The 41,227-nt window shown below is 62.0% G+C and carries 53 protein-coding genes and 1 pseudogene; 18 read left to right on the top strand and 36 right to left on the bottom strand.

Features of this window, described 5'->3' with window-relative positions; genetic code table 11:
* Positions 1 to 183: 183 nt before the first annotated feature.
* From C2R25_RS09390 to C2R25_RS20940, 3 genes and pseudogenes are all read right to left on the bottom strand, one after another.
* On the bottom strand, positions 184 to 777 hold the full coding sequence (locus C2R25_RS09390) for a DUF4760 domain-containing protein (RefSeq protein ID WP_103728942.1): 594 nt from the start codon (positions 775 to 777) through the stop codon (positions 184 to 186).
* Between the two features lie 304 nt (positions 778 to 1,081).
* Complete coding sequence (locus tag C2R25_RS20945; protein WP_233203878.1) at positions 1,082 to 1,273, bottom strand: hypothetical protein; 192 nt, start codon at positions 1,271 to 1,273, stop codon at positions 1,082 to 1,084.
* Positions 1,274 to 1,367: 94 nt separating this feature from the next.
* A pseudogene (locus C2R25_RS20940) lies at positions 1,368 to 1,628 on the bottom strand (HIRAN domain-containing protein); the annotation flags it as partial.
* A gap of 75 nt (positions 1,629 to 1,703) precedes the next feature.
* On the opposite strand from C2R25_RS20940, the gene C2R25_RS09380 reads away from it, so the two are divergent.
* Positions 1,704 to 1,973 carry a hypothetical protein gene (locus C2R25_RS09380; RefSeq protein WP_103728940.1) on the top strand — a complete coding sequence of 90 codons (270 nt, stop codon included), beginning with the start codon at positions 1,704 to 1,706 and terminating at the stop codon, positions 1,971 to 1,973.
* 402 nt (positions 1,974 to 2,375) lie between these two features.
* On the opposite strand, the gene C2R25_RS09370 is transcribed toward C2R25_RS09380, so the two are convergent.
* From C2R25_RS09370 to C2R25_RS09330, 9 genes are all read right to left on the bottom strand, one after another.
* The gene (locus C2R25_RS09370; protein ID WP_103728938.1) at positions 2,376 to 3,182 is read right to left on the bottom strand and encodes a DNA adenine methylase; all 807 of its coding nucleotides are present in this window, start codon (positions 3,180 to 3,182) and stop codon (positions 2,376 to 2,378) included.
* 302 nt (positions 3,183 to 3,484) lie between these two features.
* Positions 3,485 to 3,853: a hypothetical protein gene (locus C2R25_RS09365; protein ID WP_103728937.1), complete on the bottom strand. Its 369-nt coding sequence runs from the start codon at positions 3,851 to 3,853 to the stop codon at positions 3,485 to 3,487.
* Positions 3,850 to 4,530: a hypothetical protein gene (locus C2R25_RS09360; protein ID WP_199183801.1), complete on the bottom strand. Its 681-nt coding sequence runs from the start codon at positions 4,528 to 4,530 to the stop codon at positions 3,850 to 3,852. The genes C2R25_RS09365 and C2R25_RS09360 overlap by 4 nt, the downstream gene beginning before the upstream one ends.
* A gap of 2 nt (positions 4,531 to 4,532) precedes the next feature.
* Positions 4,533 to 4,838 (bottom strand): hypothetical protein, encoded by a 306-nt coding sequence (locus C2R25_RS09355; protein ID WP_103728936.1) that lies wholly within the window; start codon positions 4,836 to 4,838, stop codon positions 4,533 to 4,535.
* A complete protein-coding gene (locus tag C2R25_RS09350; RefSeq protein ID WP_103728935.1) occupies positions 4,825 to 5,265 on the bottom strand; it encodes a hypothetical protein in 441 nt (146 codons plus the stop codon). Before C2R25_RS09350 ends, C2R25_RS09355 begins: the two co-directional genes overlap by 14 nt.
* A 1-nt stretch (position 5,266) precedes the next feature.
* Positions 5,267 to 5,569 carry a hypothetical protein gene (locus C2R25_RS09345; RefSeq protein WP_199183800.1) on the bottom strand — a complete coding sequence of 101 codons (303 nt, stop codon included), beginning with the start codon at positions 5,567 to 5,569 and terminating at the stop codon, positions 5,267 to 5,269.
* A gap of 2 nt (positions 5,570 to 5,571) precedes the next feature.
* Positions 5,572 to 6,033: a hypothetical protein gene (locus C2R25_RS09340; protein WP_103728934.1), complete on the bottom strand. Its 462-nt coding sequence runs from the start codon at positions 6,031 to 6,033 to the stop codon at positions 5,572 to 5,574.
* A 33-nt stretch (positions 6,034 to 6,066) separates the two neighbouring features.
* On the bottom strand, positions 6,067 to 12,084 hold the full coding sequence (locus tag C2R25_RS09335) for a hypothetical protein (protein ID WP_103728933.1): 6,018 nt from the start codon (positions 12,082 to 12,084) through the stop codon (positions 6,067 to 6,069).
* Positions 12,081 to 16,310, bottom strand: coding sequence for a hypothetical protein (locus C2R25_RS09330; RefSeq protein ID WP_103728932.1), 4,230 nt, complete (start codon positions 16,308 to 16,310; stop codon positions 12,081 to 12,083). The genes C2R25_RS09335 and C2R25_RS09330 overlap by 4 nt, the downstream gene beginning before the upstream one ends.
* Positions 16,311 to 16,381: 71 nt before the next feature.
* Between C2R25_RS09330 and C2R25_RS09325 the strand changes: the two genes are divergently transcribed.
* Positions 16,382 to 16,693 carry a hypothetical protein gene (locus tag C2R25_RS09325; protein ID WP_103728931.1) on the top strand — a complete coding sequence of 104 codons (312 nt, stop codon included), beginning with the start codon at positions 16,382 to 16,384 and terminating at the stop codon, positions 16,691 to 16,693.
* A 3-nt stretch (positions 16,694 to 16,696) separates the two neighbouring features.
* On the opposite strand, the gene C2R25_RS09320 is transcribed toward C2R25_RS09325, so the two are convergent.
* The 16 genes from C2R25_RS09320 to C2R25_RS09250 all read right to left on the bottom strand — a co-directional run bounded on the left by C2R25_RS09320 (position 16,697) and on the right by C2R25_RS09250 (position 26,934).
* Positions 16,697 to 17,023 (bottom strand): hypothetical protein, encoded by a 327-nt coding sequence (locus C2R25_RS09320; RefSeq protein WP_158250636.1) that lies wholly within the window; start codon positions 17,021 to 17,023, stop codon positions 16,697 to 16,699.
* Positions 17,024 to 17,091: 68 nt separating this feature from the next.
* A complete protein-coding gene (locus C2R25_RS09315) occupies positions 17,092 to 17,541 on the bottom strand; it encodes a hypothetical protein (RefSeq protein ID WP_103728929.1) in 450 nt (149 codons plus the stop codon).
* Between the two features lie 105 nt (positions 17,542 to 17,646).
* Positions 17,647 to 18,114: a hypothetical protein gene (locus tag C2R25_RS09310; protein WP_103728928.1), complete on the bottom strand. Its 468-nt coding sequence runs from the start codon at positions 18,112 to 18,114 to the stop codon at positions 17,647 to 17,649.
* Positions 18,115 to 18,177: 63 nt separating this feature from the next.
* Positions 18,178 to 18,351 (bottom strand): hypothetical protein, encoded by a 174-nt coding sequence (locus tag C2R25_RS20385; RefSeq protein WP_158250635.1) that lies wholly within the window; start codon positions 18,349 to 18,351, stop codon positions 18,178 to 18,180.
* A 1-nt stretch (position 18,352) separates the two neighbouring features.
* Positions 18,353 to 18,760, bottom strand: a complete 408-nt coding sequence (locus tag C2R25_RS09305; RefSeq protein WP_103728927.1) for a DUF3168 domain-containing protein — start codon at positions 18,758 to 18,760, stop codon at positions 18,353 to 18,355.
* On the bottom strand, positions 18,760 to 19,326 hold the full coding sequence (locus tag C2R25_RS09300; RefSeq protein WP_103728926.1) for a hypothetical protein: 567 nt from the start codon (positions 19,324 to 19,326) through the stop codon (positions 18,760 to 18,762). The genes C2R25_RS09305 and C2R25_RS09300 overlap by 1 nt, the downstream gene beginning before the upstream one ends.
* Positions 19,323 to 19,676, bottom strand: coding sequence for a head-tail adaptor protein (locus C2R25_RS09295; protein ID WP_103728925.1), 354 nt, complete (start codon positions 19,674 to 19,676; stop codon positions 19,323 to 19,325). Before C2R25_RS09295 ends, C2R25_RS09300 begins: the two co-directional genes overlap by 4 nt.
* Positions 19,673 to 20,245 (bottom strand): head-tail connector protein, encoded by a 573-nt coding sequence (locus C2R25_RS09290; RefSeq protein ID WP_103728924.1) that lies wholly within the window; start codon positions 20,243 to 20,245, stop codon positions 19,673 to 19,675. Before C2R25_RS09290 ends, C2R25_RS09295 begins: the two co-directional genes overlap by 4 nt.
* The gene (locus C2R25_RS09285; protein ID WP_103728923.1) at positions 20,245 to 20,523 is read right to left on the bottom strand and encodes a hypothetical protein; all 279 of its coding nucleotides are present in this window, start codon (positions 20,521 to 20,523) and stop codon (positions 20,245 to 20,247) included. Before C2R25_RS09285 ends, C2R25_RS09290 begins: the two co-directional genes overlap by 1 nt.
* 108 nt (positions 20,524 to 20,631) lie before the next feature.
* Positions 20,632 to 21,942, bottom strand: coding sequence for a phage major capsid protein (locus C2R25_RS09280; RefSeq protein WP_103728922.1), 1,311 nt, complete (start codon positions 21,940 to 21,942; stop codon positions 20,632 to 20,634).
* A 10-nt stretch (positions 21,943 to 21,952) separates the two neighbouring features.
* Complete coding sequence (locus C2R25_RS09275) at positions 21,953 to 22,651, bottom strand: HK97 family phage prohead protease (RefSeq protein ID WP_103728921.1); 699 nt, start codon at positions 22,649 to 22,651, stop codon at positions 21,953 to 21,955.
* A complete protein-coding gene (locus tag C2R25_RS09270) occupies positions 22,651 to 23,958 on the bottom strand; it encodes a phage portal protein (protein WP_103728920.1) in 1,308 nt (435 codons plus the stop codon). Before C2R25_RS09270 ends, C2R25_RS09275 begins: the two co-directional genes overlap by 1 nt.
* Positions 23,955 to 25,574 carry a terminase large subunit gene (locus C2R25_RS09265; protein WP_233203876.1) on the bottom strand — a complete coding sequence of 540 codons (1,620 nt, stop codon included), beginning with the start codon at positions 25,572 to 25,574 and terminating at the stop codon, positions 23,955 to 23,957. Before C2R25_RS09265 ends, C2R25_RS09270 begins: the two co-directional genes overlap by 4 nt.
* 105 nt (positions 25,575 to 25,679) lie before the next feature.
* Positions 25,680 to 26,240, bottom strand: coding sequence for a hypothetical protein (locus C2R25_RS20935; protein ID WP_233203875.1), 561 nt, complete (start codon positions 26,238 to 26,240; stop codon positions 25,680 to 25,682).
* A gap of 122 nt (positions 26,241 to 26,362) precedes the next feature.
* Positions 26,363 to 26,560 (bottom strand): hypothetical protein, encoded by a 198-nt coding sequence (locus tag C2R25_RS09255; protein ID WP_103728918.1) that lies wholly within the window; start codon positions 26,558 to 26,560, stop codon positions 26,363 to 26,365.
* 14 nt (positions 26,561 to 26,574) lie between these two features.
* Entirely contained in the window at positions 26,575 to 26,934 is a 360-nt protein-coding gene (locus C2R25_RS09250; protein ID WP_103728917.1) for an HNH endonuclease, read from the bottom strand.
* A gap of 476 nt (positions 26,935 to 27,410) precedes the next feature.
* On the opposite strand from C2R25_RS09250, the gene C2R25_RS09245 reads away from it, so the two are divergent.
* Together C2R25_RS09245 and C2R25_RS09240 are read left to right on the top strand one after the other, a co-directional pair.
* Positions 27,411 to 27,659 (top strand): type II toxin-antitoxin system RelE/ParE family toxin, encoded by a 249-nt coding sequence (locus C2R25_RS09245; RefSeq protein WP_103728916.1) that lies wholly within the window; start codon positions 27,411 to 27,413, stop codon positions 27,657 to 27,659.
* An 11-nt stretch (positions 27,660 to 27,670) separates the two neighbouring features.
* A complete protein-coding gene (locus C2R25_RS09240) occupies positions 27,671 to 28,012 on the top strand; it encodes a helix-turn-helix domain-containing protein (RefSeq protein WP_103728944.1) in 342 nt (113 codons plus the stop codon).
* Here the strand turns inward: C2R25_RS09240 and C2R25_RS09235 are convergent.
* The 7 genes from C2R25_RS09235 to C2R25_RS09210 form a co-directional block, all read right to left on the bottom strand.
* Entirely contained in the window at positions 28,005 to 28,679 is a 675-nt protein-coding gene (locus C2R25_RS09235) for a hypothetical protein (protein WP_103728915.1), read from the bottom strand. The genes C2R25_RS09240 and C2R25_RS09235 overlap by 8 nt on opposite strands.
* Positions 28,666 to 28,833 carry a hypothetical protein gene (locus C2R25_RS20380; protein ID WP_158250634.1) on the bottom strand — a complete coding sequence of 56 codons (168 nt, stop codon included), beginning with the start codon at positions 28,831 to 28,833 and terminating at the stop codon, positions 28,666 to 28,668. The genes C2R25_RS09235 and C2R25_RS20380 overlap by 14 nt, the downstream gene beginning before the upstream one ends.
* Complete coding sequence (locus tag C2R25_RS09230) at positions 28,830 to 29,195, bottom strand: hypothetical protein (protein ID WP_103728914.1); 366 nt, start codon at positions 29,193 to 29,195, stop codon at positions 28,830 to 28,832. Before C2R25_RS09230 ends, C2R25_RS20380 begins: the two co-directional genes overlap by 4 nt.
* Positions 29,192 to 29,578, bottom strand: a complete 387-nt coding sequence (locus C2R25_RS09225; protein WP_146049637.1) for a hypothetical protein — start codon at positions 29,576 to 29,578, stop codon at positions 29,192 to 29,194. The genes C2R25_RS09230 and C2R25_RS09225 overlap by 4 nt, the downstream gene beginning before the upstream one ends.
* A 115-nt stretch (positions 29,579 to 29,693) precedes the next feature.
* On the bottom strand, positions 29,694 to 30,605 hold the full coding sequence (locus C2R25_RS09220) for a hypothetical protein (RefSeq protein ID WP_103728912.1): 912 nt from the start codon (positions 30,603 to 30,605) through the stop codon (positions 29,694 to 29,696).
* Entirely contained in the window at positions 30,605 to 32,002 is a 1,398-nt protein-coding gene (locus tag C2R25_RS09215; RefSeq protein ID WP_103728911.1) for a DnaB-like helicase C-terminal domain-containing protein, read from the bottom strand. Before C2R25_RS09215 ends, C2R25_RS09220 begins: the two co-directional genes overlap by 1 nt.
* A 1-nt stretch (position 32,003) precedes the next feature.
* The gene (locus tag C2R25_RS09210; protein WP_103728910.1) at positions 32,004 to 32,204 is read right to left on the bottom strand and encodes a helix-turn-helix transcriptional regulator; all 201 of its coding nucleotides are present in this window, start codon (positions 32,202 to 32,204) and stop codon (positions 32,004 to 32,006) included.
* Positions 32,205 to 32,318: 114 nt separating this feature from the next.
* Here C2R25_RS09210 and C2R25_RS09205 point away from each other — a divergent pair, with 114 nt between their 5' ends.
* The 14 genes from C2R25_RS09205 to C2R25_RS09150 all read left to right on the top strand — a co-directional run bounded on the left by C2R25_RS09205 (position 32,319) and on the right by C2R25_RS09150 (position 39,611).
* Entirely contained in the window at positions 32,319 to 32,927 is a 609-nt protein-coding gene (locus C2R25_RS09205) for a LexA family transcriptional regulator (RefSeq protein WP_103728909.1), read from the top strand.
* Between the two features lie 186 nt (positions 32,928 to 33,113).
* Positions 33,114 to 33,803: a hypothetical protein gene (locus C2R25_RS09200; protein ID WP_103728908.1), complete on the top strand. Its 690-nt coding sequence runs from the start codon at positions 33,114 to 33,116 to the stop codon at positions 33,801 to 33,803.
* Between the two features lie 3 nt (positions 33,804 to 33,806).
* On the top strand, positions 33,807 to 34,547 hold the full coding sequence (locus C2R25_RS09195; protein WP_103728907.1) for a hypothetical protein: 741 nt from the start codon (positions 33,807 to 33,809) through the stop codon (positions 34,545 to 34,547).
* Positions 34,544 to 35,233 carry a hypothetical protein gene (locus tag C2R25_RS09190; RefSeq protein WP_103728906.1) on the top strand — a complete coding sequence of 230 codons (690 nt, stop codon included), beginning with the start codon at positions 34,544 to 34,546 and terminating at the stop codon, positions 35,231 to 35,233. The genes C2R25_RS09195 and C2R25_RS09190 overlap by 4 nt, the downstream gene beginning before the upstream one ends.
* Positions 35,230 to 35,562 (top strand): hypothetical protein, encoded by a 333-nt coding sequence (locus tag C2R25_RS09185; RefSeq protein WP_103728905.1) that lies wholly within the window; start codon positions 35,230 to 35,232, stop codon positions 35,560 to 35,562. Before C2R25_RS09190 ends, C2R25_RS09185 begins: the two co-directional genes overlap by 4 nt.
* A complete protein-coding gene (locus tag C2R25_RS09180) occupies positions 35,559 to 36,920 on the top strand; it encodes a DUF6551 family protein (RefSeq protein ID WP_233203873.1) in 1,362 nt (453 codons plus the stop codon). The genes C2R25_RS09185 and C2R25_RS09180 overlap by 4 nt, the downstream gene beginning before the upstream one ends.
* The gene (locus tag C2R25_RS20190; RefSeq protein ID WP_146049636.1) at positions 36,917 to 37,144 is read left to right on the top strand and encodes a hypothetical protein; all 228 of its coding nucleotides are present in this window, start codon (positions 36,917 to 36,919) and stop codon (positions 37,142 to 37,144) included. Before C2R25_RS09180 ends, C2R25_RS20190 begins: the two co-directional genes overlap by 4 nt.
* Positions 37,141 to 37,269: a hypothetical protein gene (locus tag C2R25_RS21155; protein ID WP_255400455.1), complete on the top strand. Its 129-nt coding sequence runs from the start codon at positions 37,141 to 37,143 to the stop codon at positions 37,267 to 37,269. The genes C2R25_RS20190 and C2R25_RS21155 overlap by 4 nt, the downstream gene beginning before the upstream one ends.
* Positions 37,266 to 37,733: a hypothetical protein gene (locus C2R25_RS09170; protein ID WP_103728903.1), complete on the top strand. Its 468-nt coding sequence runs from the start codon at positions 37,266 to 37,268 to the stop codon at positions 37,731 to 37,733. Before C2R25_RS21155 ends, C2R25_RS09170 begins: the two co-directional genes overlap by 4 nt.
* Before the next feature lie 20 nt (positions 37,734 to 37,753).
* The gene (locus C2R25_RS20185; RefSeq protein WP_146049635.1) at positions 37,754 to 38,077 is read left to right on the top strand and encodes a hypothetical protein; all 324 of its coding nucleotides are present in this window, start codon (positions 37,754 to 37,756) and stop codon (positions 38,075 to 38,077) included.
* 27 nt (positions 38,078 to 38,104) lie between these two features.
* Positions 38,105 to 38,305 (top strand): AlpA family transcriptional regulator, encoded by a 201-nt coding sequence (locus C2R25_RS09165; protein ID WP_103728902.1) that lies wholly within the window; start codon positions 38,105 to 38,107, stop codon positions 38,303 to 38,305.
* A complete protein-coding gene (locus tag C2R25_RS20180; RefSeq protein ID WP_146049634.1) occupies positions 38,302 to 38,763 on the top strand; it encodes a hypothetical protein in 462 nt (153 codons plus the stop codon). Before C2R25_RS09165 ends, C2R25_RS20180 begins: the two co-directional genes overlap by 4 nt.
* The gene (locus tag C2R25_RS09155; protein ID WP_103728900.1) at positions 38,760 to 39,077 is read left to right on the top strand and encodes a hypothetical protein; all 318 of its coding nucleotides are present in this window, start codon (positions 38,760 to 38,762) and stop codon (positions 39,075 to 39,077) included. The genes C2R25_RS20180 and C2R25_RS09155 overlap by 4 nt, the downstream gene beginning before the upstream one ends.
* Positions 39,078 to 39,311: 234 nt before the next feature.
* The gene (locus C2R25_RS09150; protein WP_103728899.1) at positions 39,312 to 39,611 is read left to right on the top strand and encodes a hypothetical protein; all 300 of its coding nucleotides are present in this window, start codon (positions 39,312 to 39,314) and stop codon (positions 39,609 to 39,611) included.
* On the opposite strand, the gene C2R25_RS09145 is transcribed toward C2R25_RS09150, so the two are convergent.
* Positions 39,608 to 41,098 carry an integrase arm-type DNA-binding domain-containing protein gene (locus C2R25_RS09145; protein ID WP_233203871.1) on the bottom strand — a complete coding sequence of 497 codons (1,491 nt, stop codon included), beginning with the start codon at positions 41,096 to 41,098 and terminating at the stop codon, positions 39,608 to 39,610. The two genes, C2R25_RS09150 and C2R25_RS09145, sit on opposite strands and share 4 nt — an antisense overlap.
* Between the last annotated feature and the right edge of the window lie 129 nt (positions 41,099 to 41,227).

Genomic DNA, 41,227 nt, shown 5'->3' with positions numbered 1-41,227 from the left:
CGGGTAAGTGGCGGAGAGGGTGGCAGCCACACTAAGCCTCCAACCGATTGCAGACAACCGATAATTTTCACGCGATCTACGACGATACCACGTTCAATACCATGTTTGGAAATTCTGCCCTTGTGGATGCCCATTCGGGATTCGAACTTGCGGGGTGAAGCAGGCTGCGTTCACGGATCAAGCTCAGCGCGCTTTTGTCCATTCGCGAGCTTGATCGACCTTGTCGAACTTTCCGGACAATGACCACAGGGCCATCTTGATCCTGCCCGGGCTGGACACCGGATGGCCGGACTTTTCCCAGCGGCTATAAAGTGCCGCGAACTCGCAATACACTGAACCTTTGCGCGCCTGCGCACCTTGAATGAAGTCTCTCGAGTTCTCAAAATCAGTCATGAACTGATTATGAAACCATCTTTTGTAGAATTCCTCGTCGAATAACTTACGTCGAATGCCGAGCGAGGTCATTTCGTAGATATTAAGCTGATGCAGTACCAACTCTCTATCTGTATGATTTTGATCCGTGGCATCCAGCAGACTTGCTAGCTTGAAAGGATTCTCAGGATCTTTGTCCTTTCGGATGATCTTTTTGAAGGATCCATAACGCTCTTGAGCGAAGCTATCCATCAGGGTCTTCATGACCATATCAAGCGTCGCGCGGCGGCGGTTTGCTATGCGGGTATGCCGAAAGACAAGCAAAGCAACGATAGCAGTGATAATCGCGGTCGCAGCGCCCACAGCTGGGGCAACATCTTTTAGGCTCTTAAGAAACTCCAACATTCCCACCCCAACACAGAAAACGCCCCGGCTTATTAGGCCGAGGCGTCCGCATCAAGATGCTTATTTACGGGCTAAGGCTTAGTCGCCACCCCAGCCCTCGAATTTGGACGTCATCTTCAGCATAGTCGGTCTCCTTCCAACGTTGTTCCCAACTTAGCTAACTGCGTTGAATAAGGCTTGAACGCCGTGTTCATCGCTGCTGTTGCTGCTTGCTAGCTATGTATGGTCCATGGTTCTGTCAAACGCATTCTTCGCATGTCCGTTCCGATGAACGTTTGGTAAAACGCTTCGGTCACGCTCCGACTCACGTCATGATTATGCCGATACCCGGTAATGAATGCGTGATCCAGCTACCCGTTCGGATGATGCGTTGAATGAGCGCCTGCACGCGTTCGCTGGCTGTCCTGCAGGTTCGCAAATGATGTCGCAGCGGCAGGGCGTTTGGAAGTTGCTTCCAGCCATCGCCGCAGCGAAAAAGCCCCAAGCTGACCAGCATGTGCCCCACATGGTAGCTCAGGCTCCTCCCCGTCCATGTTCACCCGCATGACCAGGCCAAGGGTGGCTCCCTCCATGTGGGAACCCTTCACCCGCTCCACGATGGCCCGCACATCATAGCCTCGATCAATCTTGCTGCCGATCCAGACGGCTCGATCTCGTTTGAGGTAGCCGACCCTCACGCCCCGGCAGCTGAACACTGCCACGGCTCTGGGATCATGAGGGTTCTCAGGCTCCCGGATCAACTCGACCTGCTCCCCTGGGCGACATAGCGCCAGCTCCGCTTGCCGGCTGGTGCCATCCTCGTTGTCGTGCCGCTCGCCAACCGCTGGCAAGCTGAAGTCGTTCCAGCCCATTTTGCCCCTTCACATGAGAACGTAAAGAGAACAGAATACAGGAACGTATCCTGATTCGCATAGAGGATTTTGACGATGGGTAGCCTTCAGCGGCATGATGCCTCCGACTTCCGCATCAACGTCAGCGACGCTCCGGATGAGCCGGTGCCGTTCGGCCGTTGGGTTCTTGAGCAGACACACCGAGGCGGCTTCCTTGGCCAGCTTGCCACCATCGCGAAGTCGGATCGCGGTTTCCCGCGGAACGGAGACCCAACGGCAGTCCGCAAGCGTCTGGGCGACACTGGCGCGGATCCGGAAATGTTCGAGGCCGTGGACGATGCTGAACTCGACTGGGCGAGCTACTGACGGTGAAGGTCCGCTACCGTATCGCCACGTTTCGGGAGCCCCGCAGCCCTTGGCGTTTAACAGCAGAGGAGGCCATGGAGGACGCGATCGATCTCGAACTCGCCTCCTGGGACGCGAGCCAGCGCGAGTGGTTTCTCGCAGTTCCGGTCGAAATGATCACAGAGGTCGTAGAGGCAAAGGCCGCGTGAGCTTCATGGGCTTAATTGTAAGCCCATGATAAGCGAGATGAATAAGGGCGATGCTCTCAACTTTCGATTTTGCGATTTTCTCTAGCGTTTGCAGTTGGTTGAGGTGCTGCTCAACTCTGCTTCGTCCGGAAAAGAGACGAAGCAGACACGAAAAAGGGCGCCGAGGCCGAAGCCTGGCGCCCCATAGGATCCAACGAAATTCGTCGGAACAGTTTCAGCAGTTCGTGACGATCAGCTCCCCTGCCCGCTTGCCAGCCCCGCTGGAGGCGGTGGCAATCGTGTACGTGGTCGTCACCTCATCGAACGAAAACCGGCCGAAGACCTCGCGCGCCAGCGGCGTGTCGTTGATCGACAGCACGAACCGCCCGGAAATTCCGGATAGTTGCTCAGCAAGCGCACGAAAATCGTTCGGCTGGAACCCATCGCCATAGTCTGTCTCGCAGCCGACATAGGGTGGATCGAGGTAGAACAGCACATCGGGGCCATCGTAGCGCCGGATGAGATCGCCATAGGGCAACTGCTCGATCACCACGCCCGCTAGGCGCTCATGGATCTCTGCAAGCACCGGCTCTAGCTTCGTCACGTCAAAGCGACCGGGTGAACGCCGGTCCACGCCGAAGCTGCGGCCGCTCACCTTTCCGCCGAACGCGAGGCGCTGGAGGTAGAGGAAGCGCGCGGCGCGCTCTAGGTCTGTCAAGGTATTCGCATCCATGGCCGACAGCCTGCAGAACTCCGCCCGGCTGGTGACCTGCCACCGAAGCACGTCCATGAACTGCGGGTAATGCCGCTGCAGGATGCGGAAGAGGTTCGCTACGTCGCCCGAGATGTCATTGATGACCTCGGCCTTCGGCTTGTGTTCGCGCCGCAGGAAAATTCCGCCCATACCGACGAACGGCTCAACATAAGTTTTGTGCGGGATTTTGGCGATCTGGGCTACCAGGCGGGCCGCCAGATTGCGCTTCCCGCCGATGTAAGGTGCAGCCGGCGAGACCGGCTGAACAGAAACAAGATTCGACTCCATAGAGATTTTCGCTCACGAGAGCCCCGCCCGTCGACGGGTGCGGGGCGTTTGCGGCTAGGCCAGCCGCGCGTGACGGGGTCCGGCAAGATGCCCGTCGGTTGCCGTGTTAGCGCACGGCACCCCCGCTCGGCCGGCGCCGCAAGGGGCGCAGGAGAGCGGACGTGTTCTTGAATGGTTGCGGGAGTGACGACGAATTTCGTCGTCACTGGCTTCTGCGGGAACGTTCGTCTCAATGAGGAACGAGCGACTTGCCCTGCAAATCGTGATGTGAGATTCTGCGGAGGCTGCGGCACGAAGAGTTCTCAACGCTGGTCCCGCTCCAATCGCACTGTGTCGCCTTCGCTCAGCGCTTCCGTACCGGCTCCAGCCTTGGCGGCAGCGGTCACAGCCCGGAACGCCTCACCCGTGTTGACGGCGGCCTGCTCCTCCTTGGCATCCGACCGGAACATGGCGCCGACGATCAGGCCGACCGCCGGTCCCAGGGTCAGCATGGCGTCGCGGATGAGATCCTTGTTTGCGCCGGGAACCGCGCTGCGGGCAAAGCTCCAGACCATCAGGTAGTATCCGGCCATGAAGGCGAAGCCGATCAGCTGGCGGATGTCGCGCGGCGGCCGGGGCGGTCGATTGGCGCGGCGCTCACCGATGCGGTCGAGGAATTCCAACAGGGTCATGCATAACCTCCCGACACAAGCGCGTCCTGGAACTGGACGGCATAACCCGCGATCAGCGCGGCGCGGTCTGTCCCGTTGATGGTGCGCCGCCCCCGGGTGAACTCCTCCACCGTGCCGCGTGGGCCGATGTCATCAGCGAGGCCCTTGCCGGTGAACGCACCCGTCTCCATGCCCTTCACGAGGATGAAGGCGGCGATGTCGGGCCGCATCACGAGCGAGAAGTCGGCGAGGATGGCGCCGCGCGGGAGCAAGCCCGCTTCGGCAACAGCCTCGTCGGCCCACTCGTAGTTTACGTCATGGGTGAGCTGGACCAGACCACGGCCGTACGGGGCCTGTCCATGCTTGCCGATGCGCCCGTACGGCTTGCCCTTGCCCTTGCCGATCTCTTCGATCGGCATCAGGCGCGCCTCGTGCCAGGCGGTGGCCAGTCCGTAGGCCATCCACCCGAGCGGCCAGTGCGCGGCCGAGGTCAGGAGGCCATTGATCGTCTCTACCTGCGTCGTGTTCAGCGGACCGGTGATCTTCCGGACCGACGCGAAGAACGCACCCGGATCCTTGAGGGTGTAAACGGCCTCGCTGATACCGAAGGCCTTGGCGATGGCCTTGATTGTCTGAGGGCCAAAGATCCCGTCAGCCGGAACGCCGACGTGCTTCTGGATCGCTTTTTTGAGATCCATGATCATTCCTTTCGTCTGTGAGCGAGGGCGTCCTGCACAGCCCGCTCGATCTCCCGATGACGGGCATCGTCCTCCATCAGCTCGTTCGTGGTTTCGAGCGTGCGCTGGACGCCGCGCAGAGCGGCCAGGAGGTCCATGATGAGTTGCCGATCAGAGAACAGCGACGCGGAGACAACCGCCACGTCCTTGCCGGTGTCGGCTTCCTTGGGTTTCTTGAAGTAGGCGATGACCGCAACCACGATCCCGCCGACAAAGGATCCGGCTAGCGGAGCCCATTCCGTGGCCGTAGCCGCCTCACCTGCCCCCACCGTATTCTACCTTTGCTTTTTCGTCGGAGAGGCGCGCGTCTGTCCAGGCAACCCAGACGTTGCGCGCGCTGAAGATGATCAGCCACGGGTACATGAGCCATGCAGACGTAGCGACCGGCGAGCCTGCGAACCCGATCAGGATCTGCACCCAGAACATCATGCCGAACAGCGAGCAGGCACCGCGCCAGTGCGGGCTCCGGCGCCAGGTGCCGTTGATGTAGAGCATGGTGAGGTGGACCACTCCCGCCACGAAGGCGACGATGCCCCACGACTCCTGGCTGCCGATGGCAGCAAGCCCGCGCATGGCGGGGTTGTCGAAGAAAGGGATCGGCGAGAGAAAGCCGATCCCCATCGTCGTCTTCATGCCCGCCAGCATCCACTCAGTCGCCCGGACCGGGAAGTGCGACGGGAAGCGCAGGAAGATCATCTCAGGCGCTCTGAGCCGCCACCAGCGCCTCGACACGCTCGACCTCGCGATCGAAGAACTGGGTTACCCCGCGTACGGTGGTAATGACGCAGTTTGCCTGATGATGGGGCGTTCCCATGGTGTTTTCCGGCGCCAGCTGGGGAAGCAGCGCTTCAAGGTCGGCAGCGAGCGTTGCGACCTTCCCGGCTTTTAGCGCGGCCTGCACCGCCTTGAGGCCGTTGAGGTTGGCGACGGCAATCTGCTTGTCGAGTTCGTTGCGCTGGGCCAGCAGCTGGGCAGCGGTGGGCGTAGTCTGTTCGGTCATCGTCACTTTCCTTCGGTTGCAGCAGTGGATGCGGGGGCAGGCACGATGCCATCGAGCTCGTCGAGCGTGTCGGCGACGTTGATCGCCATGGGGCGGCCGAGCAGCTGGACGGTCAGCCGCGCGCGGATGCCATTGGCATCGCCGAGGACCTCGCGCCGGCTCGTGATCTGAGAGCGGGCCAGGAACATGCGGCCCTCGGCCATGACTGGAGCGGCATCGCCGCCCTCGGCGGGCTGGACAGGCTCGACCAGGCGCAACTCAATCGGGTTTACGATCGCCGCACTGTCCGCCACGGCCTTCTTCACGAAGCCGTACTGGTCGGACAGCTGGTCGACCTGCGGCCCCATGCCGACGTCGGCGATGATCGCGCAGGGGTTCACCCCATCGCAGGGCTTCATCACGGCGATGATGCAGGCAGCAGGGATCTCCAACCGCTCGCCGGCGGCTGTCTTCAGGTGCAGCATGGTATTTCCTTTTTCAGAGAGGGATTGGAGGGCTCAGCCCTCGGTGCTCACGATTGTGGCCCGCTGGGTGAGCTGGATTTGCTGGGTGGAGGAGCCACCAAAGGTGGGCATGGCCCGCTGGTCGATGCGGGCCCTGTAGTAGACCGGCTGAGTGCCGCCCGCGCCCTGGTCCACGTACGTGAACGCGCCGCTTGCATCGACCGCGTAAGAGCCGGGTGTTCCCGGCTCCGCAGGCGTGATCTCGTATGTGCCGTTGAAGGTCTGCTGCTGGAGCTGCGTCCAGTTGACCCCGTCGCGGCTCCGGAACAGCGTGAGGCGGAAGGATGGCGTGGCCGCCCCGCCGTTGCGCGTGGGGCCGGAGCTGAAGCCGCCCTGCACCTGGCGGAAGAACCCGCTGACGTTGACCGTCTTGAAGTTGCCGTTGGTGCCGAAGGGGCCGAGGTCCGTATCAGCCGGATCGCTCGTGAGAGAGCCTGTGATCGAGTTGCGGAACTGGCCAGTCGAGAGCGCGCCACCGAAGTAGGCGTTACCGTCGAGGCGTTCGTAGGAGATCGCGTTACCTTCTGTGCACTCGGCCAAGGTGGCAACCGCAGGGCCAAACCATCGCACGAACTGGCTACTGGACCCGAAGCCCGCTCCCCAGGCGGACATGACCGATCCCGCATAGACCCGCCATACGCCGCCGGAGTATTCCGTGCGTGCTCCACCGCCCGGTCGGCTGATGCGTAAATAATCGGCATGAAGATCAATTCCGCCACCGGTCGGCGTCCCATAGACCTCCAAGCCGGTCCAGCGCCCACCAGCATCCACGCCCACGGCATATCGGCCGAACAATGTCGTAACATCGCCCTGAACAGCCGAGATGGCCTGCGAGTGCTGGCTGACGGTCACACCCTGAGCCGAGACGGTCTGCGAAAGGGTAGCAATGTCGCCCTGCGCGGTAGCCATCGCCTGCGACAGCTGGCTGACCGACACACCTTGGGTGCCGACAGTGCTTTCCAACGTCGCCACCCGGCCCGCCGCTGACGAGATTGCCGTGGCGTTCTGTGCGATTGATGCGTCATGCGCCGAGAGCGTCGTCGCCATGCTGGCGGACGTGGACTGCAGCGTGGACACGGCCGAGAACTGCTGATTGACGACCGCGCGCATGGACCCGGGCGAATACGGCAGCGGCGAAACCGCGTCTTGTGTTGTCTCGCGCAGTTGCGGGCGGATGAACCACGCATAGCTGTCGTCATAGCCGGGGAGCGTCCCGTATTTTTGCAGAATGAAGAGCGCACGGGTGGCGGCGAGTGGCGCCTGCCCCTTGCACACCGCGCGGTAGAATGCGCCAAGGGAGGTGCCGCCCCCTTGATGCATGAAAGCGCCGGTGTTGATCTCGCCGAGGTATTCGCCCGCCTCATTAGTCCATACGACGACAATAATGGTATTCGCGCGATGGGAGGCCATCCAGCACGACGCCTCATACCATTTGCCTCCTTCAACGGGCACCTTGTTATGCCCCCATCGGGCGTAGGAGAGCCCCTCGGAGCCGACACTACCGATCTGGCGGACGCCGAGCGCGTCGGCGCCGGGAACGGTATAAGGCGACCCCGCGGGGTTCAAACCAAACCAGAGATCGCTGGCGGGGATGTTGTGGTAATCGAGGTACCAAGGCGTGAAGTCGCCCGAGAACTCCGTGTTCTCCAGCAGGTTGCCGCCGCCTGCGGTCACTTGCGTCTTGAGGGTGCCGATGTCCGCCTGAGCCGTCGACATGGCGCTCGACAGCTGGCTCACCGATACGCCCTGTGTCGCGACGGTGCTTTCAAGCGTGCCGAGCTGGGCCTGCGCGGTCACCATCGCCTGCGACAGCTGGGACACAGACACGCCCTGCGCGCTGACGGTTTGCGAGAGACTGGCGAGGTCGGTGGTCGCCGTGGAAAGCGCCAGCGCCGTTTGCGTTATGCGCGCATCGTTCGCAACGAAATCGGAGGCGTCGACGAAGCGGATATAATCGAGATCGGCGTAGCCCGGCGTGGCGTTGTAGTTGCCGTAGAAGAGTGGCTGCACGAACCGACAACCCACCGGGAACTTCGTTCCAACTACGAAGATCGGCGCTGGGCCGTAATCCTGAACCCCGCTGAATACCTGTTCGCGCAGATGCCAGTCGTAAGTCTGCTGCTGCCCCGCGACGCCCGGCATGTAGACGTTGCCGATATGGGTTTTGTCAGCACCGAAGCACCGAAGCCCTGCGTAATGGATGAGGCCATACCCGCGCGAGGCGAACCGCAAAGACAGCTTGTAACTGCGCGTCTCGGGGTAGACCGGAAGGTAGGAACTGTAAGTGACTTCGCCGCGCAGATTATCTGGGGCATGCGCCAAGCCGCCAATGCCATAGTCCCCTGGCACCCAACTGATATTGAAAATATCCCAGCCGGTGAGGTCGGTTTCGAAGTTGCCGTTGAGCAACATGCCATTATCGCCAATGGCCGTCGCTTCGATGATCGAGGTGCGCTTGGCGAGGTTGGAAGCATTCTGTCCGAGCGTGCTGACCGACTGGTCAAGGGTGGAGATCGACGCCCCGTGCGCGCTCACCGTCTGAGAGAGAGTGCCGATGTCCCCCTGAGCGGTTGCCATGGCGCTCGACAGCTGACTGACCGAGGCACCCTGCGCGCTGACGGTGTTGCCAAGCTGCGCAAGCGTGCCCTCGACGCTCGACAGGGCCGTTGCCGTCTGCGTGACCTGCGCCTTCAGGCCAAGCGGCCGGTTGAGTTCGATTTCATCGGGCGTGGCGTAGCGCACCGAAGCGCGATGCCAACGCAGGCGCTTATAGACGAGTTCGCCGAACCCGGTCCAAGAGCCCATCGCGTAGATATGGCCGTTAAGCGCGACCGGCGCACCAGCATAATCGGGAGCCTGTACGATCTTCTCGAACTTGTAGCGGCGACCGAGGGCAGGCAGGACGAGAGGGATAGAAACCTCGCCTCGGAACTCTCCCTGCGCGCCTGTGAACTGCAGGAGCAGGCCCGAACCGGCCCCGCTGCCAGCCAGAAACTCCACGTCCGCCTCAAGCACCAGCCAGCTACCCGGCACAATCGTGCCGAGGGAGGCGTCGTCGATCGACCGGGACATGATTCCGGACTGAAAGCCCTCAAGGCAGTCCATTTCGACGGCCCACTGCGACGACAGCCCGGCCGCACGATAGGACGAGCCCGCCCAGGTCACCCACTTGTTCGGCATGGGAGCCGATTGCGGCCAATCGGCAAAGCGACCGTTGCGGTTGATGGCGTTCGGCTCTGCGCTCAACGACGTGACGGTCGATGCCATCTGGCCATCGATCCCGGTCACGGCTGACTGAAGGCTACTGATGCTCGCGCCGTTCGCAGAGACGTCTGACGCGAGCTGGGCGAGGCTGCCTTGTGCCGAGGTCATAGCCGACGACAGGCCACTCACGGTGGCGCCCTGAGTGCTGACGGTGTTTTCCAGCGTCGCAAGAGCGCCTTGGGCCGTGGAAATGGCGCTGCCGTGAATATCGGCGACAGCCTTGTTGCGCCCCGGCGCGAAGGGCACCGGGCCTACAGTGTCTTCCAGCGTTTCAGCGACCTGGGGCTGGAGGAACCAGGCGTAGCTGTCATCGTACCCGGGGGATGTGTTGAGTTTGGACAGGTACAATATGGCGGAGCGCGCCGAAGAGGGGGCCTGCGCCTTTGCGTGGATGCGGCGGAACAAGGCGAGGTCGGTGCCGCCGCTTTCGTGAACTCCGGCTACGCTCGCCTCGCTGAGGTAAGCCCCTGCGCGATCGTAGAACGCGAGGATGAGCACGACTTGCGCCCGGTGTGCGGCGAACCAGACAGATCCCTCGTACCACTTCCCCGGCTGTACCTGTACAGTCTGACGCCAACGCACATAGCCGCTCGGATCGGAGGCTGGTCCGAACTGACGCATAGAGAGGGCATTGATGCCTATCGGGTGCCATGCGTCTCCGGCGGCATTCAACCCTGCCGTGAAGTTCGCGGCCGGTATCTGCCACGACTCCGCCAACCACGGTAGCGTCTCGCTTGAAGCGAAGTCGGTGTTGTCGAGAAGGTTTCCACCGCCTGCGGTGACGGTCTGCGCAAGGTTCGCCACGGACACCCCGAGGCCGCTCACCGTCGACGCCGTCTGCGAAATGGCCGCGCCATTGGACGCAACGTCGATCCGAAGACCCGCGATATCCTGCTGTGCTGTCGAGATGGCCGAGGCGTGCAGGCTGACGGTTGCGCCCTGGGCAGACAGCGTGGTTTCCACGCTCGACAGGCGCCCGACCGCATTGTCGACCGTCTGCGATACCGACGAAATAGTCGCGCCCTGCTGCCCGAGGGTTTGCTCAACCGTCGTCATCCGGCCGCCCGCCGCGACGATGTCGGCCTGCGCCTGCCCTATGTCGGCGCCATGCGCGAGGAGGGTTGCGGCCTGCGCCGCGAGCGTTCCGGCTTGGCTCTGCAGCGCTTGTTGGTTCTGGCCGATTGCCGAGTCGTGCGCTGCGAGGGTCGACGCCTGCGCCGCCAGAGCCGCCGCGTTGGCCTGCACATCGAGGATCGTCTGCTCCGCCTGCTGGCCCAGCTCGCCGATCTCGCCTTCCAGCGCCGCCCGGGTCGCCGCCGCATCGGTCTGGATCTGGCTGATGTTGACCTGAGCAGCGGCAAGCGCGGTCTCGGCGTCTTCGATCTTCCCGACGACCTGCTCGGCCGGAACCCCGGCAACAGGCGTGCCGACGGGCGCACCGACCGTCGCATTGTCCTGCGGTTTGGCGCCGTTCGGATCCGCGATGTCGTCCCAGTTCACCAGCGATCCGAGCGGCTCGACCTTGCCGGCGGTGCTCATGCCCTCGACCGAGAGCGTCAACTTGCTGACGGTCGCGCCGACCTCGATGGAGAACTCTTTGAAGAAGCCATAGGCCGTGAGGGTTTCCATTCCCTCCTTGCCGATCCAGAGCGCGGGCGTGGCGCGCACCCCGGCGATACGGCTCGCAACCACGTCCAGCGCATCGGCGCGGAGCATGGCCTGCACGCTCATGCGCTTGGCCCAGGCGCGCTCGACAACCTGCACCTCGCCGAACTCGTCAGCTTCCTTGCGGCTGTAGTCGGTGATTCCGGCCTTGGGCGCTTCGATGGTGGAGCCGAGGCCCAGCAGTGTGCCGATCAGCAGGGTGCCGATCTCGACCTGACCGTTGCCGGTGACCGTCACCGTCACCTGATTCGCGGTCGTCGGCAGGTCGAGGAAGGTGACCGTGCCCGCAGCATTGGGCGCCATGGTCCGGTCATAGCCCGCCGTCTGAACGCGCACGGCACCGCCCTTTACATCGAGCAGCGCAACCGCGTTCAGATCGCCTGCCGCCAAGGTGACGCTGATCGAACCCGCTGCGGATGTGACGGAACCAAGGGCCTGGTCGAACATCGCCCATCGCTTCGTCGGGCCAACGTCGATCCACTTGCCCGACACGCCGACAGGGTCATTGCCCGTGTTGCCGGCGGCGGCGCTCTCATAGATCCGGTGTGTGGCGGCTTTGATGACCCGCGCGCCCAGAGCGTAGGTCGTCGATGCACTCCACTCCGGATAGTCGTTCTCTGCGACGCTGCTAGCGACAAGGCCTGCGCCCTGTATCTCCACCGGCTGCAGCAGTTGCAGGGTCGAGGCGTCCCCACCGGGCGCAGGATCACCGCCGGCATCGGCGACAGGCTCAGTCTCGGCCAATCCCTCGACCGTCAGTGTGCAGTAGCTGACCGGCGGCACAGAAAGGTCAATCTCGAAGTCTTTGTAGAAGCCGCGGAAGTTCAGCCACTCGAACCGATCGTCAGCCACCCACTGCGCGGGCGTAGCGCGGAGGTCGGCTAGCGTGCGTTGCAAGGCGTCGGCCTGGCCGAAGGGCACAACCAGTCGCACGGCCATGCGACGCGCGAACCCGCGCTCGACCACCGTGGTGACGCCGAAATCATCGGTGACCCGGCGGCTATAGTCGACGATGCTGATGGTCGGCGTCGCCTCGGTCTCGCCGAGGACGATCGTCCGACCGTCGTCCAGAACTACTTTCATGCCGCGCTCGCCACCGAGATCGCGTCGCCGTTCGGAGAGACATCTTCGATCCGGCGCGCGATCCGGTTGCTGGAACTGATCAGTGCCGCGTTACCGCTGTTCATGTCTGCACGCATCTGCGCCAACTCCGCTCTCAGGCTGCGCATCTCTGCCGCAGCGTCACTGCTCGCAGCGCTGTTCAAGGTCGGCTCCGTGCCGGCCGTCACAGCCGTGGAAGCGCTGACAGCCGAGGCCGACGGCGACCGACCGTCGAGGGCTTCGATGTACCCGTAGACGCCTTCCAGGGTGGCCGCCGTCTGCGCCCGGATCCGGTCCAGTTCCTGCCGGCTCGTGGCCGCGTTGCCCGCCGCCTCAAGAAGCGACTGGCTCAGATCGACCAGCCTGGACGCGGCCTCCTGATCGCCGCTCCGCGCCGCGTTGACGGCTGCGTTGAAGCGACCCTGCAAGGTCACGAAACTGGCTGCATCGTCGCCGCCGGTCAGGCCGCGTATCCGGTTCACTTCGTCCATGATGCTGGTGCCGACCGACTTCCACGCCTGACGCAGCTGCTCGGCTGCCGCCGTGGCCGCGTTCTGAGCTTCCGTCAGCTTCGCCTGCTCCTCCGCCGCATCTTCCAGGGCATAGAGCCGCTGCAGTTCGGCGCGCTGCGCATCGCTGGTGGCGTCACGCAGTTCCTTGGCGCGGGCGATGGCCTTCATCGTCGCGTCGTCGCCCTGCACCTCGGCAATGCGCGAGCGGATATCGTTGAGGGCGTCCTGCTCCTTGTTGAGCGCTTCCTGACGCTTAATCGTCAGCAGCTGCTCAAGCTGGGCGTATTCCGCAGCCGTGGCGCCCGCTTCGGCAAAGATGGTCCGCAGGCTGGCGAATTCCTTCTCCAGCCCTTCGACCTCATAGCCTACCGGATCGAGGTAGCTCTTCAACTCGGAGAACACGCCTTCGAAGCTGAGAGCCTTGTTGATCTGGGTTGCCAGATCGTCGCCCGCCTTCAGCAGGTTGTTCGTGGACTGGCGGATACCGTTGATGGCCCCGCGCTCGATCGCCATCTTCATGGCGTAGGCCACGGCGGCCTCGGCATCGTCATTGAAGTCGACGGCGCCCTTCTTCACCTTGAGCGAGGTTCCGCCCGTGTTGACCCGGTAGTCGCCATGGCGAACGCCCACGCTGATGTTGCCGAACTCGCCGATGGTACCGCCGAACTGGCGGGCGAGATCCTGCAGGCCGCCGAAGATGCTGTCGCCAGCGGCAAGAGCGGCCTTCTGCGAGGACTTGCTGTTGCCCGAGGTGCCCGAGACGCCCGCTGCCGACAGATCGACACGGCCCCACTTCACCTTCGTGAAGGCGCTGCCCAGCACGTTGCCGAGCACACCGCCGACGATCGATCCCAGCGGCCCCGCGAAATCACCCAACCCCTTGGCGATGCTTTCGAGGCCTTTGGACAGAGCCTTTTCACCCACCTTACCGCCGAGGGCGCCGCCGATGGCAGACCCAAGCTGTTCGGAGGTCGATTGCTTCCCGAACAGCGCCGAGCCTGCAGCCATGCCGATCCCGGCATTCTGAAGCAGCGGCTGAACCGCTTTGACGAACGCGCCATCCTTCTTGAAGATCTTGCTGACCTCGGCGCCGATGGTGCTGGCAATCTCCTCGTCCTTGTCGTTGCGCCCCTTCATGCCGAGGTTCAGGAGGTCGCCCAAAGGACCGCCCACCGAGCCCGTGTTTCCGGTGATGATGCCCAGGATTGCGCCGAGGCCTTCGCCCACCTTGCCGAGGTTGCCGAGAAGCCCGATGGTGTTGCGCAGCTGGTCGTTGTAGCGCTCGATGGCGACGGTCTGCTTTTTAATGCCATAGGCGGCATCGACCTGCGTCTTGTCGGCTTCTGCCTTGCGCATGATCGCGGCAGCCGCCTCCTTGTGGCCCAGCTTCAGCTCGTACGCGGCATCGGCTTCCGCACGCATCTGGATCGCGATCTTCGCATGCTCTTTGGCGATACGGGCCAGCTCGTCCTCCAGGGCGTCCCCCGAGAGGCCACGCAGCGCAGCGATGCGTGCCGCGCCAAGATCCCTCGTAAGGCGCGTTTCAAGCTTCACATCGTCGATGGAGCGGTTGATCTGTGCAGCCCGCTGGAGGTCTTCCGCTTCACGGCGCGCCTTATTGTCGGCGATCTGCGCTTTCGTCAGCGCGTCCAGCGCCTTTTTGGCCGCCTCGTAGCCCTGCTTGTCGCCCGCGGCTCCTGCTGCATTCATCGCAGTCAGGAGGCCGCGCTGCTCGGACATATTGGCGAGCGCCGTGCTGGCGTTCTCGGCGTCCAGCGTTCCAGCCTTCACTGCAGCGTTCACGAAGCTCTGGGCTTTCGCCTGATAGTTCAGGTCGGCAGCGGCGCGGGCGCCAGTAACAACCTGCTCGGCGGTGGCCTTCTGCAGCTGCTGGGCCACGTACTCAGCGACATCAGCTTGCTTCTTGATGCCCTGCGCCGTCGCTTCAGCCGTGATTTCCGCCTGCATGGCTGCGGCATCACTGACGCTGTAGGCGTCGGCGAGCTTGTACAGGCCAGCCACGAGGACTTCGGTGGCCACGCTCTCGCGGGCAAGCCGCTCCGCGCGGCGCTCTTCCGACGTCGGCCCGCGAGGCTTGTTGTCAGCCTCCCGCGCGGCATCGATCTCGGCAGCTTGCTGCCGCCTGAGGGTGGAGATCTGATTCTGAAGCTCCTGCCCAACTCTGCCTTCGGCAACCGCGCGCCTGCGAGCCTGCTCGATCAGCCCCTTGGGCCCTTCGTATTTCGCCCTGATGCGCTCCAACGCATCAGCTTGCTGCGTCCCAAGCTCCACCGAGAATTGCGATTGCGCGTTTACAACGTTTCGCTGAGCCCGGGCGATCGACGCATCGGCTTCTGCAATGCGCTTTTCGAGATCGGCGACTACCTGCTGGGACCGCTGCAGCTGTGAGAAGCCCAAATTCCCTTCCTTCGCGGCATTCGGCGAGCGCAGGTAGGAAGCATTGACCTTCTCCTGAGCCAGGGCTTCCTCAAGCAGGGCTTTCGTCTTGCTGCGGATCTTCTTCTCGTGCTCCAGGTTTGCCCCAGCCGCTTCATATGCACGCTGCGCCTCAGATTTGAGGTTCTCGACCACCTTTCCGAGTGCTTCTTCCTGGGCGATGATCGCCTCGGTAACCGCTATTTCTGTTTTCTCGAACTCCGCCTTAGCCGCGCGCGCAACCTGTGCCGCTTCAGCATTCTTTTTCAGCTTGTCTGTAGCATCCTCAGCCGCATCCGCTTCGTCCAGTAACTTCATGCCAAAGGTCACGGCCAAGCCAATCGCGGTGGTCACTGCGATACCCCAGGGCCCACCCATGAATCTTGCGAACCGACCAGCACCCTCCTGAGCGGAATTCATGCCAGCGGTTATATCCGGAAGCTGGATTGCGAGTGCCTGCACCAAGCCGGTGCCCGCCATTACCTGTTGGCCCACCTGGCTCATTTGGAGCGAGAAGTTGCGGGCACTGCCGGATGACTTGTTGAAGCTACTGCCGACATCATCAAGCACCTCGCCATTCCGCATCACGGACTGGGCATGGCTTTGAAGTGCGGTACGCGCCTGATCGGTGGCAGCAGCGTACTCGTGTTGGCGCAGCGCCCCGACGCGGAGCAGCTCATCCAGCACGTCCATCTGCTGATTGAAGCGTTGCTGCGCTGCGAACATCGGATCAAGCTGTGCTCGGACGTTTGCCGCTTGGGCCGCATACGCCGCCTGTTGGCGCGCCGCTTCCTGGGCAGCCTGCGCTGCTGCTTGAGCGGCCTGTGCGGCTTCCCGCTGAGCCTGAGCTTCCATTTGGGCAGCGACCGCAGCGACCTTCTGCTTGTCCGCCAGCAGTCCTGCCGCCGTGGCCGATTGCCTTATCGCCTCCACGTACTGCGCATGAGTGATGGCGCCCTGTTGCAGCGCTTTTTGCGCCAAGGCCACCTCCTGCCGGTACGCCTGCATGGACGCCCATGCTGGATCCAACCGCGCCTTCAGTGCAGCAACGTCCTTCGTGAACTGCTGTACACCAGCACCAGCGCCTCGGCCAATCGCCGCCAGGTTGTCATTCGCCGCCTTCGCGGAACGGCCGATGTCTGCAGAAGCGGCATTCACAGCGCGCTTACACTTGTCGAGGTCAGCTTGTAGCCGAGCCACCTCTGCCACGATCTCAATGGACAGGCGTCCCGCTGACCCGCCGGCTTGAATGCCTGCCATGCCCGACCTCCTAACTTAGTTGTTTGTCCGGTCTGCCCTGCTAGGCTGCCGCTTTTCGAAGGGGCTTAGCCATGCGTGCAACGTTGGTTTTCGGAATGTTGGGCGTGGCCACCCTTGTAAGCGGCTGCGAGGTCATGAACCCGTATCGCGAGGCAAAAGAGGCAGTCAGCCGAAACTTGAAAGATCCTGAGGCAACGCAATTCCGCGACGTTCGTACGTGCTTCAAGGATCCCGGTATTGTCATGGGGGAGTTCAACGGGAAGAACTCCTATGGCGCCTATGTCGGCTTCGCGTCCTTTTACTATGTGGACGGAAGAGTAGTGCTCGCCTCCGACGATGACTTCGGCCCTTTGACGAAGCGCTGCTACGGCGAAGACAACTGAGTGTCAGCGGCCTTTGGCGAGCGCCCCCATCAGCGCCTTGAACTGCTCGTCGACACGCTTGCGGGTTTCGGCCTGATCGGCCTGCACGCGCGGTTCAGGGCAGTTGGGCTTCCGCGCATCGAACTTCTGATTGAGGAAGGTCTTGGAGAGGCGTCGGATCGTCCGCGCCTCCCAGGGCGTAAGCTCGACGCCTGTTAACCGGGACCACGCCACCAGATCCGGCCAGCCTAGCGCTATTTCGCCGGCAGTCGGCCCAATCTCCAAGAACCAGTCGGTAAGATAGGGGGCGGGGTTCTCCGGTAGGACTGGGTCAACCTTCTCCGCCCTCATCTTGTCGAGGCGAGTTACCGGCTCGGGCGGCTTGCCCTTGCCGGTATGCTCTACCTCTGGCGCGGTGTTCAGCCAGGCGAGTTGTCGGACCCAGAGTTCGAGAGCGACTGCGACGCCTTCATAAAATTTTCCCAGTTGGTTGCGTCGGCCTCCATGTGATCGCGGATGAAGCCGAGCATGGGATCGGAATAGATCGCGCGGACAGTGTCCGCATCGCCGTGTACGCCATTCACCACAAGGCCGTTGAAGCGCTTGGTAATAGCGCAGAGGAACTCGATGGTATCCTCATCCTTGTAATCCAGCGTGGCTTCGAACTTGCCGTTGGCCTCGCGCGAGCGCTTGATCGCCTTGCGGCGGCGCAGGCCATCGGCAGCTTGCCAGATCTTGGTGGCGGGGCCGAACACGACGGCAGTGATGGGGTTGCCGGTGTCCGGGTCGATCATGGGCGAGCCGTCCGCGTTCTTGACGGGCAGGTCGCTGACATCGGCGACGCGCTTGGTGGTGATGTCGAGAGGCATTCTTCAACCTTTCAGGGAAGGGTGCCCCCGCTCGCGCCCTGACGCGAAACGGGGGCAGGAAACTCCTGCCGAAGCAGGGGTAAGGCTCAGGGGCGTAGTGGTGGATCAGCCGGCCGGCGCGTGAACGATGCCGTCGTTATCCTGGCTCACGATGGTCCATTCCAACGTGACCTGACGAGTGGCGATCGTATTCACATCGCCATAGCTGCGCGCCCCGCCCATCACGAGAGCGCGACCGTAAATGGTGCCGAGGCTGGGGTGCTCGAAAGCAATGGAGGCCGGATCGTCGGAGCGGCTGAGGGTATCCAGGAGATCCTGTCCGGCATCGTCCGGGTCGATGCCGACGGTAATGGTCTGGCTGCCGAGCGTATAGCCGCCTTTGGCCTTCGTTTCGCCGCGATTGGCGATGTTTCGCCACGAAACCACCTCGTAGACGCGCTCCGGCAGGTCGCCCAGATCGCTGACTTCGCCGACTTCGGTGAAGGCCAGAGCCTCGTATCCGGCCTGCGTGTAAGCGGCAGGCGCGGCTGCGGATACCGAGAACTTGGTCCCGGCGCTGGTGTATACGCTCATCGTTTTCTCCAAAGAAAACCCCGCCGAAACGAGGTGCTACATCGCCGGGATCGGCAATTCTGTTCAGTCAGACTTCGCAGCGGCCTTGGGTTCGGGCTTGGGCTTCGCTGGCGCGCGCTCAAAGCGTCCGGTTGGCTCAAGGTCGGTAAACTGCTGCAGCGGCATCGGCACGGCAGCGCCCTTTTCGTAGGTCTTGCCGTTCAAGGTCGTGCGGCGCTTGGCAATGGTGTCGATCATGTCAGCGGGCCTCTGTGTAGGTCGTGATGAAGTCCTGCGTGCCGCACCAGATCGATGGATCCTCGATCATGAAGTCGGGGCCGCGTGGTTCGGTGTGGATGGTCACGTTTTCGATGCCAGCGACTTGGACGTTGATGCGGTCCGCTGCCGCACGACGAACTGCGCGCTGGATCGCCTTCTGCTCCGGATAGTTGCTGGCCATGATGGTTACTTGGACCCGCTCGCGAACGTGCCGGGTGGCGCCGGGTGAAGGAAGGTTACGGTCGACGGCGGAGATGCTCTCCAGCATCAGCCGGGGAAGGCCACCCTCGAGAGGAAGCGGGCCGGCGCCAATGCTGTCAGCGGGCACCAGTGCGAGAAGCACTTCATCCGCGATCAGCGCTGTCCGGACTGCAGCAACGCCATCCATCAGGCGGCCTCGTCGAGCCCGGCGTCAATGTTATAGCCGGTCTTGCCTTCGACCACGGCGACGACCTTGGTACGGAAGGCCTCTACAGCGTCGGCCCCCTTCGCATCGAGGGCGGGACGCAAAAACGGATGCGCGGCGTGGCCCGGGTGCTGCAAGATGCCGGAAACGTAACGGTCGCCGATCTTCATCGGGCGGGCCGTGATCGTGCCCTTGCCGTCGAAGGACTTTCGGACGGCTACACTCCCCTGTCCAGCAGCTGTACGGGCGATTAGGTGAGGAGCAACGCCGTATTCAGCAAAGAAGCCAATGAACCCGTCGGGCTTCCGCTCATCAACATATATGCGGATGGAGTAGGTGCCGTCCTGGTTCTTCCTCGAAGAACCCTTTGTGATTGCCGCTGCCACTCTGGTTGACCAGCCGCTGGCAAGCAACTTCGCCTCTTTCAAGGGTGGGTTTGCAGCTGCGACGAGCCCCGACCGAACCGCCTGAGTTTCGATGCGCTTACCCAACGCGCCGAGGGTTGCGGCAATGTCCTTGCCGCCGCGAACGGGGAGGTTGCGGCTCATGCCTCTTGCCCTTCCGTGCTGAGTTCCTCCGCCATCATCTCCCACTCCTTGCGATGGCCCTTCATGGCAGGGCCGGAGACGATACGGAGGATCCGGCCGTCGATGTTGATCCGCATCGTGGAGGTGACGTTGATGCCGTCGAAGTAGTCCACGCGGATACGCGCGGGGCGGCGCTGGATGGAGATGTTCTGGTCGATGTTCTCAGCCCGGGACGGAAGCACGTCCTGCACCTCCGCCCATGCGTCCGAGATCTTCGTCCAGTCACCCTCTATCGTGGTGCCGTAGGTAGGATCCTTGGTGGTCTGCCGCGCCTCGAACACGATCAGCGTGTCTCGCTTGCCGCTGCTCATGAGAACACGCGGAAAGGTGAGAGCAGGCGCTGCACTGTCAGGGACATCGGCACATCGGCAGAGGTCGCACCAACAACAGCGGTTTCACGAAAGGCGTACAGGTCTCCGACCATCAGAAGGATGGCGGCCCGGATAGGCGCGGGCAACGTATCATAGCCCGCGGTCCAGCGGATACGCACCGTTTCGCCTGCAGCGCCCCGCCATGCCGCAGCGGGAAAAGAATGCGGCCACACCGGCCGGATCATCGCGCCGGAAAGCTCGTACTGGTCCGGGTCGAGCGTAGCCGCTTCCCCGGCGGCATCGACGTACTGAATGCTCTCGACCTCGACCGCGGGAGGGTAGGGCAAAGCGATCCAGCCGCAGGTTCCGAAGGCCGGATAGCGGATCTCGAGTGTTTGCCGGCCAAGTGCGCGACCGAGCCAGCCATCAGGTCCGTCGATGGTGCCAGTGGCCGCATCGATGTAGCTCAGGATGAGGTCGTCCTCAGCACTATGCCGCACGCGCAGGTGAGCCTTCGCCTCCTCAAGGGTGACGACAGGCTCCGGTGGCGTGACGACGATGGGGCGCATCAGGCGCTCTTGTTCGCCGGCTTCGGCTCAGCCTTGTTCTGCGGCTTTGGCGCAGGCTTGTTGGCGATGGGCTTGGGCTCGCTCTTTTGTTCAGCCACTTCTTCATCCTCCTTCACGTCATCCGGGTGAGCGTCGTCGCTCACGATTTCGACCAGCCCCACAGCCTTGAGCTCGGCCGCGCGGGCGCGGCTGACGATGTGTTCGGTGCCAGCGGCAACATTCTTGTCGACGTCCGCGCCTTCCTGACCGCAGTAGTCGCGCAAAACCTTGATCTTCATGGGGCTTCTCCTTTCCAGGGACCGAAGGGAGGCTGGCGCAGACGAATCCTTGCGCGGCGACGTGAGCGCCAGCCACCGTTCGGGCGGGATCTCTCCCGCCCTCCCGCGTCAGGGGGCGACGGTGAAGTCGGCGAACTCGCCGTAGATCAGCGCTTCGGGGCGGTAGACCGCGAGGCCGATCCGCTCCTCGGCGAGGATGGTCACGAGGTTCTTGATGAAGTTGTCGCGATCCTCGGTCGACAGTTCGACGGTGGCGTCTTCGCGGTCGAAATACTGGCAGGCGAGCTTGAACGCGCCGGTCAGGAATTTGTTGACGGTCATGGCCGGCGTTTCGACCACCGGAAGGCGCCAAAGGCGCGGCTGTGCGCCATCAGCGACATTGCCGATGATGTATTCGCCGATCTCGTTCTTGGTCGTCTCTGCCCGAGCCCAGTCAATCGGATTGAGCACGTGCCCGGTGGCCGGATATTCCGCCAGGACCGCCTGAAGCATTGCGTATCGCATCTGATCGAACATGTTTCCGGCCACCAGGCCACCCGGGGCGGCATAGGCAGTTGCCTGCGGGATCATGCCGAGCAGGTTCGTGCCGGTTCCGTCGCCCTTCAGTAGCTGAAGCTCTTCCGCATACGCGAGGCCGTACCGAAGCCGGCCATCGATGTAGCTTTCGAGCATGGGGGCATCGGCAAGGATCTGGCGCGATGCCTGAACCCAGTGCGCAATGGTGGCCACCGGAAGCGTTTTCAGGTCGAACTTCAGTTCCGACTGCGGCTTCTGCAGGGTTTCCCCGACGGTTGCTGCATTGTTCGTGAAGCCGGTTTCCTGGACGAACTGGATAGCGTTCGAGCTGGTTCGGCCGGGAGTGATGAGATCCCGTACGGTCATGCGGCGCTCCGGAGGGGCAACGATGCCATCGCGGCGGTCGGGGACGATCAAGTCGCCAGCCGATCCATTTGCGTCCGTGGTGAGCGACGTAATGATCGCCTTCGTGCCGAACTGCACAGTCCCCTTGGACGGTGCCCGGTCCATGAACGACTTCACATCCTCCGCCTCGACGAACATCCGCCCGACCGACTTGCGGTCGCTTTCACCTTCGCCGCTGCCTCGACGCGCGAGCTTCTGCTCGATCTCGGTCATGGTAGCGGACAGCTCGTTGAACTTCACAAGAGCCTCGTCGGCGCTTTGCTTGGCCTGCGCGCTGAGCGCCTCGCCCTTTTCCATCCGGCCCTTCGCGTCCTCGGCGAATTCCTTCACCTTGTCGGTCGCCGCCTTCAGATCGCGCGAAAGCTGCTTGATGTCGGGCTCACCGCCGTCGCCAGGCCCCTTACGGCCGAACTCGGGCGGTCGATATTCGGGAGCGACAACGCCGCCCACGGCAATGGCGGCCGCATGCGAGGCGGCCAGAATGGCATTGATCTTCATGGTGGTTACCTCAGAGCTTGGGCAGGTCGAAGCCTGCAATGGCGTCGGAAATGGATTTGATGTCGCCGGAGCCCGCGGACTCGCTCCGGAGCAGATGATCCAGGCCGTGGCTGGCGATCGCCGCAGCCTGCGTTTTCGAGAAAGGAAAAGCCTCGCGCAGTGCCTTCTCAAATTCGGGTTTGGTGGGAAGTTGGCCCCGTTCCAGCTTGAACTTCACGGCCTCGACGCGGGCATCGTCCTTCGCCGGGAAGGTGACGAGGCTTACCTCGACGAGATCAAGCTTGATGAGCGTACGGACGCCGGTCTTCTCGTCATAGCTCGCCTGGCGCACCCAGTAGCCGATCGACAAGCCGGTAACGGCACCCGCTTTGAGCAAGGCATGCGCTTCTCGTGCCTGCGCCACGTCATCCTTGAGCAAGCGACCCTTGACCTTAAGGCCGTGACCATCCTCCTCGAGGAAATCGTAGACACCAATCGGCTCCGCCGTGCGGTGCTGCCACAGCACAGGGACTATGCGGCCCTTGGCTTTGAGCTCGTCCAGGCTCTCGAGGAAGGCGCCCTTCGCAACGACTTCGCCGTAGCTGTCCGGGTCGCCGCCGAAGACGGAGCCGTATCCTTCGAACGAGCCGTCTTCGGCGACATCGCTGGCCTTGATCGACAGGCTGAAGTCGCGGACCTTCAGCTGACCATGCTTGTGGTGCATCAGCATCACGCGTCTTCCTTCTGCTTCAATGAGGGCAGTCCTTCGGGGAACAGCCAATCCATCATCGATTGCTTGGCCTGCTCACCGCCGGTGCTGGTGATTTCGCCGAGCTTGCCGGCAGGGATCATGTTGGACTGGATCGTAAGCTCGTCGCCGCCAGGCAGTGGCGGGAGGTTTTCGAGGCGGCGCACCTCGTTGCGGGTCATGATCCCGTTCTGCACCATCTGGGCGTAGAAAGCCGCACGAGCGGCGCTGTCCGCGCGAAGCAGGCCCTCAAGATTGATCTCTACCGTGACAGTGAGCCGCTCGGCGGGAGTAAGCAGCTGCTTCATCACTGCCTGCTCGATGCGCTTGATGCGCTCGCGCAGACCGAACATCAGCCATCCAAGCGTCTGATTCTCGATGCTACTGCCGAGCTGGCTGTTACCGGCGGTGTGTCCGATCATGTGGGGTGGCACACCGAACCACCTGCAGCCATCTTCGACAGAGAATTGACGGCTCTCGACCATTTGGGCGTCGCCAAGGTTCATCTGGATGGATTGCCAGCCGAGGCCCGCCTCAAGGACCATGGGCTTGCCATTGTTCTCGCCCATGAATGGATCGACAACGTACTTGTAGATGTCGTCACGCTGTTCTTTGTTCAGCGTCCGATCGTCCTTCGTCGTCAAGACACCTGATGGACGCAGGCCATTCTTGTAGATCTGTGCTGCCGCTTCGTCCGTGGCCATGGCGAGGCCGAAGGAGTGCCGGCCGAAGGCGAGAGTGGACAGTCCCCCTAGCGGCGACCCCCCGAAGCCACGAATGTGGAACATTTCATCCTGGCCGACGTCGGAAACCTTACCTCCGTCAGTATACCGGTAACGAATTGAGCCATCAGCAGCGCGGCGGACCTGCACTGCCTCAGGGCGTAGCGGCGTCAGGGCGGTGATAACCCCGCTACGGCTACGCCGCGTGATGCGGGCAAAGGCGTTTCCCCAAAGCTCCAGGCTCACGCACATGAACTGCCAGAAGTCGAGTGCCGTCTGATCAGCGTTAGGGCTGTCGTGAAGCAACCCGTAAAGAGGGTGCGCCTTGTAGATGCCCCGGCTTCCGTTCGGCCCATCCTGGTAAACCATCATCGGCAGGGATGAGATAGTGCCTGACACCAGCCGCACACATGCCCAGACAGTCGAGAGCGTCAGCGCGTTCGTGGCATTGACGGTTTTCCCGGAGTAGGACGGCGCACCAAAGACACCCTTCCATGCGGACGGGCTGAGCAGAGAGAGGGCTGTGCGTAGGCCGCGCATCATCTTGCGGCCAAAGGCGAACCTCATGCCGCCCGCGCTTTCATTGCTGCGAGATAGTCATCCATGCCGCCACCTGATCCTTCTGGGTTTCGGGTCATCAGCATGACCGCATCAAACGACGCGATAAGCGGGTCGATCTTGGCTTTTCCGGCCACTTGCTTCGTGATCAGCACCGCGTTGCCCCGCTGCTCGGACTTCGCATTGCCGACGCACCACGCCATCAAGCGCTGGCCAGCATGAAGAAGCGTTCCGTCCTTCAGTTTGCGTTCCATGCCCCAGACCGCGCCTGAGAGGCGAAACCCCTGGCTGATTGCCAGCATCTGATCGGCCGTGAACCCTCGACCTGCCAGTTCGTCGACCAGCGCGGTGATGCCCTGAGGGTCAAGCCCGATAGCCGCCTGCTTTGGAAGCAGGCCAGCATCCCTCACGCGCTCCAGAATGTCCGCGACCTCGACCAGATCCTGGGTGGGGCTGGTGCACTTGATCAGCGTGCCCTCAGCGATGAAGTCGTTGAGGTTACTGACGATATCCTTACGTCGCTCGAATACATCCAGCTGCGCCCATGCGCGGCACCAGAGGAGCCACTGCTTCGTGTCGCGGTGCCGCCCCAGGAGCGCTAAACCAAGAAGGTCGTCGAGGCCGCCGCCGTCCCCGCCAGCTACGATTACCTCGCAGATCTCAAGCATATGCTCGAGCGTGCCATCCCACAGGCTGCGGGGCGCTTTGGCTTGCTCCCAATACGTGGCGCCTATCCAGGCATCGTGCCGAAGGCCGACGCCGATTTCGACGTTCAAGTGCTTGGCGTAAAAAACCTGCTTGGTGCCGTCCTCGGCGTTGTCGACCTGTCGGAACTCGCTTTCGAGCCACTTCTGGCTTACCGACCGCCCAAGGTTCGGGTTCGTGATGTAGAAGTTTGCCGGATTGAGGTGCTCGTTTGCGGCGAGCATCTCTTCCGGGAACTCATAGAGAACCGGAAGGAACTCGCGATCCTCTACAACGCCGTCCCGAACGTCCCTGGCGTAAGCCAGCATCTCCTTGAACACACCGGCCGGGGGCTCGTCTGACTGCGTCGTCAGAAAGAGCGTGTAACCCTCGGGACGGGAGACCTGGCCACCCGATGCCTCCCGAAGCATGGCGTCAGCGGTCGCTTTCTTGCCGAAAAGCCAGAGCTCGTCGACCAGAACCCGGCTAGCCTTCTTTCCCGACACCGTGGCGCTGTCCGCAGCAACCACCTTCAAGGTCGCCTTCGTGTTCCGGTTGGTGATGAGCCGAATGTGCTCTTGGATATGAAGCAGGTCGTTCAGCTCGTCGTCGTTCCGGATCATGTCGCAGGCGGGCTTGAAGCTGTTGCCTGCGACTTCGATGGTCGGCGCGAGGATCAGGTTCTCGTCGGACGGTCGCCAGCCGCAGATAAGCTCCGTGAGCATGATCCCGGCAGCGATCGTCGACTTCGTGTTCTTCTTGGAGACGAGCAGGAGGCCCTTGCGGATCATTTGCTCGCCGGTTTCGGGGTCGTAAGCCCCGAATATGGCCGCTGCGAAGTCCAACAGCCACTCGCCGGCCGTCTCGCCAATCGTCCAATGCTCGTCCGTGGCCGGGTTGATGCCCAGATCGACGATCTTGAGCGACGTAAAAACCGCCATTTTAGCCTCGGCGGAGGCCGGAAAAAGCGGCGAAAACGGTATCAGTGATCTGCGTTCGCGGATCCGGCGCTTCCAATCAAGGCACGCCGTGGACCAGGTAACCACTTACTTGACGGCTTTCAGCGTTGGAGGGCCAAGCGCAGCGAAGCGAGCACCGCCTCCGACCGCCCTCGCTTTCTCCTGCTGCGCCGCTTTCTTGCCCTGGGGCGCCGATGCTTCGTTCAACGTCTTCAGTGCGAGCGCCAGTGTCTTCATCGTGTTCGCGCGGCTGGGCAGGCTCAGCGCCTTCATCATCGCATCGCGCCTGGCGTCATCGACGTCGTCTTCCGTCGCCGAGATGATCAGGTCTTCAAGCTCCCCGCGGCGGCTGGTGACCACGTCGAGCTCGTCGAGCATGCGGCCAACCAGACTGCGGCCGTCATCCGCGATCGATCCGGGCTCGCGAGGCTTATCGGGGTCCGAGGCCGGCGGCGGGGGCGGCGCGCGCTCCGGTTCGCGGCGGTTCGCGGTGCGAACCTTGCGTACCCACCCCTCGGCCTTCGCCTTCTTCCTAATAGCCGTGTCTGAAATCTCATGACGATCAGCTATTTCGCGGATCGAGTCTTCGCCAGCCAAGTACTCGACCTCGATACGAGGCCAGTTGATAGTAGTTTTGCGTGCCGCCATCGGGCTTTACCTCCGGCGAAAAGTTCGCACTCTGGGCTTCTCCAGCAGGATTTTTTCTCCGCGTGGGAGCGATACCGGTACAGAGGACCATCCGGCCCCTGAGTTTCAACCCACCCCCCGGGTCAGCGGGCCGTGATCGTCATGCCGTGCTCGATCAACCAGTTGGCTGCCCGCTCGGCTGCTGTGATGCGCCCGTCGACATGCTCCTCGCTCGGCCTGTCTTTGATGAGGCCGGTCGAGATGCCAATGACAGCGATCGTCGTTGCCGGACCTAACCACCAGCGCGTGCGCACATGTAGCGTCACATCGATCCTTGCCATCGCGACCTCCTAACTCAGCGGAATGCGCCGCGCTCCTCGCGCTGCTTCAGGCGGTCATGACAGGGCTTGCACAGGGTCCAGAGATTGCTCTCATCCCAGAACAGCGCCTCATCGCCTCGGTGCGGTGTCCTGTGGTCCGCCACCAGCTGCGACGTGTTGCCTTCCAGGCGCCCGCATCCGGGCCACTGGCAGGTGAACATGTCGCGGGCGAAGATGGCGAGGCGCAGGGCCTTCCATCGTGCCGTGTTGTACCACTTGCGCCATGGCGAGTAGACGTTGCGTTGCGCGCTCTCGCTGCGCTCAACCGGCGGTAGCGCTCCGAGGCCTGGCTTCAATGTGGAGAGACGGCCGCCCAATGCTTTGAGCTTTGCCATGAAGCACCTGTATTCTGGAGCGGCAAGTCAGGACCGAACCGACACCACCAGCGTGGAAGCCTAAGGCCCTTCCGTTGGACGATAGCCGCTCGGTTATGCTAATTGCGCCGGATGGACAGCATACCCAGCACGAAATGCCTGCAATGCGGCGAGAACAAGCCAGACATTGGAACAGACCCGACCTGGGTAATCTGTGGTGCCTGCGGTACTCAAATGATCTCGAAGGAAATGTGGAACCAGTCCAGCAACGACACTCTGCGACAGAAGACGGAGATCAAGTCAGAGCTGGACGACTTCCTTTCGTCCCGTAGAACCCGATAGGAAAAGCAACGCCCGCTCACCTTCCGGCTGCGGGCGCGTTGATTTCCAACCATATCAAGTTGCACTCATTTCGTGCCCAATGCAAGCCCCATCTTTTTGTCACTCTAGGTAACATTATGCTTGACCATGCTGTTACCTAGAGTTACATAAAGCGCATGAAGCCGATCCAGTACGCCCGCACCGCTCTTAAGACGCTCCGCTCGATGCCTGCGCCGACAGCCAAGCGGATCGTCACGAAGGTTGAGGCCTATGCTGCGGACCCGGCGTCGCAGGCGAACAATGTTAAGGCACTCAAGGGCAGTGACGACATCCGCCTTCGGGTCGGCGATTGGCGCGTGATCATGAACGATGGCGTCGTTCTGACGGTTACGAAGATCGGCTCTCGCGGCAGCGTGTATGAGTGATGGAGGCCCACATGGGTGAGATGGTTACAATCCCGATTGAAGAATACACTGCCTTGCAGGAGGCCAAGGAAGACCTTGCCGACATCGTCGCATCCGAACGGGTGAAGGCAGCGGTTGCTCGCGGGGATGATGAATACGTCCCCGCCGCTCTGGTCAAGCGTATCCTTGACGGCGAAAGCCCGGTGCGCGTGTGGCGTGAGCATCGCGGACTGACACAGGTCGCGCTCTCCGATGCCTCCGGCGTGAACCGTGGCATGATCGCGCAGATTGAGGGCGGCACCAAAGCTGGGTCAGTGCAGACGTTGAAGGCCCTGGCTGATAGCCTCGGCGTGACGGTAGACGATCTCATCTGACGCCAGATCGCCGGGCCCACATTGGCTCGGTAGCCTTCATCAGCAGCTCGAGCCCTTGGAAAAACTCGTCCCGGATGATCTGTCGGTGAGTACCAGACTTGGGCACCAGCTTGACGACGGTGCGAGGCTTCCGCTTGCCTTTGCCGATATCGATCCAATCCACCTCTCGGCTTCCGAAACGCTTCATGGCTGCCTCAGAAAAGGTCAAGTCCATGAGCGCAACGTCGCGCATGGTGTGCAGCAGCATCCCCAACTGCCCCTCGATGGCGCGCAGTCTTGCGGCGCCGAACGCCCTCGCCTCTATCGCGCCGAATGCGCTATCGAAACCGCCAGCGCCGCGCGGTCGAACATCTAGACCGCTCTTGAGGATTGATCTCTCGCTTTCGTCAAACGCAGCACGATAGCACCGCAGGGCCTTCAGCTGCTCGGTCCCCAGCCCCTCTATCGTCTCGAAGCGCGGACGCTTGCGATACGCCTTACCGATCGTGACCCGGCCTTTGCCTGTCACGTCCACGATGTCTTCCTCCACGTAATGTGCATGGGCCTGCTGCTCGATGGTCGGCCCTGCCCCAGCCGCCTTCTTCGGCCGGGAAGCTGATTGCTGCGCCTTGTCGGTGCGGGCCCGGGTCTGGGCGGCGATAGCGGCGATGGTGTCAGTCTTGGGCATTGGCATTATCCAGGTCTCGCGCAAGCCGGCGCAGTTGATGTTCGATCTCAGAGCGGTTTTCGAAGAAGCGTTGGGGGTTGTTCCAGTCTGGACGTAAGCGGCCGACCTCCCAGGCGAGGTCCCGCAGGATCGCACCGAGGAGCGTGGCCTTCATTCCTTCGGCGGCCAGACGAAGATTTCGAATTGATCGGTGAGTGTCGACGTCGGGAGCCCTAGGGCGCGCAAGCGGCTGTTCTCTCCATGGAGACGGGACACTGCCGTCTCGGCTCGAGGCGCGTCGGCCCATGGACTGATGTCGGTGGTTGTGCCGTAGCGCCACTCGTGAAGGTCCAAAGGGAGCGCCGCCGGCTCGCCCCGGGCGATGGTAGCGCCCTGCTGGAACCCGCGACGATAGGAGCGCTCGGCAGCACGAGCCATCAGACGGGTCAACTCAAGAAGGTCGTCTTTTGGGAGTTCCTTAAGGAAGGCCAAGTCGAGGTCTGTGGTGATATCGTAGGAGGTACGTTGATTGGTCATCGCGGATCTCCAGCAGTGGCACGGGCGTGTGCGGCCTCATCCTGGCGACGGCGCGCCCTTTCAGCGGTGGCGACAGGATCGGAAAGCGCGGCCTCCATGCGTTGCAGCCGCTCGATCTGCTGCGTACGTTCGGCGAGCAGCGGTTCTGCGGCCCTCCGGATTTCACCTACGGAAGGCATGAAGCCGTGTGACGCGGACCGAATCGCTTGATCGATTGAGAATGCCAAGAGGTCGTGAGGCAAGTCGATGAGCAGCCGCGTCATCTCATCGTTCCAAACTGTGAACGCTCGATCATCGACTTCTCGGGTCGGGTTAAAAAGCACGAAGAATGACGCCAAACGCTGCGCAAGCCAGCTTCGTCGCGCCGGGAGGTTGGCCGCCACGAGGTCCGAGCAGATTTCAGACACGCGATGCTCAAGCCCAACATGGTGCAGCGCGTCGAGCGCGCGTTCTGGCCTCCAGGCAGGACCGCCGTCGAAGATGAATTCCGTGGGCGTATCAGTCAGCGCCGCGGCTACCGTGGGCGGCAAGGATGCCACCAATGGGGCTCCGGGGAATGCGACCTCCGCCCCGATGGACGGCACCGTGATGTGTTTGTCCGTCATGGTCGTAGTTTCCTTCAAGAATTTTCGTGAGGTTCTTGGGCTCGAGCAGCCAATCCAGCTCAGCCTTCCAGTCGGTCTTGTCGCCCCGTAGCAGTGGCGAGCCCTCGACGGACTTCAAGCAACGGTCCCAAGCAGGCAGGCCGCCGATCTCCTTCAGCCGCTTCGTGAGCTTGACGCGCCGCGGTGGCGTTAAGGCCAGCGCTCGCGTATTCGGCCGAATGCGAGAACGAAGGCTCTGCCAACGGTCAAAGGCAATATCGGCATCATCCGGTTGTTCGAGCACCGCAGGCAGGAACTCAGGTGGCGGCTCCGTCGCAGGTCGGTCAGCATCGCTGATCGACGAGACCGAAGGTCTCTCTTCCTTCCTCCCTTCCTCCCTTCCTCCCTTCTGCGGAGCGATTTCCCCACCAGTTCCGAACTGATTCCCCACCGGTTCGGAAATCTGATCATTTGAGGCGCTTCCGCTTCCACACCAGGTGCGAACTTGGGGTGTGTCAGGGCAGAAGAATGAAGGCTTTTTAGGACGTTGAAACTTGCAGAAGTTCCGAACCGCTCCGTAACTCGCGCCGTCCACCTCGTACTTAAGGATGCACTGGTTCTCGACCAGTTCGGCCATTATCGCGTCCATATCGACATTGTCGGCGGGCAGTACGCGCATTTTAAGGCGCAACGGCCTCCACTCAAAGCGCCCGCCATCGTCGCACTCGTTCCACAAGCCGATGAATAGCAAGCGAGCTATCGGCGAGAGGCATACGAAGTTCTCGTCGGTCCAAAGGCCGGGATGGACAGATCTGATGCGGGACATCAGAATCCCTCCTGCCGGTAGAAGTCGCTGTTGCGCACGGCTTGATTGCGCCCGAAGAACCAAGGCTTACGTTTGCACAGGGCTCCCTGCCGGTTCTTCGCGGAGTAAATCTCCATCTTGTCCTTGGCCGCGCGCATATCTTCCTCCCACTTCGGCCGGCGTTTTGCGTCGGTAGGGTCGGGTTCGCTGCGCTCGAGGTAGTACTGGTCGCGGTAAACGAAGATGACGATATCAGCGTCCTGCTCGAGTGTGCCGCTGTCGCGAAGGTCGGACAGTTGCGGGTGCTTGTCCTCGCGCTGTTCAACGCCTCGGCTGAGCTGAGACAAGACAATGATCGGGATGCGATTACTGCGAGCGGCTTGCTTGATCGACTGGCTGATCAGGGACACTTCCTGCTCACGGTTAACACGCCCGGGAGGCGGATCAATCAACCCCAGATAGTCGATGATCACCAGTTCCAGCTTGTGACCTCGCCGCTCGAATTGTCGCGCTTGCTGGCGAATGACGAGGTTAATCTGATCGGCGCCAAACTTCTCGGGGTCGATAATGACCAGCGGCCAGTCTGCCACCTCATTCTCGATACCGCGCAGAAGCGCCTTGTCCCGCGCATTCAGGGTGCCTTCGCGGATCTCCTGCATACCGCCCTCGCCTCCCGCTTCGGCCAGCAGGTCTGCTTGGATCCGGGGCATCAACTCGACGATATCCATTTCGCGGCTGACGTAGAGGACTCCGTGGCCCGCTTGAGCCGCGCGACGCGCTACACTGAGGGTCATTGCAGTTTTGCCCATGCTGGGGCGTCCGCCGACAAGTATGTAGGTGCCTGGGCGCATTCCCCTGGTCACGTCGTCCCAATCCTGCAGACCGTTGAGCCGAACGCCGGCAGCAATAGTGCCGTTCTGGATGTCATCGATGCGGTCGTTCGCAGCGCGGAAAGCTTCGCCCAACGTGTAGGTACGGGAATTCATTCCCGGAGTCGCTTCGAGCGGAACCTCGCCTTGAGCCGCAACAGCATCAATCGGCATCGAGAGGTCGCCGCAGGCACCTGCCGCTGATGTGAAGCGGGCCTGCATCCTCCGGCGCACAGCGAGGTCAGCGATCTGCTCTGCTAGTTCACGAGGTGCAATAAGCCCCTGACCGTCAGCTGTGAGCCGCGCCAGATATCGCACACCTCCCAACCGCTTCATCCCTTCGTCATCATCGAACCGGGGCTTCAACAAAACAGGGGTGACGGGCTTCCCGGCACCATGGCATTCAACGATCGCGGCATACAGGCGCTCGTGCACGGGCTCATAGAAGTCGGCGGCTTGAAGGCGCTCGACCACGAGATCTATGATGCCAGGATCACCCTGCATCAGGGCGCCTAGCAAGGCCGCTTCAGCCTCGACGTTCCCCAACATATCAATCGCCCCCGGCGGCGAAGAAGTCGTTCGGCTGAACCTTGCCTTCTGTGGCACGACCTATCGCTGCCATAAGATGCGGTCGGGGAACCCGCTTGCGAGCGACATACTTCGCGATCACGCCCGCATTGGCCGCACCGATACGCTTGGCGAATTCGTCGTAGGTCAAGCCCGCCTCGACGAGATAATCCTTTAGCTGCATTTCCCGATCATATGTCCAATCAGGACATGCCGCAATGGAGTCTTTTGTCCATTTTGTGCACTTTTTCTTAATATCCGAAACGGATAAAAGAGCGCATCTGATAAGGGAAATTTGATGTCCAACCTGAGCGAAGCTATCCCAAACCGTGTGCGTGCGCTGCGAGCCGAGCGCGGTTGGTCGCTGGCGGAGTTGGCTGAACGGGCTGGCACCACTGCGTCGCAGATTATGAAGCTGGAGAAATCACAGCGCCGCCTTGATCTCAACTGGATCGAGCGCCTTGCCTGCGCTTTCGAAATCTCCAGCACCGAATTAATGAGTGGCCAGGAAGAAAATCTTCCTACGAACCCATTCCTGATCCCGCTTGTGGGCGAGATAGCTGCCGGCAACTGGCGCGAGGCAATTCAGCATCACGAGCACATGATCTTCCCGCCCGTCGAAGGTCTGAGCAAGGCGGCCTTTGCACTTCGCACTAGGGGCGACAGCATGGATCGCATCATTCCTGATGGGGGATACGTTGTAATTGATCCAGGTGAAGCGGATCTCCGCGAAGGCAAGGTTTACGCGGTGATGAACTCCGAAGGGGAAACGACGATCAAGATGTTCCGTTCGGACCCGGCCCGGTTAGAGCCTTGCTCCAGCAACCCGGACCACCAGCCGATCAGCCTTGGCCGCGAGCAATTCACTGTGATCGGAATGGCAAAGGGCGCATTTGTCCCGCTGTAGCCAATTTCCAATGTGGACATAAACTGCATTGACAGAATTTCCGGATTGGACATACCTTAAGGGCATCGGAGACGATCGCCCTCGGGCCGCTGACCCTCCGCTTCGTAGGTAGGGAAACGCGCTCGGCCGCCGGTTACTCGGGCCAGCCTCCGCCAACCTCCTGCGAAACAATTGCAGGAGATCTAGATGGCCCGCCATCCAACCTTTGAGCGATTTCGCTCGCCTATTTTCCGCGGCGCCGACTTCAGCGTCTCGATCACGTCGCCGCAGGATATTGTCGACGACCTGATGGAGCGCGGAGAGGAGAGCTACGACCTCCTCACGCACGTAGTCGACATCGTTTCCGATCAAATTCTTCAACCGGCCATGGACCGGGGCGAAAAGGCTATTAGTGCCGCCGAGACGGTGATGACCCTCGTCCGATCAGTTCGCCGCCAAGTCGAAGTTGCAGGCGGCGCGCTGGACGCGGTTTACTCGGCACTGCCGCGCAACCCCAAGTTCGCGAAGCCGGCGGAAGGCGCCAGCGCTCCGACCCTTGAGCGCCGTGCCCGTGAAGACACGACAGTCCTCCGCGAGGCAGTCCGACTTCTCCGGGCGCGCGACGCTTGGCGCAAGGCCGTGAAGGCCTGGCGCGATGCGGACGCGGTCGATCTGAAGCTCCTTCCTGAGGACAAGCAAGACGCAGCGCTCACGGCCACCTGGGAGGCCTTAAACGCTCTTGTAGGCACCCGCGCACCAGACCTCGCCGCCTTCGCGGAGAAGATGCGGATCATCCAAGAAACCGAAACGGTAGTCGCGAACGGCTACTACGACGACCTCTTGTCTGACGTTGAAGCCCTTCGCAGCGCTCCCGCACTTCCCGTCATGGAGGTCTGAGCCATGACCTTCCAACTCAAGGTCCATGAGGCAGCAACAGGCGATGCCGCGCGCGTTGCCTACCACCTCCCCGCGTTGCCCCACGGCGTCAGCCGCGTACTTTACGAGCACATTGAGGCCTACACAAAGGCGGTTCGCAATGGCCCCGATGAGTCTGAAGATGTCACTTTTGCAGCGCTGAAAGCGCATCAAGCCACGGGCCTCCCGGACGTGATCGCGAAGGTCGTCTACCAGCTTCACTTCGAGCATCGTGGCCTCAGCGACGACGGCGAGCTCATCATCACCGAAAGCTCAGACGCTGACTCAGCCGCCATAGAGCTGGCGATAACGGTCCTCGGAGAACTGTACTCTCAGGTGCCGCGCGATTGGGACGCGGCGATGCGCGAATATCGCGCCACGCTGCTGGCCGAGCACGACTTCGACAAGCGCGTGTGGACGCCTGGTTACGAATCAGGGGCTGCCGGTGGGAAGGGAAATTCTCCCGAGGTTGAGGCAGAAATTGAGCGTTTGATGGACGTCCGCGGCGCCGCTGAGAGCACGCTGCTGGACATACCGTCTGAGACGCTTGAGCAGTTCGCCACCAAGTACCTGATCTGCTTCGACTGCGATCGAGACATGAACTCCTACGAGGACATGCTCCTCGCCGAGGCCAAGCGTCTTATCGGCATCCCGGACGACCCCGCCCGCAACTACGTCGAAGCCCTGCTCGCCGTCACCGAACAACGCAACGAGAAGGATGCATGATCATGCGCATTTCTCAGCCGGATCTCACCGCCAATAATCTCAGCCCCGCCATGTCTTTCACCTTCGCCGTCTGGCGCGCAGCGTGGCTCGCGCAGTGCGACTATGACGTGTCGGACGCTTACACCGACGAGCGGGGTCAAGTCATTTCCGATGCTGCCGACGATGCGCTGCTGGCGATTTTCAGGGTTCCTTGCAAAACCGCCGGTGACTTTCTGGTCAAGGGTTATGCGAACCTACTTTGGCATACACACCACACCTTTACCCGCGAAGCTCGGAGCGAGGGGACGGGGAGCTGGTTCGACGTCAACTTGCTCCAGATCGACAGCGATAGCACCGTAACAGACACCTACTATCGTTCCTTCTATCACGATCTGGACCTCACCGATCTCGGCGCCTGTCTACTCGCCCTCGGTCGTGTCGACTTTGATGCGGCGGCATGGATCAGCCGGGCCGAAGTGATCGGGATGAGCGTCACGCTCATGATCAAGCCCAACGGTCACCGAGGCTTGGCCTTCGGTATGATCGACAGCGACGACGAGCGACTGCAGCGCGAGCAAGCCCGATTGCAGCGCATACTCGCCACTGATCACCGGAAGCGGTGGGCCGAGGTCACAGATTTCATTGCAGTCAACCGTCCGGACCTGATCTGCCAACAGGGCCAGTCTGCCCAGGCGGTGCCGGCATGACGTTCCAACCGATCAATATTCCCGCCGTCCCTCCCGGCGGGAAGGCCAGCAACGGCGGGGTACAATGCCCCCCGGCTCCGCCGTTGCTGGCTGAATCCTGGCTGCTGGCCTGGGGCCGGATCGGTGGCGCCGTGACAGTAGGCGCAGACAGCTCGCTCCAGCCCTGGTTCCATCCGGAGATCGGCTGCGAAGACGAGGAGTGCGCCACAGTTCTCCTTGCCGAACTGCTCGACACGCCCGGGCTGCCAGCCGCCGTGCGGATCGTGATTGCCACCGGTGTTCGGCAGAAGGCTCGCCGGCATCGGCCCTGGCGCAGGAGGGCTGCATGAGCGGCGCACAACCGACAGTAGTTTCATGGCTCAACAAGGGCCGGAACGACATTGCCGAATGGATCAAACCGAAGATGGTAGGTCGCCGCGACGCAAACGGCACCTTCATGATCCACACTCGGGTCGGCGAGGATAAGGTTCAGGCTCGAGTTCTTATCGGCCACATTGTGATCGACCGAAAGGGCGTCCTTTACACCTGCCCGCCTGCTGAGGCGCGCGCCTTGCTGACCGAGCTGGATGAGAAGGACAGCCGTGCATATGCATCGCTGCCGAAGACCGTAGGGCATCCACATGCCCGCCGGGCAGAAGCCGACGTGGCGCCCCGCGCAGACGATACGGATGACATTTCCCGGCGCATCCGCGCCCTGGATCCAAAGTCGGCAGAAACACTCAGGAACTCACCTTCAAACCCGCAGAAAACTACGGTTTTCACCCCGGATTCGAAGAGTAAGGAACTCGTTCTCCCCGCGGCGGCTGGGAAACCTGGCAGCACCGCCCAGAAACCGCAGAAATCCACCACTTCTACCCGGCTGGACGACGTGAAGAGCAGCACCCCCAGGAAGTGGCCTGCGGCGAAGGGGAACCCACCTTCTGTCGAGAACCGGAACCCTGCAGAACTGCATCTGGATGACAGCTACCAGCGGTCCACTGACAATGGTGCAAGCAAAGCGCTGATCCGTCGGATTGCAAATGGCTGGGACTGGCGCATGTGCCTGCCGCTCGTAGTGTCCAAGCGGGACGACGGTACGCTCTGGGTAATCGACGGACAGCACCGCTTAGCGGCAGCCAAGCTGCGCGGCGACATCGCCTTTCTGCCGTGCTGCGTTGGCGTCTATGGCAGCGTCGCAGACGAGGCAGCGATGTTCGTCGCCATGAACCGGGCACGTAAGCCGATGAACCGGCTGGACGACTTCCACGCCGCGTTAGCCGGGGGCGAGCCGGAAGCGCTGCAGATCAAACAGCTTGTTACCGACGCAGGCTTCACCGTGTCACGCAAAACCGGCTCACAGAGTTGGGTGCCGGGTGAAGTGGCCTTCACCAGCGCCATCGCCAAGGTGCTGCGTAAACACGGCGGCGAGGTCTGCGCCTCAGCATTGCGGACGATGGCGGAGGCGTTCCCGGGCGAAGTCCTGAACGCAGGCGCCAGCATGTTCACAGCGCTTACCAAGCTCTCCCTCAATCCGCCGGAGGGATACGACCCGGACCGCATGTTTCGCGCACTGCTGACCCGCAGCCAGAAGGAATGGGCAAGTTTCCTCAGCGCCACCAAGGGCGGCGGAGACGACCGAGCGGCCCAACTCAAGGAGGTTTTGCTGATGGCCTACGACGAAGTCCCGGCTTCGGAGGCTGCTGGATGACCGGCCGCGAGAACGAACTGCTCGCCAGTGAGCAGATGCGCGACCGTATCGCCGATTGGCTGGCCGAAGAGGCGGCAGATCGAATCGACCGCGGGAGTTCGGGGCAGAAGGCTCGAAACCTCCTTCTTTTCCTCGAGCGGCGCGTCCGCTCCCTGCCCGGCCGCCTCGCTCAACCCGGCGAACTCGATGCCCTGACCGAACGCCCACGAAGGAACGAACGATGACACAGAGCGCCCTTCTCAGCTTGGCGCTGATCTCGACCGTTTGGCTCGGTTGGATCGGCTGCTCCCTCTCCAGCATCGCAGAAGACATTCGCGCGCTGCGCAAACTTGCAAGGAAAGAACCATGAACACCACGCCGCCGCCGATGGATGGTCGATGGATCCTCGCCTACGATCCCAGCCTCTCTGAGTTCAGATCTTCTCGCCCTTGGGTGCTGGCAACCCGCTCCGACGACGGGTTCCACGACGAGGAAGGTAACGCAGTCGAGGTGGCTGGTTGGGAGGATTTGCCCGAGCCAAGGCCGAAGGACACTGGGTGGACGCCACCAAGTGGCACAATCCATATCCGGGAAGTGACAGGCGAAGGCTGGACGAGCAATGGGAAACCTGTGACCGTTAACTGGCGCTGGTCGATCAGCGTTGAAAAGCCGGATGGGTCACACGACCAGTACCGCGACACTGACTTCGCCGTCACCCATGACGAAGCGATGGCCAGGGCGATGAGGCTCCAAGCGAAGATCAGGCTGCCGATCGTCACCGTCCCTTTGAGCGACCGGGTCGCAATCCTTCGCCCGGGGACAACCATCCAGTGAACCAACCCAGGAGCCCCGCGATGAAGCGTACACATACCTGCGGAACCTGCATGCATTTCCGCCCTGGTGCCGCGTCGGACATGACCCTTCCCGCGCCGCTGGACAGCACCGAACTGGTCGGCGTCTGCGAAGCAATGCCCCCTGAAACCATGCCGAGAATGGGCCCACCCGCGCTCATTGGTTTGCAGCCAGCCGTACATGCGTCCCGCTCCTGTGCCGAGTACCTGCCGAACGCCGGTCACGATGGTGATGGCGACGGCGGAGGCGACGACGATGGCGGTGAGCCTGTCCCCGCACCCGCCAGTGTGCACGTGCTGCGCCCCCGAGCAGCCGCGTCCCTCTGAGCCCGCACAGATCCCCAGGAAATCCAGATGAACGCGCCCACCCAGAACGACCGCCTCCTGCGCATGACTGAGGTCATTGAGATGACCGGCCTTAGTAAGGCAATGATCTACCGGCTCATCAGCCAACAGCGTTTTCCCCAGCAGTACAAGCCGGGGGGCTGGTCCAGCCGCTGGAGTGAGGCTGAAATCATCGCTTGGCGCGAATCGCAAAGAAAGGAGAGCCGATGAGTTTTTTTCACGACGCCTATGGTCATGCATATCCGATCTCTCGAATAATGAGCATTGTAGAGAGCTCAGGCAAACAATCGCCTTTTTTCACCGTTGAGCTATCCGACGGAGACAAAGTCGAAATCTACGAGAGCGAGGCTAAGCGGATTAAAAGGTCTGCCGGGAAAGTCATTCCTGCGGCACAAGGCACCTTTGTACTTAGTTTCATGTCTGATGAAGATGGCGGCTTTATTGGACGCGATCCAGTGATCGGCTGGTCGCTTCACAATGGATTCGCCGACCCGATACTTCTCGACGTCGAGTTCGATGGCGTGACAGGTAATATGGCCTACCTGCTTCCGGATGGCAGAATCTACGACTGGGATGGGGCCAGCTGGGATAATGAAGATGAATGGTCCGAGCAGCTGAAGTGGCGGATCGAACACTTTGCAAAGATGAAGCAAAAGGACGCGCAATGACTGACATTGCACTGGCTGATGCTCAGATAATCTGGGACCGTGGCGGCGCAGGAAATCCGCCCGTCAAGGTGGTAGGCGGCGGCGTCAAAGATGATCAACGCTACAGTGGGTCGTGGGGGTCGTGCAATCAGGACTTCAACGAAGCTGATGACGACGGCAAGCTGCGCATGCTGCTCACGCAGAGCATTTACCTCACGCTGGTTGAATCAATCGACCCGACCATCGTCCACGACGCATTCATGGTCATACCCGAGTACCGCGTTGCGCTGCGACGTCTGGGTGTGATCCCGCTGGACGAGGAAACCGAGTGTTGAGCGGTGGGCACTGAACAGGAAGCTATCAGCAGGGGGCGAGGCAAATGGTCCCAGCCCGGTGTCCCTCACCGGGGCTGGGTATGTGTCGATGAGTACGACACCTTCGAGCACCTCGGCGAAGACCACTTCGAAACCTGCGGGATGTGCGAAACGTCTCAAGTTCGGTTCGTCCATGTCATGGAAAACCCGCGTTATCCCGATCGCCTATCATGCGGCTGTGTGTGCGCTGGACACATGGAAGAAAGCGTTTCTAGGGCGATCGAGCGCGATGGTGGCCTTCGCAAAAAGGCAGGTCGCCGAGACGGTTTCCCCAAACGAAAGCGATGGAAGATTTCGGCCAAGGGAACGCCGTACATCAAGGTTGATGGATATCATTTAGTGGTATCTCGACATCATGATGGCAGCTTCGGGGTTGGCGCCACTCCGCCCGGCGGCAACATTATCTGGGGCCGCAAGAACTACCCCTCCATTGAGGAAGCCCAAAAGGGCTGCTTCGACGCTTGGCAGGTGCTCGTAGCGCGGGCAGCTGGCTAGCCCCGCCCCGGCCCCGTCGCCGCGTACCGGATCGGTTGCCCCAGATGGACCTCCGGCGGCCAGAAGTCCGAGGTCAGCAGATCGGCCCACTCCTGCGCCAGCTCACGCCGCCGGTCGAGGTACGAGGCGCGGTTGTAGGCCCCCTCCACCTTGTTGCCCGGCACGTGCGCGAGCATCAGGTCGATGATCGCGCGATCCGGCGAGGCCCCGGTATGGCCGGTGGCCCGCCACTCGCGGTCTGCTCGTTCATTCATGATCGTGGAGAAGGCGGCGCGGAAACCGTGGGGCACGTGCCGGCCGCCATACCCGCCGCGAATCAGAAGCGCGCGGAGCGTGTTCTCCGACATCGGCTTGAAGGGGTTGCGCTCGCTGGGGAAGATCAGCGGGAAATGCCCCGTCAGCTCGCGCGCCGCCGCAAGCACTTCCAGCGCCTGGCGGGACAGCGGTACGATGTGATCGCCGCCTTCTTCGGCCTTCCGGTCCTCATCGCCCTTCATGCGCTCGGCCGGGATCACCCAGCGCGGATCCTTGCCGTCGAGGTCGTGTAGCTCGTCCCAGCGCGCGCCGTGGACCTCGTTGGGCCGAACGGCGGTCAGCGCAATGAACCGGAGGGCAAATTTTGTGGAGGCCCGGCAGCGCTCGGCCTCGCAGTCGACCATCATCTGCCGCACCGCCGCGATCTGGTCTTCCAGAAGACGCTTGCCATCGATGATCGAGGGCTGCTTGCGTGACCGGGGGCGATCCTTGAGGTTGGCGCGAAGGCCCGCCGCCGGGTTCGTCTCGCAGAGACCTGCCCCGATGCCATAGGCGAACACGCCTTCGCATCGCTGCCGCAGGCGCTGGGCCGTCTCGATCGCTCCCCGCTTCTCCACTTTCTGCAGCACCTCAAGCAGCTTTGGCGCTTTGATCGAGGTGATCGGCAGATTGCCGATCTGCGGGAAGATGTCGCGTTCCAAGCTCTGCAGGACGTCAGCGCTGTGGACAGGCGACCAGGGCGCGCGGTGGACAGTCCAGTTCCGAGAGGTCCGATGCGACCACTTGCCTTCGCGCTCGCTGCGATAGGCGTTCAGCTTTTCCAGAGACCAGCCGCTGTTGAGCTCGAACCAGCGCTCCGCAACCACGCGGAAGGTGTTTTCGCTTTCCAGCATCCGGGCTTTCGCCGCGACAACCTTCTCAACGCCGGGATCCTTGCCTTCGGCCAGCAGGGCCTTCGCCTCGTCGCGCTTGGCCCGCGCCTTCACGAGCGTCATCGCCGGATAGGTGCCGAATGTCAGTGTCTTTTGCTGAGGCTTGCCCTTGTCGTTGCGGCCAAAGGTGTAGTTCATTCGCCAGGAGCGCACGCCGGTCGTGCTCACGTTCAGATAGAGCGACCCCGCGTCTGCAATCTTGTAGGCCTTTTCCCTCGGCTTGGCCGCTTTCACCTTCGCGTCGTTCAGCATGATCCCGATACCATGGATCGACAGGCCCAATACCATGTCGAATGCCATGGCATTGAGTTGACGGCAGTAGACAACCCGAGACCATGACCGGCCTAGATGCCATCAAAAACCGCTGAAAATCAAGGGTTCGTAGACTGTTGTGGACCACGGAATACGGGTAAGTGGCGGAGAGGGTGG

It is taken from the genome of Novosphingobium sp. HII-3, assembly GCF_002916655.1.
GTDB classification, from domain to species: domain Bacteria; phylum Pseudomonadota; class Alphaproteobacteria; order Sphingomonadales; family Sphingomonadaceae; genus Novosphingobium; species Novosphingobium panipatense.
This window is presented reverse-complemented; position numbering and strand designations above follow the sequence as displayed.

Coding starts and splice junctions, on each gene's coding strand:
- C2R25_RS09325 (WP_103728931.1), top strand. CDS start 16,382: ATGCGTGCAACGTTGGTTTTCGGAATGTTGGGCGTGGCCACCCTTGTA.
- C2R25_RS20380 (WP_158250634.1), bottom strand. CDS start 28,833: ATGAAGGCCACGCTCCTCGGTGCGATCCTGCGGGACCTCGCCTGGGAG.
- C2R25_RS09185 (WP_103728905.1), top strand. CDS start 35,230: ATGACGTTCCAACCGATCAATATTCCCGCCGTCCCTCCCGGCGGGAAG.
- C2R25_RS09310 (WP_103728928.1), bottom strand. CDS start 18,114: ATGAGCGTATACACCAGCGCCGGGACCAAGTTCTCGGTATCCGCAGCC.
- C2R25_RS09350 (WP_103728935.1), bottom strand. CDS start 5,265: ATGATCTTCCTGCGCTTCCCGTCGCACTTCCCGGTCCGGGCGACTGAG.
- C2R25_RS09205 (WP_103728909.1), top strand. CDS start 32,319: ATGTCCAACCTGAGCGAAGCTATCCCAAACCGTGTGCGTGCGCTGCGA.
- C2R25_RS09295 (WP_103728925.1), bottom strand. CDS start 19,676: ATGAGCAGCGGCAAGCGAGACACGCTGATCGTGTTCGAGGCGCGGCAG.
- C2R25_RS09240 (WP_103728944.1), top strand. CDS start 27,671: ATGGGTGAGATGGTTACAATCCCGATTGAAGAATACACTGCCTTGCAG.
- C2R25_RS09330 (WP_103728932.1), bottom strand. CDS start 16,310: ATGGCAGGCATTCAAGCCGGCGGGTCAGCGGGACGCCTGTCCATTGAG.
- C2R25_RS09345 (WP_199183800.1), bottom strand. CDS start 5,569: ATGACCGAACAGACTACGCCCACCGCTGCCCAGCTGCTGGCCCAGCGC.
- C2R25_RS09145 (WP_233203871.1), bottom strand. CDS start 41,098: ATGGCATTCGACATGGTATTGGGCCTGTCGATCCATGGTATCGGGATC.
- C2R25_RS09270 (WP_103728920.1), bottom strand. CDS start 23,958: ATGAGGTTCGCCTTTGGCCGCAAGATGATGCGCGGCCTACGCACAGCC.
- C2R25_RS09340 (WP_103728934.1), bottom strand. CDS start 6,033: ATGCTGCACCTGAAGACAGCCGCCGGCGAGCGGTTGGAGATCCCTGCT.
- C2R25_RS09245 (WP_103728916.1), top strand. CDS start 27,411: ATGAAGCCGATCCAGTACGCCCGCACCGCTCTTAAGACGCTCCGCTCG.
- C2R25_RS20185 (WP_146049635.1), top strand. CDS start 37,754: ATGAAGCGTACACATACCTGCGGAACCTGCATGCATTTCCGCCCTGGT.
- C2R25_RS20935 (WP_233203875.1), bottom strand. CDS start 26,240: ATGGCGGCACGCAAAACTACTATCAACTGGCCTCGTATCGAGGTCGAG.
- C2R25_RS09335 (WP_103728933.1), bottom strand. CDS start 12,084: ATGAAAGTAGTTCTGGACGACGGTCGGACGATCGTCCTCGGCGAGACC.
- C2R25_RS09235 (WP_103728915.1), bottom strand. CDS start 28,679: ATGCCCAAGACTGACACCATCGCCGCTATCGCCGCCCAGACCCGGGCC.
- C2R25_RS20180 (WP_146049634.1), top strand. CDS start 38,302: ATGAGTTTTTTTCACGACGCCTATGGTCATGCATATCCGATCTCTCGA.
- C2R25_RS09200 (WP_103728908.1), top strand. CDS start 33,114: ATGGCCCGCCATCCAACCTTTGAGCGATTTCGCTCGCCTATTTTCCGC.
- C2R25_RS09255 (WP_103728918.1), bottom strand. CDS start 26,560: ATGGCAAGGATCGATGTGACGCTACATGTGCGCACGCGCTGGTGGTTA.
- C2R25_RS09190 (WP_103728906.1), top strand. CDS start 34,544: ATGATCATGCGCATTTCTCAGCCGGATCTCACCGCCAATAATCTCAGC.
- C2R25_RS20190 (WP_146049636.1), top strand. CDS start 36,917: ATGACCGGCCGCGAGAACGAACTGCTCGCCAGTGAGCAGATGCGCGAC.
- C2R25_RS09195 (WP_103728907.1), top strand. CDS start 33,807: ATGACCTTCCAACTCAAGGTCCATGAGGCAGCAACAGGCGATGCCGCG.
- C2R25_RS09220 (WP_103728912.1), bottom strand. CDS start 30,605: ATGTCCCGCATCAGATCTGTCCATCCCGGCCTTTGGACCGACGAGAAC.
- C2R25_RS09300 (WP_103728926.1), bottom strand. CDS start 19,326: ATGAGCCGCAACCTCCCCGTTCGCGGCGGCAAGGACATTGCCGCAACC.
- C2R25_RS09150 (WP_103728899.1), top strand. CDS start 39,312: ATGGAAGAAAGCGTTTCTAGGGCGATCGAGCGCGATGGTGGCCTTCGC.
- C2R25_RS09285 (WP_103728923.1), bottom strand. CDS start 20,523: ATGAAGATCAAGGTTTTGCGCGACTACTGCGGTCAGGAAGGCGCGGAC.
- C2R25_RS20385 (WP_158250635.1), bottom strand. CDS start 18,351: ATGATCGACACCATTGCCAAGCGCCGCACGACCTTGAACGGCAAGACC.
- C2R25_RS09380 (WP_103728940.1), top strand. CDS start 1,704: ATGGGTAGCCTTCAGCGGCATGATGCCTCCGACTTCCGCATCAACGTC.
- C2R25_RS09290 (WP_103728924.1), bottom strand. CDS start 20,245: ATGCGCCCCATCGTCGTCACGCCACCGGAGCCTGTCGTCACCCTTGAG.
- C2R25_RS09370 (WP_103728938.1), bottom strand. CDS start 3,182: ATGGAGTCGAATCTTGTTTCTGTTCAGCCGGTCTCGCCGGCTGCACCT.
- C2R25_RS09170 (WP_103728903.1), top strand. CDS start 37,266: ATGAACACCACGCCGCCGCCGATGGATGGTCGATGGATCCTCGCCTAC.
- C2R25_RS09390 (WP_103728942.1), bottom strand. CDS start 777: ATGTTGGAGTTTCTTAAGAGCCTAAAAGATGTTGCCCCAGCTGTGGGC.
- C2R25_RS20945 (WP_233203878.1), bottom strand. CDS start 1,273: ATGCTGGTCAGCTTGGGGCTTTTTCGCTGCGGCGATGGCTGGAAGCAA.
- C2R25_RS09230 (WP_103728914.1), bottom strand. CDS start 29,195: ATGACCAATCAACGTACCTCCTACGATATCACCACAGACCTCGACTTG.
- C2R25_RS09315 (WP_103728929.1), bottom strand. CDS start 17,541: ATGCCTCTCGACATCACCACCAAGCGCGTCGCCGATGTCAGCGACCTG.
- C2R25_RS09180 (WP_233203873.1), top strand. CDS start 35,559: ATGAGCGGCGCACAACCGACAGTAGTTTCATGGCTCAACAAGGGCCGG.
- C2R25_RS09305 (WP_103728927.1), bottom strand. CDS start 18,760: ATGGATGGCGTTGCTGCAGTCCGGACAGCGCTGATCGCGGATGAAGTG.
- C2R25_RS09210 (WP_103728910.1), bottom strand. CDS start 32,204: ATGCAGCTAAAGGATTATCTCGTCGAGGCGGGCTTGACCTACGACGAA.
- C2R25_RS09360 (WP_199183801.1), bottom strand. CDS start 4,530: ATGGATCTCAAAAAAGCGATCCAGAAGCACGTCGGCGTTCCGGCTGAC.
- C2R25_RS09250 (WP_103728917.1), bottom strand. CDS start 26,934: ATGGCAAAGCTCAAAGCATTGGGCGGCCGTCTCTCCACATTGAAGCCA.
- C2R25_RS09155 (WP_103728900.1), top strand. CDS start 38,760: ATGACTGACATTGCACTGGCTGATGCTCAGATAATCTGGGACCGTGGC.
- C2R25_RS09265 (WP_233203876.1), bottom strand. CDS start 25,574: ATGGCGGTTTTTACGTCGCTCAAGATCGTCGATCTGGGCATCAACCCG.
- C2R25_RS09320 (WP_158250636.1), bottom strand. CDS start 17,023: ATGAGGGCGGAGAAGGTTGACCCAGTCCTACCGGAGAACCCCGCCCCC.
- C2R25_RS09215 (WP_103728911.1), bottom strand. CDS start 32,002: ATGTTGGGGAACGTCGAGGCTGAAGCGGCCTTGCTAGGCGCCCTGATG.
- C2R25_RS09275 (WP_103728921.1), bottom strand. CDS start 22,651: ATGCTGATGCACCACAAGCATGGTCAGCTGAAGGTCCGCGACTTCAGC.
- C2R25_RS09165 (WP_103728902.1), top strand. CDS start 38,105: ATGAACGCGCCCACCCAGAACGACCGCCTCCTGCGCATGACTGAGGTC.
- C2R25_RS09365 (WP_103728937.1), bottom strand. CDS start 3,853: ATGACCCTGTTGGAATTCCTCGACCGCATCGGTGAGCGCCGCGCCAAT.
- C2R25_RS09280 (WP_103728922.1), bottom strand. CDS start 21,942: ATGAAGATCAATGCCATTCTGGCCGCCTCGCATGCGGCCGCCATTGCC.
- C2R25_RS21155 (WP_255400455.1), top strand. CDS start 37,141: ATGACACAGAGCGCCCTTCTCAGCTTGGCGCTGATCTCGACCGTTTGG.